At 66.3% G+C, this 56,262-nt stretch carries 54 protein-coding genes (2 of these 54 cut by a window edge); 20 read left to right on the top strand and 34 right to left on the bottom strand.

Annotation, left to right across the window (positions count from 1 at the left end; translation table 11 throughout):
• Nucleotides 1-534, top strand: partial view of a cytochrome c gene (locus MUB46_RS16010; RefSeq protein WP_261616936.1) — the 3' portion only. It extends 366 nt beyond the left edge of the window; the window shows 534 of its 900 coding nt (coding positions 367-900); the start codon falls outside the window, past its left edge; the stop codon is at nucleotides 532-534.
• Nucleotides 535-600: 66 nt separating this feature from the next.
• On the opposite strand, the gene MUB46_RS16005 is transcribed toward MUB46_RS16010, so the two are convergent.
• The 8 genes from MUB46_RS16005 to MUB46_RS15970 form a co-directional block, all read right to left on the bottom strand.
• Nucleotides 601-1,788: an MFS transporter gene (locus tag MUB46_RS16005; protein WP_261616935.1), complete on the bottom strand. Its 1,188-nt coding sequence runs from the start codon at nucleotides 1,786-1,788 to the stop codon at nucleotides 601-603.
• Nucleotides 1,785-3,449, bottom strand: coding sequence for an acetate--CoA ligase (locus MUB46_RS16000; protein WP_261616934.1), 1,665 nt, complete (start codon nucleotides 3,447-3,449; stop codon nucleotides 1,785-1,787). Before MUB46_RS16000 ends, MUB46_RS16005 begins: the two co-directional genes overlap by 4 nt.
• A gap of 10 nt (nucleotides 3,450-3,459) precedes the next feature.
• Entirely contained in the window at nucleotides 3,460-3,924 is a 465-nt protein-coding gene (locus MUB46_RS15995) for a Zn-ribbon domain-containing OB-fold protein (protein ID WP_261616933.1), read from the bottom strand.
• Nucleotides 3,921-5,108, bottom strand: coding sequence for a thiolase family protein (locus tag MUB46_RS15990; RefSeq protein ID WP_261616932.1), 1,188 nt, complete (start codon nucleotides 5,106-5,108; stop codon nucleotides 3,921-3,923). The genes MUB46_RS15995 and MUB46_RS15990 overlap by 4 nt, the downstream gene beginning before the upstream one ends.
• A 14-nt stretch (nucleotides 5,109-5,122) precedes the next feature.
• Nucleotides 5,123-6,439 (bottom strand): TRAP transporter large permease, encoded by a 1,317-nt coding sequence (locus tag MUB46_RS15985; RefSeq protein ID WP_261616931.1) that lies wholly within the window; start codon nucleotides 6,437-6,439, stop codon nucleotides 5,123-5,125.
• A complete protein-coding gene (locus MUB46_RS15980) occupies nucleotides 6,439-6,972 on the bottom strand; it encodes a TRAP transporter small permease (RefSeq protein WP_261616930.1) in 534 nt (177 codons plus the stop codon). Before MUB46_RS15980 ends, MUB46_RS15985 begins: the two co-directional genes overlap by 1 nt.
• Nucleotides 6,973-7,065: 93 nt before the next feature.
• On the bottom strand, nucleotides 7,066-8,094 hold the full coding sequence (locus tag MUB46_RS15975; RefSeq protein ID WP_261616929.1) for a TRAP transporter substrate-binding protein: 1,029 nt from the start codon (nucleotides 8,092-8,094) through the stop codon (nucleotides 7,066-7,068).
• A 29-nt stretch (nucleotides 8,095-8,123) separates the two neighbouring features.
• Nucleotides 8,124-9,845, bottom strand: a complete 1,722-nt coding sequence (locus MUB46_RS15970; RefSeq protein WP_261616928.1) for an acetate--CoA ligase — start codon at nucleotides 9,843-9,845, stop codon at nucleotides 8,124-8,126.
• 126 nt (nucleotides 9,846-9,971) lie between these two features.
• On the opposite strand from MUB46_RS15970, the gene MUB46_RS15965 reads away from it, so the two are divergent.
• The 4 genes from MUB46_RS15965 (at nucleotide 9,972) to MUB46_RS15950 (ending at nucleotide 17,708) form a co-directional block, all read left to right on the top strand.
• On the top strand, nucleotides 9,972-10,925 hold the full coding sequence (locus MUB46_RS15965; RefSeq protein WP_261616927.1) for a LysR family transcriptional regulator: 954 nt from the start codon (nucleotides 9,972-9,974) through the stop codon (nucleotides 10,923-10,925).
• 294 nt (nucleotides 10,926-11,219) lie between these two features.
• Complete coding sequence (locus MUB46_RS15960) at nucleotides 11,220-14,471, top strand: FecR domain-containing protein (RefSeq protein WP_261616926.1); 3,252 nt, start codon at nucleotides 11,220-11,222, stop codon at nucleotides 14,469-14,471.
• 65 nt (nucleotides 14,472-14,536) lie between these two features.
• Entirely contained in the window at nucleotides 14,537-15,292 is a 756-nt protein-coding gene (locus MUB46_RS15955; protein WP_261616925.1) for a hypothetical protein, read from the top strand.
• A 190-nt stretch (nucleotides 15,293-15,482) separates the two neighbouring features.
• A complete protein-coding gene (locus tag MUB46_RS15950) occupies nucleotides 15,483-17,708 on the top strand; it encodes a CHASE2 domain-containing protein (protein WP_261616924.1) in 2,226 nt (741 codons plus the stop codon).
• A gap of 117 nt (nucleotides 17,709-17,825) precedes the next feature.
• Here the strand turns inward: MUB46_RS15950 and MUB46_RS15945 are convergent, their stop codons facing one another.
• The 13 genes from MUB46_RS15945 to MUB46_RS15885 form a co-directional block, all read right to left on the bottom strand.
• Nucleotides 17,826-18,179, bottom strand: a complete 354-nt coding sequence (locus tag MUB46_RS15945) for an Acb2/Tad1 domain-containing protein (RefSeq protein ID WP_261616923.1) — start codon at nucleotides 18,177-18,179, stop codon at nucleotides 17,826-17,828.
• Between the two features lie 199 nt (nucleotides 18,180-18,378).
• Nucleotides 18,379-18,891, bottom strand: a complete 513-nt coding sequence (locus MUB46_RS15940) for a cytochrome c (protein WP_261617124.1) — start codon at nucleotides 18,889-18,891, stop codon at nucleotides 18,379-18,381.
• A 168-nt stretch (nucleotides 18,892-19,059) separates the two neighbouring features.
• Complete coding sequence (locus MUB46_RS15935; RefSeq protein ID WP_261616922.1) at nucleotides 19,060-20,055, bottom strand: HupE/UreJ family protein; 996 nt, start codon at nucleotides 20,053-20,055, stop codon at nucleotides 19,060-19,062.
• Complete coding sequence (locus MUB46_RS15930; protein ID WP_261616921.1) at nucleotides 20,052-20,939, bottom strand: peptidylprolyl isomerase; 888 nt, start codon at nucleotides 20,937-20,939, stop codon at nucleotides 20,052-20,054. The genes MUB46_RS15935 and MUB46_RS15930 overlap by 4 nt, the downstream gene beginning before the upstream one ends.
• Before the next feature lie 163 nt (nucleotides 20,940-21,102).
• On the bottom strand, nucleotides 21,103-22,380 hold the full coding sequence (locus tag MUB46_RS15925) for an NAD(P)/FAD-dependent oxidoreductase (protein WP_261616920.1): 1,278 nt from the start codon (nucleotides 22,378-22,380) through the stop codon (nucleotides 21,103-21,105).
• A gap of 29 nt (nucleotides 22,381-22,409) precedes the next feature.
• Nucleotides 22,410-23,090, bottom strand: coding sequence for a c-type cytochrome (locus tag MUB46_RS15920; RefSeq protein ID WP_261616919.1), 681 nt, complete (start codon nucleotides 23,088-23,090; stop codon nucleotides 22,410-22,412).
• 189 nt (nucleotides 23,091-23,279) lie between these two features.
• Nucleotides 23,280-24,971 (bottom strand): thiosulfohydrolase SoxB, encoded by a 1,692-nt coding sequence (gene soxB, locus MUB46_RS15915; protein WP_261616918.1) that lies wholly within the window; start codon nucleotides 24,969-24,971, stop codon nucleotides 23,280-23,282.
• 172 nt (nucleotides 24,972-25,143) lie between these two features.
• Nucleotides 25,144-25,995: a sulfur oxidation c-type cytochrome SoxA gene (soxA, locus tag MUB46_RS15910; RefSeq protein WP_261617123.1), complete on the bottom strand. Its 852-nt coding sequence runs from the start codon at nucleotides 25,993-25,995 to the stop codon at nucleotides 25,144-25,146.
• Between the two features lie 68 nt (nucleotides 25,996-26,063).
• On the bottom strand, nucleotides 26,064-26,390 hold the full coding sequence (gene soxZ / locus MUB46_RS15905; protein ID WP_261616917.1) for a thiosulfate oxidation carrier complex protein SoxZ: 327 nt from the start codon (nucleotides 26,388-26,390) through the stop codon (nucleotides 26,064-26,066).
• A 24-nt stretch (nucleotides 26,391-26,414) separates the two neighbouring features.
• Entirely contained in the window at nucleotides 26,415-26,867 is a 453-nt protein-coding gene (soxY, locus tag MUB46_RS15900) for a thiosulfate oxidation carrier protein SoxY (RefSeq protein ID WP_261616916.1), read from the bottom strand.
• 23 nt (nucleotides 26,868-26,890) lie between these two features.
• Nucleotides 26,891-27,352: a sulfur oxidation c-type cytochrome SoxX gene (gene soxX / locus MUB46_RS15895; RefSeq protein WP_261616915.1), complete on the bottom strand. Its 462-nt coding sequence runs from the start codon at nucleotides 27,350-27,352 to the stop codon at nucleotides 26,891-26,893.
• 152 nt (nucleotides 27,353-27,504) lie between these two features.
• The gene (locus MUB46_RS15890; protein WP_261616914.1) at nucleotides 27,505-28,089 is read right to left on the bottom strand and encodes a thioredoxin family protein; all 585 of its coding nucleotides are present in this window, start codon (nucleotides 28,087-28,089) and stop codon (nucleotides 27,505-27,507) included.
• Between the two features lie 26 nt (nucleotides 28,090-28,115).
• Complete coding sequence (locus MUB46_RS15885; protein WP_261616913.1) at nucleotides 28,116-28,850, bottom strand: cytochrome c biogenesis CcdA family protein; 735 nt, start codon at nucleotides 28,848-28,850, stop codon at nucleotides 28,116-28,118.
• Between MUB46_RS15885 and MUB46_RS24290 the strand changes: the two genes are divergently transcribed.
• The 3 genes from MUB46_RS24290 to MUB46_RS15870 all read left to right on the top strand — a co-directional run bounded on the left by MUB46_RS24290 (nucleotide 28,849) and on the right by MUB46_RS15870 (nucleotide 31,044).
• Nucleotides 28,849-29,313, top strand: coding sequence for a thioredoxin domain-containing protein (locus tag MUB46_RS24290; RefSeq protein WP_315902752.1), 465 nt, complete (start codon nucleotides 28,849-28,851; stop codon nucleotides 29,311-29,313). The genes MUB46_RS15885 and MUB46_RS24290 overlap by 2 nt on opposite strands.
• A gap of 89 nt (nucleotides 29,314-29,402) precedes the next feature.
• On the top strand, nucleotides 29,403-29,789 hold the full coding sequence (locus tag MUB46_RS15875) for an ArsR/SmtB family transcription factor (RefSeq protein ID WP_425256276.1): 387 nt from the start codon (nucleotides 29,403-29,405) through the stop codon (nucleotides 29,787-29,789).
• A 157-nt stretch (nucleotides 29,790-29,946) separates the two neighbouring features.
• Entirely contained in the window at nucleotides 29,947-31,044 is a 1,098-nt protein-coding gene (locus MUB46_RS15870; RefSeq protein ID WP_261616912.1) for a YeeE/YedE family protein, read from the top strand.
• 74 nt (nucleotides 31,045-31,118) lie between these two features.
• On the opposite strand, the gene MUB46_RS15865 is transcribed toward MUB46_RS15870, so the two are convergent.
• Entirely contained in the window at nucleotides 31,119-32,036 is a 918-nt protein-coding gene (locus MUB46_RS15865) for an MBL fold metallo-hydrolase (RefSeq protein ID WP_261616911.1), read from the bottom strand.
• A gap of 170 nt (nucleotides 32,037-32,206) precedes the next feature.
• On the opposite strand from MUB46_RS15865, the gene MUB46_RS15860 reads away from it, so the two are divergent.
• Entirely contained in the window at nucleotides 32,207-33,340 is a 1,134-nt protein-coding gene (locus tag MUB46_RS15860) for a YeeE/YedE family protein (protein ID WP_261616910.1), read from the top strand.
• On the opposite strand, the gene MUB46_RS15855 is transcribed toward MUB46_RS15860, so the two are convergent.
• Entirely contained in the window at nucleotides 33,330-33,578 is a 249-nt protein-coding gene (locus tag MUB46_RS15855; RefSeq protein ID WP_261616909.1) for a PilZ domain-containing protein, read from the bottom strand. The two genes, MUB46_RS15860 and MUB46_RS15855, sit on opposite strands and share 11 nt — an antisense overlap.
• A 277-nt stretch (nucleotides 33,579-33,855) precedes the next feature.
• Here MUB46_RS15855 and MUB46_RS15850 point away from each other — a divergent pair, with 277 nt between their 5' ends.
• Together MUB46_RS15850 and MUB46_RS15845 are read left to right on the top strand one after the other, a co-directional pair.
• The gene (locus tag MUB46_RS15850; protein WP_261616908.1) at nucleotides 33,856-34,086 is read left to right on the top strand and encodes a hypothetical protein; all 231 of its coding nucleotides are present in this window, start codon (nucleotides 33,856-33,858) and stop codon (nucleotides 34,084-34,086) included.
• A 164-nt stretch (nucleotides 34,087-34,250) separates the two neighbouring features.
• Entirely contained in the window at nucleotides 34,251-34,694 is a 444-nt protein-coding gene (locus tag MUB46_RS15845; protein ID WP_261616907.1) for a hypothetical protein, read from the top strand.
• Nucleotides 34,695-34,725: 31 nt separating this feature from the next.
• Here the strand turns inward: MUB46_RS15845 and MUB46_RS15840 are convergent, their stop codons facing one another.
• Together MUB46_RS15840 and MUB46_RS15835 are read right to left on the bottom strand one after the other, a co-directional pair.
• Complete coding sequence (locus tag MUB46_RS15840) at nucleotides 34,726-36,678, bottom strand: DUF2207 domain-containing protein (protein ID WP_261616906.1); 1,953 nt, start codon at nucleotides 36,676-36,678, stop codon at nucleotides 34,726-34,728.
• Nucleotides 36,678-37,238, bottom strand: coding sequence for a LemA family protein (locus MUB46_RS15835; protein WP_261617120.1), 561 nt, complete (start codon nucleotides 37,236-37,238; stop codon nucleotides 36,678-36,680). Before MUB46_RS15835 ends, MUB46_RS15840 begins: the two co-directional genes overlap by 1 nt.
• A gap of 451 nt (nucleotides 37,239-37,689) precedes the next feature.
• On the opposite strand from MUB46_RS15835, the gene MUB46_RS15830 reads away from it, so the two are divergent.
• The 4 genes from MUB46_RS15830 to MUB46_RS15815 are packed head-to-tail and all read left to right on the top strand — an operon-like array spanning nucleotide 37,690 to nucleotide 40,216.
• Entirely contained in the window at nucleotides 37,690-38,310 is a 621-nt protein-coding gene (locus MUB46_RS15830; RefSeq protein ID WP_261616905.1) for a sigma-70 family RNA polymerase sigma factor, read from the top strand.
• Nucleotides 38,307-38,966: a ChrR family anti-sigma-E factor gene (locus MUB46_RS15825; RefSeq protein ID WP_261616904.1), complete on the top strand. Its 660-nt coding sequence runs from the start codon at nucleotides 38,307-38,309 to the stop codon at nucleotides 38,964-38,966. The genes MUB46_RS15830 and MUB46_RS15825 overlap by 4 nt, the downstream gene beginning before the upstream one ends.
• Nucleotides 38,967-38,984: 18 nt before the next feature.
• Nucleotides 38,985-39,746: an SDR family NAD(P)-dependent oxidoreductase gene (locus tag MUB46_RS15820; protein WP_261616903.1), complete on the top strand. Its 762-nt coding sequence runs from the start codon at nucleotides 38,985-38,987 to the stop codon at nucleotides 39,744-39,746.
• Nucleotides 39,743-40,216, top strand: coding sequence for a nuclear transport factor 2 family protein (locus tag MUB46_RS15815; protein WP_261616902.1), 474 nt, complete (start codon nucleotides 39,743-39,745; stop codon nucleotides 40,214-40,216). The genes MUB46_RS15820 and MUB46_RS15815 overlap by 4 nt, the downstream gene beginning before the upstream one ends.
• On the opposite strand, the gene MUB46_RS15810 is transcribed toward MUB46_RS15815, so the two are convergent.
• The 6 genes from MUB46_RS15810 to MUB46_RS15785 all read right to left on the bottom strand — a co-directional run bounded on the left by MUB46_RS15810 (nucleotide 40,146) and on the right by MUB46_RS15785 (nucleotide 46,511).
• Nucleotides 40,146-40,643: a DUF3833 domain-containing protein gene (locus tag MUB46_RS15810; RefSeq protein ID WP_261616901.1), complete on the bottom strand. Its 498-nt coding sequence runs from the start codon at nucleotides 40,641-40,643 to the stop codon at nucleotides 40,146-40,148. The two genes, MUB46_RS15815 and MUB46_RS15810, sit on opposite strands and share 71 nt — an antisense overlap.
• An 82-nt stretch (nucleotides 40,644-40,725) precedes the next feature.
• Complete coding sequence (locus tag MUB46_RS15805) at nucleotides 40,726-41,967, bottom strand: SAM-dependent methyltransferase (protein WP_261616900.1); 1,242 nt, start codon at nucleotides 41,965-41,967, stop codon at nucleotides 40,726-40,728.
• Nucleotides 41,964-42,767 (bottom strand): DUF1365 domain-containing protein, encoded by an 804-nt coding sequence (locus MUB46_RS15800; RefSeq protein WP_261616899.1) that lies wholly within the window; start codon nucleotides 42,765-42,767, stop codon nucleotides 41,964-41,966. Before MUB46_RS15800 ends, MUB46_RS15805 begins: the two co-directional genes overlap by 4 nt.
• Complete coding sequence (locus tag MUB46_RS15795) at nucleotides 42,764-44,092, bottom strand: NAD(P)/FAD-dependent oxidoreductase (protein ID WP_261616898.1); 1,329 nt, start codon at nucleotides 44,090-44,092, stop codon at nucleotides 42,764-42,766. Before MUB46_RS15795 ends, MUB46_RS15800 begins: the two co-directional genes overlap by 4 nt.
• An 86-nt stretch (nucleotides 44,093-44,178) precedes the next feature.
• Nucleotides 44,179-45,222 (bottom strand): NAD-dependent epimerase, encoded by a 1,044-nt coding sequence (locus tag MUB46_RS15790; RefSeq protein WP_261616897.1) that lies wholly within the window; start codon nucleotides 45,220-45,222, stop codon nucleotides 44,179-44,181.
• A gap of 8 nt (nucleotides 45,223-45,230) precedes the next feature.
• A complete protein-coding gene (locus MUB46_RS15785) occupies nucleotides 45,231-46,511 on the bottom strand; it encodes a nucleotide sugar dehydrogenase (protein WP_261616896.1) in 1,281 nt (426 codons plus the stop codon).
• Nucleotides 46,512-46,711: 200 nt separating this feature from the next.
• Between MUB46_RS15785 and MUB46_RS15780 the strand changes: the two genes are divergently transcribed.
• The 5 genes from MUB46_RS15780 to MUB46_RS15760 are packed head-to-tail and all read left to right on the top strand — an operon-like array spanning nucleotide 46,712 to nucleotide 53,335.
• Complete coding sequence (locus tag MUB46_RS15780; RefSeq protein WP_261616895.1) at nucleotides 46,712-48,589, top strand: ABC transporter ATP-binding protein; 1,878 nt, start codon at nucleotides 46,712-46,714, stop codon at nucleotides 48,587-48,589.
• Between the two features lie 16 nt (nucleotides 48,590-48,605).
• Nucleotides 48,606-50,516, top strand: coding sequence for an ABC transporter substrate-binding protein (locus MUB46_RS15775; RefSeq protein WP_261616894.1), 1,911 nt, complete (start codon nucleotides 48,606-48,608; stop codon nucleotides 50,514-50,516).
• A 13-nt stretch (nucleotides 50,517-50,529) separates the two neighbouring features.
• Nucleotides 50,530-51,555, top strand: coding sequence for an ABC transporter permease (locus tag MUB46_RS15770; protein WP_261616893.1), 1,026 nt, complete (start codon nucleotides 50,530-50,532; stop codon nucleotides 51,553-51,555).
• A gap of 16 nt (nucleotides 51,556-51,571) precedes the next feature.
• Entirely contained in the window at nucleotides 51,572-52,732 is a 1,161-nt protein-coding gene (locus MUB46_RS15765) for an ABC transporter permease (RefSeq protein WP_261617119.1), read from the top strand.
• A 15-nt stretch (nucleotides 52,733-52,747) separates the two neighbouring features.
• Nucleotides 52,748-53,335 (top strand): class I SAM-dependent methyltransferase, encoded by a 588-nt coding sequence (locus MUB46_RS15760; protein WP_261616892.1) that lies wholly within the window; start codon nucleotides 52,748-52,750, stop codon nucleotides 53,333-53,335.
• On the opposite strand, the gene MUB46_RS15755 is transcribed toward MUB46_RS15760, so the two are convergent.
• The 3 genes in view from MUB46_RS15755 to MUB46_RS24285 are tightly spaced (each overlapping or abutting the next) and all read right to left on the bottom strand, a layout consistent with a single transcriptional unit that may run on beyond the window.
• Nucleotides 53,310-54,086 (bottom strand): polysaccharide deacetylase family protein, encoded by a 777-nt coding sequence (locus MUB46_RS15755; protein WP_261616891.1) that lies wholly within the window; start codon nucleotides 54,084-54,086, stop codon nucleotides 53,310-53,312. The genes MUB46_RS15760 and MUB46_RS15755 overlap by 26 nt on opposite strands.
• Nucleotides 54,083-55,243 carry a glycosyltransferase family protein gene (locus tag MUB46_RS15750; RefSeq protein ID WP_261616890.1) on the bottom strand — a complete coding sequence of 387 codons (1,161 nt, stop codon included), beginning with the start codon at nucleotides 55,241-55,243 and terminating at the stop codon, nucleotides 54,083-54,085. The genes MUB46_RS15755 and MUB46_RS15750 overlap by 4 nt, the downstream gene beginning before the upstream one ends.
• A protein-coding gene (locus tag MUB46_RS24285) for a glycosyltransferase family 4 protein (RefSeq protein ID WP_315902750.1) crosses the window boundary here: on the bottom strand, nucleotides 55,243-56,262 show its 3' portion. Its footprint extends 105 nt past the window's final position; only the last 1,020 of its 1,125 coding nucleotides appear in the window; its start codon lies off the right edge, out of view — the gene reads right to left on this strand; its stop codon occupies nucleotides 55,243-55,245. The genes MUB46_RS15750 and MUB46_RS24285 overlap by 1 nt, the downstream gene beginning before the upstream one ends.

Here is a 56,262-nt window from a genome sequence, read left to right as displayed (position 1 = left end):
GAATTCTACGCAAATCTCTCCGACCAGGACGTGGCCGACCTCTACGCCGCCTTCCAAACCGTCGCGCCGGTCGCACGGCCCGCTCCCCCCCAGGCAATCGCTTTTCCATTCAGCTTCCGGCCGGGCCTGAAACTCTGGCGGGCCTGGCATCTAGAGCCACGCCGCTTTGCGCCCGACCCGTCGCGCAGCGCCGAATGGAACCGCGGGGCTTTCCTGGTTCGCGGGCCCGGACACTGCGCCGCGTGCCACACCCCCCGAAACCTGCTCGGAGGGCTGGTCACGAGCGAGGCCTACGCGGGCAGCCGCGACCTTCCGGGCGGCGACCGCTCCCCTCCGATCACGCCGACGGCCCTTTCCGAAGCGGGCTGGGACGCGGATGCCATCGTCACCGGCCTGAAACTGGGTGTGACACCGGACGGCGACGCGCTGGGCGGAACCATGGGCGAGGTCGTTCGCGACAGCACGTCGTTCCTCACGGATGACGATCTGAACGCGATCGCGACCTACCTGCTGGACCGTGAAACCGGTGAATGAGCGTTCGCGGCGGACATGGTCGCCGCGACCACCCGGATCCCGGCCGGGTCCCGGCGGGTTCTCCGGTTACCGGGGAATCCGTGACGCGGCCAGGGCGGAGAGACACGCAGCGGCCGAAGCGATCACGAGGGCCGGTCGATAATCGTCGTTTCGGTCGAATATCCAACCGGCGAGCCAGGGCGCGGTCAGGCCCGCGAGCCCCCAGGCGGTGAAGACCCGCCCGTACACGACGCCGAAGCGCGCGGCGCCGAAGAACCGCTGCACGGCGACCGGATAGCCGGTCGCCATCATGCCGTAGCTCACCCCGATCACGCCGAGCGAGACCAGAAGCACCGCGACATCGGAGACCGAGGCCATCACGCCGATCGCGGCGGCCGCGCCGAACGCCGCCGCCACCAGGACCGGCCGCGGACCGAAGCGGTCGGCGATCGGGCCGCAGGCGAGACGCCCGGAGGCATTGCCGGTTGCGATGACGGCAGCCGCCAGACCGCCCACGGCGGCGGTTCCGCCGGCCGCCGCGACAATGCCGGCGGCATGGCCGATCGCCATCAGGCCACCGGCGGCGCCACAGCCGAAGGCGAACCAGAGCAGGGCAATCAGGCCGGCGGGCGGTGATGGCAATTCGCGCCCCAGCGCACCCGCTACATCCCGCTCCCGGGAAATTGGGCCCTTTGGCGTCGTCGTGGCTGGCGCCAACGCGCCCAGGGCGGCGGTGCCCCCGGCGATCACGACAAGCATGCAAGCCGGCAGGGCGAGTGCCACGGCCAGGCCGAACGCATCGCCCAGGACGCTCATCGCCGGGCCGAGCGTCACCGCACCCAGGGCGTAACTTGCGACCACCACGCCGGTGGCCAGGCCCGTCCTGGCCAAACCGCTACCGGCGGCGATCTGGAGTCCGGCGGCATATCCGAGCCCGCTCGCCGCGGCGAAGAGTCCGGCATACGCCATCAGGAACAGTGGAAAGGTCGGCGCCAGGGCCGCCGACCCGAGACCGGCCGCACCGGCGACACAGGCGAACGCGCCGACATACGGCGGGCGGCGACCGGCGATGCAACGCGGGCCGAGCAGAACCGCCACGGTAAAGACCGCCATGGCCAGCGCGAACACCAGCCCGGTTTCGGTCCGGCCGACGCCGAAACGCGCCTGGACCGGCCCGATCAGCACGCTCCAGGCATAGAGCGACCCAAGCCCCAGTACCTGCAGGGCTGCCAGTCCGACCGCCCCCCAGGGCCCGCGCCGAACCGCCGGGCTCATGCGTCCTGCGTTGCCAGGCGGCGCAGTTCGTTGCGGCGGATCTTGCCGGAACTGGTCAGAGGAAAGGCGGACACGAAGGCGATCTCGCGCGGGTACTTGTAGGCGGCGAGATTGGTCTTCACGAAGGCCTGAAGCTCCCGCTTGATCTCGTCCGAGCCTTCCGCCCCGTCGGCCAGCTTGACGTAGGCCATGACGATGGCACCGCGATCCGGATCGGGCTTGCCGATCACCGCCGCCTCGACGACCCTGGGATGACGCAGCAGCGTGTCTTCGACTTCGGCCGGGCCGATGCGGTAGCCCGCGCTCTTGATCAGGTCGTCGTTGCGGCCCTGATACCAGAAGTAGCCCTCGCCATCCCGCCGGGCGAGGTCGCCCGTGCGCAGCCAGCGCCCGACCCGCAGCCGCTCCGGAACGCCCAGGTCGCCCCAATAGCCGAGGAACAGCGTTGCATCGTCGTCGCGCGCCGCGATTTCGCCGACCTCGCCGTCCGGCACCGGGTTGCCCTGGTCGTCGATCACCGCGACCACCCGGCCCGGATAGGCCCGCCCCATCGATCCCGGCTTGATCTCGTAGAGCCTGCGGCAGTTGCCGACCAGATGGTTGAACTCGGTCAGGCCATAGAACTCGTTGCAGGTGATGCCGAGCTCGCGTTCCGCCCAGCGCACGATCTCGCCCGGCAGGCTTTCGCCGCCGGTGCAGACGACGCGCAGGGCCAGATCCCAGCGTTCGCGCGGTTTCGCGGTTTCCGCGAGACGCTTCAGCGCCGTCGGGGTCATGAAACTGTGCGTGATGCGATGCCGCGCCATGAAGTCGAAGCTCCATTCGGCATCGAAGCGGTGCTGACTGGCCACCACGGTCTGGCCGGCCAGCCACGCCGGCAGCACGAGGTCCAGAAGCCCGCCCACCCAGGCCCAGTCGGCCGGGCTCCAGAAGCGTGCATCGGGATGATCGAGTTCCAGGTCGTAGAACATCGCCACGGTCGGCAGGTAGGCATGCAGCACCCGGTGGCTATGCAGCAATCCCTTGGGCAGGCCCGTCGATCCGGAGGTGTACATCAGCAATGCCGGATCGTCGGCGGCCGTCTCGACCGGCCGGAAGCCGCCATCGTCTTCCGGCAGGCAATCGGCATAGGCCAGCATTCCCGGTCCGGCCTCGTCGATGGCGATGACATGCTCCAGCTGCCCGGTGGCGAAGGGATCGAGACCGAGGCGCGACCATGACGCCGTCTCGGTGAGGATCACGCGCGCGCCGGAGTGCGTCAGCACGTGTCCGAGGGTATCGGGCCCGTAGAGCTGCGACAGGGTCAGCACCACGGCGCCGAGCTTGTAGATCGCCATGTGCGCGATCGCGGTTTCCGGCCGCTGGCCGGTGTGGACCGCCACAGGGTCGCCCTTGCCGACTCCGAGGCGACGCAGCGCCACCGCCAGGCGGTTCGCGCGCGTATCGAGATCGGCGAAGCTCAGCTCCTCGACGCACCCGTCCTCGTGTTCGTAGATCAGCGCGATCTTGTCGCGTGCCGCCCCCTGGGCGTGCCGACCGATGGTGTCGGCCGCGATGTTCGCCTTTTCCGGAATGGCGATGACGTATCGCCCTTCCGCTTCATCCCAACGGAGATTCGAACACGCCGCAACGTCGGCATAAAAACTACGGATGTCGGTCATGGATTTCCCATCAGATCGGAATGAAGATCAGGGCTTGGATCGGATGCGGCGGCGGTGGCGCCGCGGGCGGCGCGAGGCGCACGCGCACGCCGGGCTGGAGTTGCTCGGCCGCTGCCGCGATCCGGGCGAATACGCGATTGCTCGCGCCATCCATCGCAACCTCGCCGAAGATGTGGTCGCGTTCATCTTGCCCAAGCGGCAAACGGCAACGCCCGATCGTGAATGCCGTCAGGCTGCCCTCGCCAGACAGGGCCTGCCATTGTGTCGCCGTCCCGTCACGGGGGCAGACGAGACGCGGCGGATAGCGGACGTCGCCGCACGCCGGACAACGGCTTGCCAATGCCCGGCCTTCCAGCAGGGCCTTGAAGAACGGCGACAGATCACCGAAGCCGTGCCGGTAGGACAGCGAAAGCCCCAGGTCGACGACGAGGTTGCCGGCGGCCTGAGAAAGCGGGCTGGCCGCGTCGGCGCTCATGGCTCAACCCTTTCGAGGACATGGGTGACGTTGACCGTGGCGACCCCGGCATGACAATCGACAAGGCCGCGCCGGTAGGGCCGGCCGTTCTGCGACTCGGGCCAGTACCGGCCTTCGAGCAGGCGCGCGACGGTGATCGCCTGGGCCAGGCCGACCGCGCCCGGCGCGCCGCCTTGACCGATCAGACCGCCGGAGAGATTGACCGGCAGTCGACCGTCGGCGGAAAACTCCCCCGCCACCAGGCGAGACCCGGCCTCGCCGTCCGGACAGAGACCCAGGGCCTCGATCGCCTGGACTTCGGCGCCGGTGTAGGAATCGTATAGCTCCGCGACCTCGATCTCGCGCGCGGGCTCGCGGATTCCCGCCATTCGGTATGCCTCCGCCGCGGCGTTGGCCTTGCCCCGGAAGAGACCCGGCTCGGGCCGGTCGCCGAGGCGCGCTGCGTCGCAGGCGCAGGCGCTGGCGAGAATGCGGCTTCGCGGACGGTCCGACCGCGCCGGCGCCGCGTCCGGGTGGGCCAGCACGAGCGCCGCGGCCCCGTCGCTGATGAGGCTGCAGTCGAGCCGTCGGTAGGGCGTGTTGACGACCTCGGACTCCAGGACGTCCGCGATCTCCAGCGCCATCGGCTTGTGCGCCCAGGGATTGAAGCGCGCGTTGCCGTGGTTCTTGACGGAGACAGCGGCAAGCTGCTCGGCCGTGGTCCCGAACCGGTTCATATGATCCTGGATCGAGAGGGCATAGAGCATCGTCGCGGTGGCGCCCGCCCAGCCTTCCAGGTCGGCGTCGAACGAAAGGCCGTAGAGCAGGCGGACGTCATCGCCCGCCAGGTGGCTGGCGGCGTGCTCGTAGCCAATCACCAGGACGCGCCGCGCAAGGCCGGACATGACGTGCATCACGGCCGCACGCAGCGCGTTGCCGCCGCTCGCCCCGCCGCTTTCCACGCGCATCACCGGCCGGCCGCCGAGGCCCACCTCGTCGAGCAGCTGCGGCCCGGGAACCAGCTGCAGCGAGAGGAAGTCGGTCTCCGAAGCGGTGATCACCGCATCGATATCCCCTGCCTCGATCGCCGCGTCCGTCAGGGCACCGGCGACCGCGCGGCGCACCCAGTCGCGCAGTCCGGTTCCATCCTTGTAACGGCGGAAGGGAACGATATCGCCGCCGAGAATGAGCGGTCGCGCATCCATGCTGTCCGCCCCCCTTAACCGGCTATCATCTGCTCGGGCAGCCAGGTGGCGATCGCCGGGAACAGGATCAGCAGCGCCAGAACCAGCAGCTCCATCAGCAGGAACGGCGCCACGCCGCGAACCACGTCGCCGAACCGGGCCTGTCCGGAAACCGCGCCGAGCACCGCAAAGAGGTTTATGCCGACGGGTGGCGTGATGACCGATATCTCGATCAGCTTGACCAGCACGATGCCGAACCAGATCGGGTCGATCGCCAATGCATCGACCGCCGGGAAGACGAACGGCAATGTGACGACCAGCATCGAGGTGGTGTCGAGGAAGCAGCCGAGCGCGAGGTACATCAGCGAGACGAAGATCATGAACAGCACCGGCGAGCCGGCGAAGGTGTTCACCAGGTCTACGAAGCCGTCGATGACGCCCGAGACGACGAGCATGCGCGAGAAGATCAGCCCGCCAATCAGGATGATGAAGATGATGCAGCTGATCGACGCCGCATCGCGCAGGGTCTCGCCCAGCCAGCCGATGCCGTCGCGATAACGTCGCATGACCGCGATGGCGAAGGCACCGAACGCCCCGACCGCACCGGCGGCGGACGGCGGGAAGAAGCCGAAGTAGATGCCGCCCAGCACCAGCGCGATCAACGCGATGACCGGCGTCACCCCACGTAACGCGGTGATGCGCTCGCGACGGCTCGGCTGATCGGTGATTTCCGGCGCCAGCGACGGTTTGAGGCGCACCAGCAGGGCGATGCCGGCGAGATAGACGACCGCGGTGAGAATGCCCGGGAAGATACCGGCCATCAGCAGCTTGCCGACCGACTGCTCGGTGATGATCGCGTAGATCACCATCGTGATCGACGGCGGGATCATCGCGGCAAAGCTTCCCGAGGCCGCGATGGAACCGATCGCGAGGCTGCGCGAGTAGCCGTAGCGGACCATCTGCGGAAACGCGAGGCGGGTGAAGACCACCGCGTTGACGATGGTGGAGCCGGAAACCGCGGCGAACATCGCCGAGCCCACGACCACCGCCTGGTAGAGCCCACCCCGGAGGCGGCGCAGCCAGAGGTCGGCGGCATGAAACAGTTGTCCAGTGATGCCGGCCGCTTCCGCCAGCACCCCCATCAGCACGAACAGCGGCAGCACCGCGAAGGCGTAGTTGCCGACGACGGCGAAAGGCAGCGTACGAAGCTGTCCGAAGGCGAAGGCCTCTCCGAAGCCGAAGTACATGCCGGCGATTCCGAGCATGCCCATCGCCACCCCGACCGGCACGCCGAGCGCCAGCAGGATGAAGAGCGCGCCGACGCAGAGGTAGCCGAGTGTGAGCGTGTCCATCAGTCGGCCTCCACGGCGCCAAGGCCGTCGATATCGGCGGGACCGCGCACGACGGCGACCCCCATGTCCCAGAGGCATTGCGCCGCCATCAGGCTGGCGCCCAGGGCAAGCGCCCCCTTCGCGGGCCAGATCGGAAAATTGACGATCCCCGAGGAGAATTCTCCGACGGCGTAGCTCCTGGCCGCCGCCTCCCAGCCGAACCACGCGATCAGGGCGAAGAACAGCAGGCTAAGCCCGGCGGCGAGGAGGCCGGACAGCCGCTGCATCCAGACCGGCATGCATTTCACGACGACCTCCACGCTGATGTGGGTGCGGCGCTGCTGCGACAGGCCCAGGGCCAGGAAGATCGTGACCACCATCAGCGTCTCGGTTGCCTCGAAGGTCCCCGGCAGTGGCTGGTTGAACAGGCTGGTACCGGCGACGTCGATCGCGCCGACCAGCATCATGGCAAGCAGTGCGATGCCGGAGGAAACAGCGAAGAGCCGATTGCAGCGGCGCAGGATGCGCTCGAGCGCGGAGAGCGAACGTGTCATCGCCTCACCTGAGATTCCAAAAAAGGGGCAAGCGGGGCTCACCGCCCCGGACAGCAGCGCTGACCGGGGGGTGAGGTCTATGCGGCTGGCGGCTCAGTCGGCCACCACTTCCTTCCAGATCGCGACCGCCTGACGGGCCGCGTCGCCCTTGCCCTGCTCGTCCATCTGCTGGATCCAGCCTTCGAAGAAGTCGGGCAGCGCGGCGCGCCATTTCGCCTTCTCCTCGGCCGGGAACGTGTGGAAGGTAACGCCCTTCTCGGCCAGGGTCTGCCTGGCTTCCTCACCAGCGGCGATCACCGCGGCGCGGTCACGGTCCATCGCCTCGATCGAGACTTCCTCGACGATCTTCTGCTGTTCGGGCGTCAGCTTCGCCCACGCGGATTCCGAGATCCAGACACCCCAGCTCGGTCCTTCCCAGAGGGTGATCTCGCTGACGTTCTTGGCAACTTCGAAGATCTTGTAATTGACCACGAGGTCGACCGCGAAGGGTGCCGCATCGACCACGCCGCGGCTCAGGCCCTCATAGATCTCGGGCAACATCATGGTAACGGGGGTGCCGCCAACGGCTTCGACCATTCGGGGCATGTCGGTGCCCCAGGTGCGCATTTTCTTGCCCTGCATCTGCTCGACCGTCACGATCGGCTCGCGCGAGACCAGCAGGTAGGGATTGAGGTGGTGGAAGAACAGCGCCTTGATGCCGTTCGCGCTGGCTTCGTCCGCGTAGGCCGGGACCTCGCTCATCAGGCGCTTCATCAATTCGCTCGCCTGATCGACCGATTCCATCGCCATCGGGATGGAATTGGGCGCCACGTGCAGGGGCAGCTGGGCGGGGAAATAGCCCGGCGACATCGCCGCCATGTCGAGGGCGCCGTCCTGCAGCAGCGTCAACGCCTCCTGGGCCTTGGCGATGCCCTCGGACCAGAAGATCTTGATCTTCACTTCACCGTCGGTGCGGCGCTCGACCTCGTCGGCGAACCACTGATCGACCTTGGACCCGGCCGTGCTGGCCGGCCACTGATGGTTCATCTGCAAGGTCACCTTCGCGGCGGCCGTGCCAACCGCACCGCTCGCAACGACGATGCCGAAGGCGACGGCCGCTACGGAAGTCAGGAATTTCTGCATTAGGGCTTCCTCCATTATGGGGTTCAGTCTTATCGGCTTTCCGCCGTTTTGCGCGCGACCTCGCGCTGACGCAGCACCTTGCGATCGATCTTTCCGGTGGTGGTCAACGCGAATTCGTCAACGAACTCAATCTCTCGGGGGTATTTGTAGACGGCGAGCGACCGCTTGACGTGCGCCTGCAAGTCGCCGATCAGCGCGTCGTCGGCGCTCCAGCCGGACGCCAGGCGGACGAACGCCTTGACGATCTGTCCGCGATCGGGATCGGGACTGCCGACCACCGCGGCTTCGGCGACCGCGTCGTGACGCACCAGGGCGTCCTCGACTTCCGCCGGACCGATGCGATAGCCCGCGCTCTTGATCAGGTCGTCGTTGCGCCCGCGATACCAGAAATAGCCGTCGGCATCGCGCGACCCGAAGTCCCCGGTACGGACCCAGCGGCCGCTCTTCATCGCCGCCGTCCGCTCCGGCTGCTTCCAGTAGCCGAGGAAAAGCGTCGGGTCGTCGTCGCGCGCGGCGATCTCCCCGACCTCGCCGTCGGGGACCGGATCGCCCTGCTCGTCGATGACCGCGATCTCATGGCCCGGATACGCGCGCCCCATCGAGCCCGGGCGGATCGGATAGAGCCGACGACAATTGCCGATCAGATGATTTACTTCCGTCAGGCCGTAGAACTCGTTGATCGGCACGCCCAGGGCCGCATCGCCCCATTCGAGAACGGCGCTGGGCAGCGGTTCGCCGCCGGTGCCGATCGCGCGCAGCGCCAGGTCCTGCCAGCGTGCCTTGGGATCCGGAATCGCAGCCATGCGCTTCAAGGCCGTCGGCGTCAGGAAGCAGTGGGTGACGCCATGGCGCTGCATCAACGCGAAGGCGCCTTCAGGATCGAAACGCATGCGGCTGGCGACGACGGTATGGCCAAAGTACCAGCCCGTGAGCATGACGTTGAATATGCCGGCAACCCACGACCAGTCCGACGGCGTCCAGAGGACCCTGTCGGGATCGCCCATCTGCAGTTCGTAGAACAGCGATACGGAGGCGAGGTAGCCGGGCAGGATCCGGTGTGCGTGAAGAATGCCCTTCGGCAACCCCGTCGAACCCGAGGTGTAGAGCAGCAGCGCCGGCTCGTCGGCGCGCGTCCGCACCCAGGGCCATTCCGCCGGCATCGCCCGATAGTCGTCGAACGACACGGTTCCATCGGGGGCGTCGCCGACCAGAAGCACGCTGCGCAAGTCCGGGCATTGCGCCCGCAAGCCGGCGATCCGCGCCCAAAGTGCGGCGTCCGCGACCAGCAGGGATGCACCGCAATCGGTCAGGGCATGGAGGACCGTCTCGGGCCCGTAGAGCTGCGAAAGCGGCGCGACCACCGCCCCCAGCCGGAACGCCGCCAGATAGGTCAGCGCCGCCTCGAGGCCCTGGCCGAGATAGCAGGCGACGATGTCGCCGCGGCCGATGCCGTGGCGGCGCAGGAGCGTGGCAAGACGCGCCGACTCCTCCGCCAGTTCGGCGAAGCTGTGGCGCGTGACGCTGCCGTCTTCCCGCTCGCAGACCAGGGCCACGGCCTGCGCGCGCGGTCCGGCCGCCTGACGCAGAACCGTGTCGGCCGCCATGTTGTAGCTCTCCGGAACCGCCACGCGGAAATGCTCCCGCAGCCCATCGTAACTGGCGGGCGCTCCGAGCCGCTCCTCGATGTCGGCAAGGTTGACGCGATCCCCCGTGATCGTGCGTGACGGCCGCGTATTTTCTTCGTTGTGCATTATTCCTCCCGAGACCCGCGACTGCGGGGCACCAACAGCCCGGTCCGATCGGAATACGCTAAGGAGGATAAATTATCGGATCAAATTATAATTGATTATGGTGTTTGATTGATTTTTCCTATGTGAATGAACATACGGCAGATCGAAGCATTCCTATGGATTGCCCGACTGGGCAATTTCGCGGCGGCGGCGGAGCGCCTCCACATCACACAGCCGACGATCTCGTTGCGCGTAAAGGAACTGGAGGCGCAACTCGGGGTCGCGCTGTTCGACCGGTCCGGGCGCCGGGCACGCCTGACCGACCGCGGACGCGGCCTGATCCCCTACGCCGAGCAGATGATGGCACTGGACCAGACGATCCGCCGGCAGATCGGCGATCCGACGGTTCTCACCGGCACCGTACGCGTCGGCGTGGCCGAACTGGTGGCTCTGACGTGGCTGCCGGCGCTGGTCGCGCAGCTCAACAAGCGTCATCCGGGGATCACGGTCGCACTCGACATCGACCTGACCGCCGCCCTGTGGCGCAAGTTCGAGGAGCGCACGCTCGATGTGGTTCTGCTTCCCGGACCGATCGAACGGCCACGGTCGCGCTCGGTCTATCTAGGGGGCGCGCCCTTCGCCTGGATGGCGAGCCCGGCCCTGCAGGTTCCGGAGCGGCTGCTGGGGCCGGCCGACATTGCCAGCTGGCCGATCATCCTGCTGTCAACGCAGTCGAACCTCTATGCGATCACCGAGCGATGGTTTCACGAGGCCGGCGCCCAACTCAGCCGCGTTGCCCTGTGCAACAACCTGCACACCATCGCGAGCCTGACGTTGCAGGGCCTCGGCATCAGCACCCTGCCGCCCGCCCTCTACGAAGCCGAGATCGCGGCGGGAAAGCTTCGGACGCTGCGCACAGACCCGGGATTGCCGGCGGTCGAGTACTGGGCGGTCTATCCCGCCGACGCCGCCGCGACGCTTGCCGCCGTGGTGGCCGACTTCGCCGGCGAATGTACGACGTTCCAGCCGATCGGCGGGCGATCGCTCGATCGAGGCCTGAAACCACTGACGGGCACCGCCGGCAGTTCGGACGAACGGTAGCGATCTTATGGCCCGTGCCACCGTCAGCATCGCCCCCCTCGGATCCGGCAGCACGAAATCGCATACTCCGTAGGCCTGCTTTCAAAGCGGATCATATCTTCCCTGCGCCCCGTCTCCACCTTGGTACGACGCCGGCAGCCTTCGCGAAACAGCCTGTCGCACAAATAATACTAGCTGGCTAACCAAACGTGTGGTTTACTAACAATTTGTAAATCAACAGGACGTGTCCATTGATGGAGCGTCAGCGTTCGTTGATGGACAGGCCAAGTTTCGGGGGCAGGAAAATTGGCTTGGATGCGGCGTAGTGTACCTATCGCAATTCTGTGTGGCGTAACCTGGCACGCGTGGGCGACGGACGCCTATGCACAAGACTGCGCTCAGGTCGCAGGACAACTCATCTCCATAGATGGCGACGTCGAGGTTCAGCGGGACCGGGTCTCCCGGCTGGCTGTGCTCGATCAGGACCTCTGTCAACGCGACATCGTCAGAACCGGCCCGCGAAGCCGCGCGGCGGTGATGCTCGTCAACGACGCCGTGTTGCGGCTCGATCAGGACACGACCATCTACCTCGCCGACATCGCCGGTGAAGAAGAGGAACGGTCGGTCCTTGACCTCGTCCGCGGGGCGTTCCAGTCCTTCAGCCGCAATCCCAGGGAACTCGAGGTCAACACGCCGTATCTGAATGCCACGATCGAAGGGACGGAGTTCGTCATTCGTACGTCGGCGAACGATGCGACGATGACGGTCTACGAAGGGGTGGTTTCCGCCTCGAACGACAGCGGGGATGTCTCGGTCGCGAGCGGCCAGTCGGTCCGCTCGGCGAAGGGCGCGCCGCCGCAATCCTTCACGCTCGTCCATCCGCGCGACGCGGTGCAGTGGGGCCTTTTCTATCCTCCGATCCTCGCCGCCGGTGGCGCGCGCTCCGGGCCGATCTACGACGCCGCGCAACTTCTTTCGGTCGGGCGCGTCGACGAAGCGAGGGCCTCCATCAACGCGACGCTGGCGCGGGGAGAGAATGTCGGGCTCGCCTATGCGCTGCGCGCCGTCATCGCGGTGGTGCAGAACGACAGGGAGGCCGCTCTCGCGGACGCCACCAGAGCCGTCGCGTTGGCGCCGGATGCAACGGCGCCGAGAATTGCCCTGTCCTTCGCGCAACAGGCCCAGTTCGACCTGCTGGCCGCCCGCGACACGATGCTCGAGGCCACCGCGCAGCAGCCGAATGACGCGATCGGCTGGGCGCGGTTGAGCGAACTCTGGCTGATGCTCGGGTATCGCGACCTGTCGCGCGAAGCGGCGGAGACTGCCGTTTCGCTGGATCCCAGCATCGAACGCACGCAAATCGTGCTGGGCTACGCCGCGCTGACGGAATTCCGTACCAAGCAGGCGCGGGAAGCCTTCGAACGGGCGATCACCCTCGACTCGTCGGATCCGCAGGCGCGTTTCGGGCTTGGCCTGGCGATGATCCGGGACGGCAACCTGGCCGAAGGGCGGCGGCAGATCGAGATGGCGGTCGCCCTCGACTCCTCGCGGTCTCTGCTTCGCTCCTACCTCGGCAAGGCCTATTTCGAGGAGCATCGGGACGACCTGGCCCAGGAGCAGTTCGCATTGGCCAAGGAACTCGATCCGCTGGATCCGACGCCATACCTCTACAACGCGATCATGCTGCAGACGGAAAACAGGCCCGTGGAGGCGCTGCACGAGCTGCAGACATCGATCGATCTCAACGACAATCGCGCCATCTACCGCAGCCGGGAGCTGCTGGATTCAGACCGCGCGGCGCGCGGCGCCAGCCTCGCCCGGGTCTACGACGACCTGGGTTTCCGGTCCCTCGGCCTGAATGAAGGCGCGCAATCGCTGACGATCGCGCCGAACAATGCGTCCGCGCATCGCTTCCTCTCGGACATGTATATCGGCATTCCCCGCCGTGAGAGCGCGCGCGTCAGCGAGATGCTGCAGTCGCAGCTCCTGCAGGACGTGAACATCAATCCGATCCAGCCGAGCCTCGTCGAGACGAACCTCAACATCGTCGCGCGCGGCGGGCCGGCCGATCCGGGCTTCGACGAGTTCACGCCGCTGTTCGAGCGGAACGGGGGCCAGGTCATCGTCTCCGGTGTCGTCGGCAACGACGAGTCGATCGGCGGCGAGGGCGTCGCGTCCCTGATCTACAACCAGCTCTCGTTGGGCGCGGGCGCCTTCACATACGAAAGCGACGGCTGGCGGCCGAACAACGACGTCCAGCACGACATCTTTCAGCTTTACGGCCAGGTCGCACTCACGCCGGACCTGAACATCCAGGCGGAATGGAGCCAGCGCGAAACCGAGTATGGCGACCTCGCCTTCAACTTCGATCCGGATTCCTACGATCCGACCGTTCGCAACAATCTGAACCGCGACATGGCCAGGATCGGCGTGCGCTACTCGCCGACTCCCAACTCGGACATCATCGCATCTGTCATCTATGGCAGCCGCGACCAACGGCGGGCCCGCGAACTTTTCCCGGGCTTCGACTTCAAGGTCGAAGGCAAGGACGAGGGCTATCAGTACGAGGGGCAGTACATCTACAGGGCCGACCTGTTCAATGTCGTCGCGGGCCTCGGATACACCGACGCGGATGCGACGACGACCGCGCAGTTCGGACCGTTTCCGCCGTTCGTCGTCTCGGATTCGCCGATCACCCACTTTCACGGCTACACATACGTCAACATCTCGCTTCCCGAGACGGTGACCTGGACGGTCGGGGCGAGCTACGACGATTACGAGGAAGGCGCGCTCAAGGTCGAGAAGGTCAACCCCAAGTTCGGCGTCCAGTGGAAGATCACCGACGACCTGGTGGTCCGGGGCGCCGCATTCCGCACGGTGAAGCCGGCCCTGGTGGCCAACCGCTCCATCGAACCGACCCAGATCGCGGGGTTCAACCAGCTCTTCGACGACGGCAACGCCGACGAAGCATGGCGATATGGCGGCGCGATCGACTATCAGATCACCGATGACCTGTTCATCGGCGCCGAATTCACGTGGCGCGACCTGACGGTCCCGGTCTTCATCCCGACCGGCGTCACCTTCGAAGACCAGGAAGAGCAGCTCGGCGGCGCGTATCTGTACTGGGCGATCAACGATCGCTGGGCGTTGAGCGGCCGGGTCTCCTACGACCGGTTCCAGACCGGCGTGAACGACTCCTCCGTTTTCGGCGACGTCCCGCTGAAGGTCGAGACCTTCAGCGTTCCGATCATGGTGCGGTATTTCCATCCGAGCGGCTTCTTCGCCGGGCTCGGCGGAACCTACGTCAACCAGGAGGTCACGCGGACGATGGCCGCCAAGACCAACCTCGGGCTCGCGGACGGATCCGACGACTTCTTCGTCGTCGACGCGGCCATCGGCTTCCGGTTCCCCGATCGCAGGGGTATCGCCAGCCTGACGGTCAGCAACCTGCTCGACGAGAAATTCTTCTACCAGGACGACAGTTTCCGGGAGTTCCGCGACGAGCCGTCAATCGGACCTTACCTGCCGGCCATGCAGATCGTGGGCCGGATCACTCTTAACTTCTGAGCAATTATGGTTAAGATGTGATTAGGCGACTAATTTGTCGCCACAGATCGCAAGGGGAGAGGCTAATGAAACCTGTCCGTACTCTGCTCACATGTGCTGTCGTAACAGCCGCCGGCCTATCGACGAGTGTCGGGGCGGCCGAGATGTGCGACGGCGTCTATGACCGCACCCCCGCGGGGATTTGTCCGATCTATGTCCAGGGAGACGCGACCTGCGCGGATGCGGCGGAAATCTGCGGATTTGTTCTGGATCCGAGCCAGACCGTGGAATTCACGCCGACCAGCCTGCCGCAACAAAGCGGGGGCGTGTGGGCAACGATCGTCAACGGCACCGAGGTGCAGATCGAGGACGTACGAAACGATAGCCAGCAGAAGGGGCGCAAAGGTTTCGAAGCGACGATCACTCGGCGGAACGGTTCCCTGATCATGTGCGGCGACAGCGTCGTGCTCGATCAGGTCCAATCGCCGATCAACAACGCAAACAAACTTCCAAGCAACGTGACCGTGTGCTTCGCGAGTGGACCGTGCCCGGTGAGCCAGGGCCAGGTAGCCACGATCTGCGGGGCCTATGACACGATGCCCGGCTTTGTTCAGGCCTTCGAAATCGAACCGCAGGAACAGGACGTGAACCTGTGCGGCTGTGGCACCAACCTCGCGAATTTCTGCAATGGCGACCTGACGCCCACCGCCCCCGGCCAGGTAAACAGCTGCCTTGGCGGAGATCCGTTGACGGCGCTGGATGCCATCTCGATGGGGACCATCGGGAACAACACTTGCGTGTACGAGAAGGTCAATGGCCGGCGCATGAAGATCTGCGACTAGCTCCCTTCACGAAGACAGACGACCTACGCTGTTTGACTGGTTAGGACTATAATGAGCAGGCGAGACACCATGATAGACGAGGTTCGCTAGAGTGGATGTGTCTCGCCTGTAACGCGGCGGGCGGAACCGCATTAACGTGAGCGCCGGCATACGACGACAATTTGGCTCTTCGCGGCTGAGGCGTTTCGCAATGGGCCTCGGTGCCGGCGTGGTTTGCGCCGCGCTCGGCCTTGCAGTGATCCTGTCACCCTTCGGCAACGAGTTCGAGCGGACCCAGGGCCTCGACTGGTTGTTCAAGACACGTGGCAAGGCGACGCCACCGCCCGGCGTGGCGGTGGTCGGCATAAACAACCGAACCGGCCGCATGCTCGATCTGGCGAGACTGCCGCGTGACTGGCCCCGCTCGACACATGGCATGCTCGTGGAGCGTCTGGTCGCGCGGGGCGCCGACATCATCGTTTTCGACATGGACTTCAGCCGCGCCAAGCCCGGCGACGAGGACGCGGACTTCGCCCGGGCGATAACAAGCGCCGATCGCGTCGTCCTGTTCGAATGGCTCTCCGCACACCGCGAACGTCTCGTGAGCGCAAACGGACAGGATGCAGGCTGGACCTGGGTGGAGGAGAAGCGATCACCAACGCCGGTCCTGGCCGAGGCGGCCAGCGCAATCGGCCCATTCCCGCTGCCCAAGATCGACCAGGCCGCCACGGAATTCTGGACGTTCAAGTCGAGCCTCGGCGACAACGCCACCATCCCGGCACTGGCGCTCCAGATGAAGGCTCTGCCCTATTACGAGACATGGATCGCCCTGCTGGGACAGGCGGGCGCGTCCGGTCTCGACGCCCTTCCCGCAACCGCTGAGCAGCTAAGGAGCCCCGACGACATCAAGGCTCTTATGCAGGCCTTCCGCGGGATCTTCGTAAACGATCCCTCGCTCGCCGAACGGGTCGGCTGGAGGATCGACGCACAGCCCGACGACAAACAACGCCAGCTCCTGGCGGCGCTTGCTACCCTGTACGGGGGGCCGGATCACTACTTCCTGAATTTCTACGGACCGCCGGGCTCGATCCCCACGATTCCCTACGAGGATGTCCTTTCCGACGACCGCGCGCCCGCGCCCGGCACCACCGACCTGGCGGGGACCGTCGTGTTCATCGGCTATTCCGATCTGTTCGCCCCGGACCAGCCGGACCGCTTCTTCACGAGCTTCACGGGGGATGACGGCGTCGACCTGAGCGGCGTCGAGATCATGGCGACCGCCTTCTCCAACCTGCTGACACAGGGAAACGTGCGACCTGTCGCTCTTCGCACGGAGATTGCCATCATCGTGGCTTTCGGCCTGGTGGCCGGCCTGTCGGGCTTTCTGTTGCCGGCGACAGCGGGCGTGCCGACCGTCATTGGTCTTGCGGTCCTGTACGGGGTCTTCGCCCAATGGCGCTTCAACGAGACCAGCGTCTGGCTGCCGCTTGCCACGCCCGCCCTGGTGCAGATGCCGTGCGCGCTCCTGATCGGGCTGATCGGGCAGTACCGGCTGAAGCGCCATGCGGAGCAACAGGTCACGCGTGCCATCAGCATGTACCTGCCGGAGAACATCGTCCAGGATCTGACGCAACGGGAGTTCGATCCGTCGGAAGTCAATAAGGTGGTCTACGGGACCTGCCTCGCCACCGACATGTCCGGATTCACGACGCTGTCGGAGACCAAGAAGCCGGAAGAACTGGCCGAGTTCATGAACAGCTACTTCGATGAGCTCGCCACCGCGCTCAAACGGCACGACGTCGACATAACGGAGTTTCACGCCGACACGATCATGTGCGCGTGGACGTCCGCCGAACCGTCCCCCGAGGTTTGCGCCAAGGCCGTCGGCGCCGCGCTGGATGTCTGCGATGCCATCGAGCGGTTCGCCGCGCAGAGGGGCCGGCTGCGCCTCAATCCGCGCATCGGCCTTCAGGACGGCTATTTCTACGTCGGTCACACCGGTGGCGGCGGCCGAATGGCCTACAGTATCCTCGGAGACACCGCGAACACGGCCGCGCGACTGGAGAGCCTGAACAAGTACCTGGGCACCCACGTCCTGGCGGCCGAGACCGTCCTGAAGACGCCTGACGGACTGCTGGTGCGGCCCTTGGGGGACATTCTTCTCAGCGGCAAGGCCGACGCCACGCCGGTTGTCGAGATCATCGCGAAATCCGCAACCGCGACCGACCGGCAAATGGCACTATGCTCGAAGTTCTCGACCGCCCTGACTTATTTCCGCGAGAAGGACTGGGTGACGGCGGAGCAGCTATTCGAGACGATCAGGGCCGAGTTCGGCGATGATGGCCCAAGTCAGTTTTATCTGTCGTATATCCGAGGCCACAAATCGAGCGCTCCGACCTTCGATGGCCCGGCGTTCGTGAAGATGACGGAAAAATAGGAAACCGAGCCGCGAACGCCGTATGCGGGGGCCGCCCCCAGAGCGTTCAACGATTCCAAAATCGTCCCATTGACTGAACAGGATACCCCGCGTTGCCAGGTCGAGGGGGCATGCAATTCACGCCCGGCCGGTCCCCTTGACGCCGCGCGCCAGCCGGTCGCGGGTGCGATGATGCAGCCAGTGCAGGGCTTCCTCGATCTTGGTCAGGGCGATCTCGTTTTCGCGGCAGGAGAGCGGACCGGCCTGAAATGACCGGAGCCTGTCGACGATGACGGCAAGCAGCGCTTCGTCGGTGACGCCGTTGTGACCGGACTCCAGAGTATGGCCGAACTGGAATTTTATCGGGAGCTCGCCCTTGCCCCAGGCAATGACGTAGGCGTGATGCGCGCCACCGGGACCGGGATCGTCCTTGGACACGATCTTCAGGGCACCGTCGACGGTGTAGCTGGTTATCTTGCGCGGATCAGTCATGGTCTGGCCCTTTCCTCATCGTGGTCGAAGCGGCTCGCGAGAGACGGCTTGGCGCGCGCCTCTGCTGACGGACTCGTGCGCGGTCCGGGACCGGCGTCCAGGATCGGCGCCGCGCGAGGCTCGCGGCACCCGGCCCGGCATGCCAGTCGCCTCAGGGCACCAGCCCCGACGTCCGGCACGCAGATCCGGGTGCGCTCCGCTACGGCGCGTCGGCCGCCGTTTCGCCGGGCGGCAGGATCCGGAACGTGAACGTCGATACGGTCTCGCCCGGACCGAACGGCCCCGGTACCGCGTGCTCGACCGGCGGCAGGCTGCGCAGGAACGCCACGACGGCGTTCACGTCGTCCGCCGTCAGGCTCGCGAACGCATGCCACGGCATGATCGGCGCCAACATGCGCCCGTCCGGCCGGACGCCTGTCTGAAGCGCGGCGACGATCTGATCATCGCTCCAGTCGCCGAGGCCGGTTTCCTTGTCGGGCGTAAGGTTGCGGCCGACAAAGACGCCGAGGCCCGGGATCTCGAAGCCGACATCGGAGCCGCCCAGATACCGCGCCATATCCGGCTTGCCAAAGAAGTAGCCGGGTGTGTGGCAGTCATTGCATCCCGCAATCCCGACGAGATAGCCGCCGCGCGCGATCTGCGCGTCATCGGCGTTCGCGCCGAACGAAGCCAGAGAAACAAGAGCCAATGCCAGAAGCCATTCGCGAAGCATGAGTATTGACATAGTCGTCGCCCTCCCGCGTGCGTTTCGTTTATTGACTTCTTACGGCGCAACCCTGCGCCCACTGCGTCTTCACCATACGTAAACCGTCGCGATATCTCCCTGTTGCGCCACTTCCGGCACGAGTTTCATCGGCGCCCGATCGCGGCGGCCGATCGGCTACGCCACGAAACTGACCACCCGCTCGACGAACCAGAAGCCGGCGACACAGCCGGTCGCGTAGCCGACCGGACCGCGGATCAGCGCACCGCGCACGGCGACCAGCCTGCGCGCAGCCAACGCGACGACGAGGACCGCGGCGACGAAGAGAAGCTGCCCGACCTCGACGCCGAGATTGAAGGTGAGCAGCGCCAGCGGCGCGTCCGTCTGCGGCAGGCCGATATCGCGCAGCGCCCCGCCGAAGCCGAAGCCGTGCAGGAGCCCGAACAGAAACGCGATTAGCCAGGGATAGCGTATCGACAGGTCTGTCTCGCCTCGCTCGGCGCGGATGATCTCGGCGGCGACGACGGCGATGGACAACGCGATCGCCGCCTCGACCGGCGGCTGGGGCACCTGGGTCCAGCCGAGGGCCGCGGCGGCAAGCGTGATCGAGTGGGCCACCGTGAAGGCGGTGATCGTCTCGATCAGCGTCCGCAGATCGCGGATCAGAAGCAGCAGCGCCAGCACGAAGAGCAGATGATCGATGCCGAGCAGGATGTGTTCGACGCCCAGGACAAAATAGGCCCTCGCCGTCGCCAGCGCGCCCGGCGCGGTCTCGAGGACGATGTCCGGGAAATCCGGCGTCAGCCGGGCGGTCTGGACCGACCCGTCGGACCAGGCGATCCGCGCGATCACATCGGTATAGGTGCCGACGAGACCGTCGATCGCCACTGTCTCGCCGCCGAGACCGCCGGCGCAGCGGATGCTCCACCGGCTGGTCATGGCCGCGCCCGCATCGGCGGCGACGATCGGAGAGGTTTCCGCGCAGGCGGACGGCAACGACACGTCGAGCGCCAGACGGGCCTCCCCGCGTGTCGGCACCTTCCACAGGACATCGAAGTCTTCCGGTCCCTTCTGGTCGATCTCCAGGTAGGCCGGGCGCACCTCGTGGGTCTGCGCCATCGTCGCGACGAGGCCGGCGAGTGCAAAAACCAGGGCGGCGGCGAGACGCTTCATTGGTTCACCGCCTGCGCCTCGACCTGCCCGGCGCTCTCCTCGGGCCAGATCACGGTCACGTCGTAGTTGTCGCGCATGGCGCGGTAGCGCGCCTCCGCGATCTCCCGCCGCTTCTCCCCTTCCCAGTCGCGCCGGACGGCATCGCGCACTTCGGCGAGGTTCGGATCGCGCGACGGGCTCTTGTCGTCGATCAGGACCAGATGCAGGCCGAAGGTCGACGCGACCGGGCCATGCCATTGACCGGGCGCGATCGCCTTCAGGGCATCAGCGAACTGCTGTCCGAAACTGATGGCGATCCGGTCGGTCGGGGTGAGTGGCATGGAGAAGGGCAGCATCGTCCGGTCGCCCAGGCTCCGCGCCTCGATCCTGGCACCGTCGCCGCGCAGCGCGTCCAGCGCAACGTCGATCTCCGCATCGATCTGGTCTCCATGCGTATCCCGATTGAAGAAGATCTGACGGAATGCGGTGTGCTCCGGCACCCGATACATCTCGGCATTGGCGGCGCGGTAGGCCTCGAGCTCGACGTCTGACGCCGCGAGGTCCGCCGGATCAGGCTCCATCATGAATTCCAGCTTCTGCTGCAGCCGCCGCCGGAAGACGGTGTCGTCGGCATCGAGGCCGAGGCTGCGCCCCTCGCGGTAGAAGACCTCCTCCTTGACGAAGGCGTCGATCAGCCCGTCCAGCTCGTCCTGCGTCGGCGGCCGCTGCCAGGTGCGCGAAAACGTCTCGGACAGCTGCGCGATCCGGCCCGGTGTGACAACGATCGTCTCCGGCGCGGCGACATCGGTGCGCGTCCCGACGGCCGCGTAAGCGGCGAAAACGACCGCGCCGATGACGAGGAACTGAAACAGCGGTTCTCGGGCCAGTCGCGAAATCACCGTCATCAATCGCGCCCCAGACTTTGGTGCCGACTAAATAATCGCACAACGCTGAAATCAAACAACAGCGAAAAAAGAAACGGCGGGCGCGGAAAGCCCCGCACCCGCCGCAATGAAAGCCACGATCGCACGCGGTACCCGGCGCGCGGGCCAGGTCAGCCCGCGTTACTCAGTCTCCGAAGATGTCGTTGGTGATGCCGGCGTACCAGCCAATCGATTCCTCGTAGGTCGCCTTGCGCAGCGCGCCATCCTCGCCGGTCTGACTGATGAAACTCGTGGTCGAGGCGATCTTCTCGTCGGTCGGGGCGTACTGCGCACCGACCTTCACGCCGTCGTCGGTCTCGATCAGGCTCCAGCAGGTATTGGCGTACTTGGCCGGGAACACCTTGGAATCGGTCAGCTCGCCGCGGATGGTCATGGCCGCGACCTTGGCCTGGCTGTTGGCCGAGAAGGCGGATTTCGGCATGTCGCCGGCGATGGTGGCATCACCGACGACGAAGATGTTCTCGTCCGCCTTCGAACGCATCGAATAGGGATCGATCGGGACGAAGCCGCTGTCGTCGGTAAGACCGGCCTTCGCCACGATCGCGCCGGCCCTCTGCGCCGGGATCACGTTGACAAGAGCACCCTTGAAGGTGTCGAGATCCGTCGTCACCGTTCCCGCCGCCGGGTCGACACCCGTGATGCCGCCATGCACGTCCGGTCCGTACCATTCGACCATGCCCGGATAGTGCTTCTCCCAGCCTTCCTGGAACAGGCCCTGCTTGGAGAACTTGGGCTTGGGATCGATGATGATGATCTTGGAATCGGTGAGGCCCTTCGACTTCAGCACATGGGCGAACATCGAGGCGCGCTCGTAGGGGCCGGGCGGGCAGCGATAGGGATTGGGCGGCGCCACCATGATGATCTGCTGGCCGTTCTCGATCGCGTCGAGCTTGGACTTCAGGAGCTGCGTCTGCGGACCGGCCTTCCAGGAATGCGGCATGATCTCGGCGGCTTCCTCCGAATAGCCGGGCACCGAATCCCAGATCAGGTCGATGCCGGGCGCGATCACCAGCCGGTCGTAGGGAACGCGGCTGCCGTCGGCCATGACCACTTCCTTTGCCTCCCGGTCGACCGTGTCGGCCATGCCGTTGACCACAGAGATCCCGTAGTTCGAGGCGAGCTTGTCGTAGGTGTGGGTGATCGAGTCGAAATCCCGGAAGCCGCCGAGATAGAGGTTCGAGAAGAAGCAGGTGGTGTACTGCGGATTGGCTTCGATCAGGGTGACGTCGACGGCCCCTTCCGAATCCTTGGCGATGTAGCGTGCCGTCGTCGCGCCGCCGGCGCCGCCGCCGATGACGACGACCTTCGGTCGATCCTGAGCGCGCAGATAGGTCGGCAGGGCCAGCGTCACGCCCAATGCGCCGGTGAAGATCCCAAAGCTACGGCGAGTAAGTTTCGTCATGTTATCCTCCCCAGGATTCGCCCGTAGCCCTATTGCGGCTCGAGCTGCTCGAAATACGCGGCGAGTGCCGCAACTTCCTCGTTGCCAAGATTCGTGGTGACCATCCGCATGACCTGATGGCTGCGGACGTTGGTCTTGTATTCGAACAGGGCGCGAATGAAGGCGTCCTTCGGCCAGCCGACGATCGAGGGGATGCCCTCCGCGCGGCCGGACGGTTGGTGGCAGGTGACGCATTCGGAGGCGAGATACTCGCCGTAGTCAGGATCGCCCTCGATCTCCAGCACCGCGGCGGCCATTTCCGGGCGCGGCGCTTCCGCCGTCGTCGGATCGGCGGCCGGCTCGGCGGCGGAGGCCTGCTTCAGATACGCGATCAGGCGGGTCCGTGCCTCCGGGTCCGGCATGCCGCGGAACGACATGCGCGTGCCGGGTATCATCGTCTGCGGTTTCTCCAGGTAGGCATCGAGCGTGCGCTCGTCCCAGACGAGGCCGTCAGCGCCCATCTCCCGCATGGCGGACGAATAGCGAAAGCCGTCGAGGCTGCCGGCAGTGCGACCGAACAGCGCGTCGAGATGCGGTCCGACGCCGTTCAGCGCACCGGCGCCGATCTGATGGCACGCCTTGCAGGATCGGTAGAGTGCTTCCCCCTTGCCGGGGTCGCCGTCGGCAAAAGAAGACCCGGCGGCCAGTGCGACGGTGGCCGTCACAAACATCGGAGCAACACTGCGCCCCAAACCTCCCAGCATGGTCCCCATTTTTTAAACGCACGGAGCGAAAATTATCGCGTTTTCTTCAGCGTACATCACGACCGGAGGATCGCATAGTCCGTATTATTCCGCTACGTCAGAACGGCGTCGCGCGCCGGGTCCGCGGTGGCCGTTATCCGCGCCTCGGATCCACCGTCAGCCAGCGATGCGCACGGACCCGTTCTCCTTTAGGGTCACCACCGGGTTGTCCTTCAGCCAGGCCTCGACGACGTCCCAGATCGCCGGCCCTTCGGTGTTCTCGTTGACCGATGCCCAGCCCGAGACGACATAGTCCCTTCCCGGATCGATCGGCTCGCCGGTCTTCAGCACCGTCATATCGGAGATCCGCGAGCCCATGTCCGCCGTCGGGGCGATCGTGTAACTCATGCCGCCGACGCGGACCATGTCGCCGCCCTGCTGATAGTAGGGATCGGGATTGAACAGGTTGTCGGCGACATCCTCGAGAATGTCCCTGATCACCTGCCCGGACATGGTCGAGCGGTAGACGGCCGGATAGGTCATGGCGCAGGCGGTGTGCAGATCCTCGACCGTGATCGCGTCGCCCGGCAGCACAGACGTGCCCCATCTGAACCCCGGGGACAGCGCGATATCGGCCTCGCGCTCCTCGAGCAGGGCCTGGCAGATCAGATCGTCCATGGTGCCGTTGAAGTTGCCGCGCCGGTAGAGCAGCGTATCGGTCCGGGCAAGCTCGCGGGCAAGCTCGGCTTCGTAGGGCGCGCGAACCTTGTCGATCAGCGCGGCCATCTCGGCGTCCGGCGCGATGACGTCGGCGAAGACCGGAATGAGCCGATAGGAAAAGCCCTTCATCGCGCCGTCGCGGACGTCCAGATCGAGACGGGAGACGAACTTGCCGTTCGAGCCGGAGGCAATCAGCAGCGTGTCGTTGACGATCACCGGTTCGGGCAGCGCGTCGTGGGTGTGGCCAGTGAGGATCACATCGATGCCGTCGACGCGGGAGGCAAGCTTGCGGTCGACGTCGAAGCCGTTGTGCGAGAGCAGCACGACGAGATCGGCCCCGTCGGCGCGCGCTTCCTGGACATGGGCCGCGATATCCTCCTCGCGGATGCCGAAGGACCAGCCGGGGATCATCCAGCGCGGGTTGGCGATCGGCGTATAGGGAAAGGCCTGGCCGATCACGGCGATGTTCACGCCGCCGCGCTCGAACATCGTCATCGGCTCGAAAGCGGGCTCGTTCCATTCGGCATCGTAGATGTTGGAGCCCAGGAAGGGGAACGGCAGGCCGTCGACCAGTTCGGTGACACGGTCGGCGCCATAGGTGAACTCCCAGTGGCCGGTCATCGCGTCCGGCCCAAGCGCGTTCATCACTTCGACCATATCGGCGCCAAGCGTCTTGTTGGCCGTGTAACTGCCCTGCCAGGTGTCGCCGCCATCCAGCAGCAGCATGTTGTCGCCGCGCTCGGCGCGGATGCGCTTCACGACGGTTGCGACGCGGTCCATGCCGCCCATGCGGCCATAGGTCCGGGCCAGCGCGGTGAAATCCTCGTAGGTGAGCGCGTAGGCTTCCGGCGATCCCGGCTCGATGTTGTATAGCTCCAGGAAATCGGCGCCGGTCACATGCGGCGGCAGGCCGGCGACCTCGCCGACACCGAGGTTGACCGACGGCTCGCGGAAATAGACCGGCTTGAGCTGCGCGTGGATGTCGGTGACGTGGACGAGGGTGACGTTACCGAACGGCTCCATCGACAGGAGTGCGTCCTCGCTCAGTTGCTGCTGGGCGAGGGCGCGGGTCCAGCGTCCACCCAATCCGGGACCGACGATGGCTCCGGTCGCAACCGCCGCCATCAGGAATTCGCGCCGTGACACCATCGCCGTCTCGATGCTCCATTGCTAAATCAGGGCAAGGCTCCCCGTCGGAGCGGGCGACACGCCACCGCTCCGGTTCACCCCTTCGATCGGTTGAGCCGGCGCTCCTCCGCCGGTAGAGCGGGCGCGGCGGAGCCGGACGCTCCGCCGATGCGACCCTGTTACTGCGACCCTCCTACTGGCGAACCGCCGGCGTCTCCACGGAGAGGCCCGTGCCGCGCCAGGTCACATAGACCTCGAGCGCCATCAGCTCGTCCGAGAAGGCGTCGGGATAGCTCGCCCGCGTGTCGCGGATACAGCCGCGGAAGCGATTGTGCAGCGACACCATGCTGGCCTGCTTCAGCCGGTAGGTCGGGAAGCCGTTGACGTTGCCCTGGCTGAGATGGTCGGCACGGATGTAGTTGCCGTTGTTCTCCTCGTGGCAGCTTGCACACGAGAGGTTCAACTGGCCGAAGCGCGTATAGTAGTAGTCCTTGCCCTTGTCCCACCATGCTTTCATGTCGCCCTCGCCGAGGTCCACCTTGACGGGCGCCCCCAGCGACTGATGCTTGATGTAGGTGACGAGCGCCTTCTGTTCTCCGGCGTCGAACTTGTAGGGCTCAGCCTGCATGTTGTTGACGCGGCAATCGTTGATCTGGAGCTCGAGGTTGTAGGGCTTGCCGGCCGCCGCGTTCCACTTGGGATATCCGGCGCCGACGTCCTTCATCGACTCGGCTGCGTCGTTGTGGCACGAGGCGCAGGACTTGCCCGCTGCACCATCGACCTGGTTCCAGATCTGTTCACCCTGCTCGACATAGAGCATGCCGGGATTGGCGAAGGTATCCGTCTCCAGCGCGCGCGTCTCGGGCGTGCGGAACAGCCAGCCGGACAGCACCTCATCGAACGGATGTCCGTCCGGCGGATCGACACGCGTGATCATTTCCTTGCCATCGATGACGAGCGTGTCGTCGACGGGATCGGCCTGCGCCGGAGCGAAAGCCAGACCGACCACCCCCCCCAGCGCGATTGCCAGGCCCAGTTTGCTGATATCCACGGGCTTCTCCTCCTCCACTATGCCGGCGGGTTCTTTGCCCGTCCGATCATCATTTGATCTCGTCAGTTCACCTCGATCGCGGCTTCCGTCGTGTAGACGCTGCCATCATCGTCGACCCAGGTGAAAACGAACGTACCGCTTTCGTCGACCTTCGCGTTGAACTCGAAATACGGGTTCGCCGCGATCGCCGGATCGAGATCACCGGAAAACACCTCCTTGCCGTTGAAGGTGCAGGTGAACTTGTTGATGATCTTGCGCGGGATCGGGTTGCCTTCCTTGTCTTTCCGCTGCCCGGATTCCATCGGGTGGCTGATCAGCGTCTTGATCGTCACGACGTCACCCTTCGAGGCGGACTTCGGGACTTTCACGCGCGGTTTGGATTCTGCCATCAGTATCTGTCCTCGTTGCTCCGATCAGCCGCCGCAGCCGCCGATCGTGACCTTGACTTCCTTCTTGTCCATGAAGACCGAGCCGTCGTTCATCTTGGCGAGCGCGATCACGTTCTGGGTCTTGGCCAGCCGCATGCGGGTGGTCACGTCCGCGGACCCGCTCATCGGCGTGAAATGAAGGGTGGCGACGTTCGGATTCGGATTTCCCTCGGCAAGGATCATCACCGCGGCGACGTAATCGTCGTCGGTCATCGGGCTGTCCACCGCGACCGATACCGGAACCGTGTTGCCGTTCTCCGCGATCTCCGGGGCGTTCAGCGTGATACGGCCGCTCTGGGGAGCCGCGCCGCCAGTGAACGCGTCGATCGCCTTCTGGGTATCCTCGGTGCTGGCCCATGCGGTGCCACGCCCGCCGGCGACGGCGAATACGGCGGCACCGGCGCTCAGCGCGAGCGCTTCACGTCGTGTCAGTTTCATGCCTATCTCCATCAGTGTTCGCGCTATTCCTGGAGCGTTCCCAGGAACGCCACCACGTCTTCAACGTCCTGCGCGGACAGGATCGTCTTGCCCTGGAACGCTTCGGCGACATCGATGCCCACATCGAGCGAGTAGAAGCCCGGCATGACCGTCTGTTCGCCGAAGACCTCCTTCGAGTTGGTGACGATCGCGCGCAACGTCTCAGGCGAGTACCGCGCGGCGACACCGTCCAGAGCCGGGCCCACATTGCCATGGAAAAGCTGGTCCGACATCTGCGAGACCGCGTGACAGGCAAGGCAGTTGCCAAGCTTGCGATCGGCAAACGCCTTGGCCCCGGCTTCCGGATCGCCGGGCTGGCCCGTCAGGGACGATTCAACGGCCCCGTCCTTGAAGGTCACATCGCCGGGCGCCAAGGTTTCCGCGCTGGCGGCCCCCGCCGCGAGCACGATCGCCGTGAGGCCGGCGATACCCATACGTATCGTCATTCTGGCGTTTCTCCTCCTACGCTCGAACCGGTTGATCCGGTTTCTCTCATGCGTTTGCCGCATGTTCTCATCATTGTTTATGGATGCATTAATATGCTTTTTTGAATGTATTGCAATCACCAAATTCGCCGGGACGCGGGCCCGAAGCCCGATCAGTCGGTGGCATTTTCTCCCGCGGCGCGGCCTTCCTCGAGCTTCCTGGCATGGTATTTCTGGAAGTGCTCGCCGGTCTCGTAGCCCTTCTCGCGCACCCATTGGAACATGTGCAGGAAGGTCGACTTGCCGAAGGCGCCCGGCATGGTGACGACCGCGGCCTGCGCGACGCTGCCACCTTCCGGCGCCTGCTCCGGCAGGAAGACGATCGTCGGCGTGAAAACGTAGCCCCACTTGCGCGCGGCCGTCTTTTCGGTCAGCGCCTCGCCGTCGAGGTCGGTGACCTCCTCGTCGCCGAACATGTTGTACTGGACGACCTTGAAGTTGGCCTTGATGTAGTCGCGCACTTCCGGGTCGGTCAGGAGTTCCTCGTGCATCTTCCTGCAGTAGATGCAGCCGCGCTGCTCGAAGACGAGGACCAGGCGCTTGTCTTCCTCGTTGGCGGCCTCGATGTCCTCGGCGATGTCGCGGAACGTTATCGAGAACCAGTCCTGCTTGTGCAGACCGTCGTCGCCGATGGTGACCGCGCCGGCCGGAGCGGCGAATGCCAGCATGGACAGTACGAGCAACAGACGTTTCAGCATCATTGTCCTCCCTAAGGCACCCGGCATCAGCCGACCTGGCTGAATACCGGGAACGTATCGAGCAGCCACAGCGCGATCGCCGACATCTGACCGGTAATGAACAGGATACCAGTCAGAACCAGAAGCGCACCCATCACTTTTTCGACGGTCCCCATGTGGCGACGGAAGCGTGCCGCCCAGCCGAGAAAGCGGGTGGCAAAGGCGGCGGCGAGAATGAACGGCAGGCCGATGCCGAGCGCGTAGACGGCCAGCAGCATGGCGCCGCGCCAGGCGGTGTCGGTGGAGCCGGCGACGAACAGGATAGCGGCGAGCACCGGGCCGACACAGGGCGTCCAGCCGAAGGCGAAGGCGAGCCCCATCAGATAGGCGCCGCCGAGACCGGCCGGCTTGCCCTGCACCTCGACGCGCGCCTGCTTGTAGAGCAGGCCGATGCGGAACACGCCCAGGAAATGCAGGCCCATCACCATGATGATGATGCCGGCGATGATCGAGAGCATGTCGAAGTAGCGGGCGATCGCCTGCCCGACGACGCTGGCCGTGGCGCCCAGGCCGACGAAGACCGTGGTGAAGCCGAGCACGAAGGCGATGGAAGACAGGATGATCCGGCGCGAGGTGCCGGCTTCCACCGTGTCGCCCTTCAGCTGATCGAAGCTGACGCCGGCGAGGTAGCAAAGATAAGGGGGAACGATCGGCAGCACGCAAGGCGAGACAAAGGAAAGCACTCCCGCGAGGAATGCAGCGCCGACGGAGACTTCCAGCATGCCGTTTCACCGCTTCTCGCCGCATCCCCTACCTGTGCGGCAACTAGCGAACATATTTACTATTTGCTATGTATTGCAATCGCTGAATCGATTGGAGAGGGCCGTGAAGAGCCTTTTTGCTTTCGCTGTGCTGGCTTTTCTTGTCGCGGGACAGGCGCGCGCGGCCGAGCTCATCATGCTGCAACAGGCCGGTTGTGAATGGTGCGTGCGCTGGCATGAGGAAATCGGCGTCGCCTATCCCAAGACCGAGGAAGGCCGGCGCGCGCCGATCCGGTTCGTCGACATCGCCGAACCGTGGCCCGACGATCTCGGCGACATCGCGCGGGAGCGGCTGACGCCAACGTTCATTCTGGTCGAGGACGGCGTGGAGATCGCGCGGCTGCGCGGCTATCCCGGCGCGGATTTCTTCTGGCCGCTTCTCGGCGAGATGCTGGAAAAGCTGCCGACCTCGCCGAGGATGTGATGCCTTAGCGGTTGGCGCGCGCACCCGAGCGGACTATTTTGCGGCGCAATAATCGCATAAAATACACATACGCTTTCGAGACCAAGACAATGACTCAACAGATGCCGGCACCCAGGACACTCGACACGGCACTGCCCGACCTGACAGGTCCGGCGAGCGAAGCGGACTTCGAGGCGCTCGTCGAACAGGCGCGCAAGGCCAGCGACCTGCTCAAGGCGCTGTCGCACGAAACGCGACTGCTGATGCTGTGCCTGCTGTCGAACGGCGAAAAGTCGGTCTCGGAACTGGAGGAGATGCTGACCCTGCCGCAGGCTTCGGTTTCACAGCAGCTCGCCCGGCTCAGGTTCGACCGGCTGGTGACCACCCGGCGCGACGGCCGCATGGTCTACTACCGCATCGCCGACGACGAGGTCTCCTCGATCATCGGCGCGCTCTACAATCTGTTCTGCAAGCCGGTGCTCGAGAAAGACGCCTGATCATCGGCACCTGATCCCGACCCTGATTTCCGGCGCCCGGCCGCCCCCAATCCGCGTTCTCTATCCGCTTTACCCGTAATTGCCTTGCCGCGCGTCCACGCGTAGCATTGCGAAAAAACAATAACCGCCGCGGCAAAGCGACGGAGGGGAGAAGCGCATGGAAGGCTTCGACGCACGGTTCGTGCTGCCGATTCTCGGCGTGGTCGCCGGGATCGTGCTTGGCTATGTCGCGCGGGTAAACCGGTTCTGCACGCTGTCCGCCCTCGAGCGCTACTGGTACGCGGGGGATGGAACCGGCGTGCGGACGTGGGCGCTTGCCGGAGCGTCTGCCCTCGTCGCCACCCAGGCGATGATCCACGCCGGTGTCATCGACCTTTCGCCGAGTTTCTATCTGGCCGCGGAATTCGGGCTGACCGGCGCCATCATCGGCGGCGTGATGTTCGGCTTCGGCATGGCCCTCGTGGGGACCTGCGGCTTCGGCGCGGTGATCCGCCTCGGCGGCGGCAGCCTGCGGTCGCTGGTCGTGCTCATCGTGCTCGGCCTCGCCGCACTGGCCACCCAGCGCGGGCTCGTCGGCCTGGCGCGGATCCAGGTCGTCGACAACCTGGCGCTCGACCTATCGTTCGCGGGCGACCAGTCGCTCGGCAGCATCGCCTCCGCGCTGGTCGGCGCGGACGTGCGGGCCGTCGTCGCGGTCCTCATGGCCGCGGGCCTCCTGTACTGGATCTTTCGTGACCGCGCCTATCGACGCAAATACCGGCAGATCGCGACCGGCGTCACGATCGGCCTCGTCATCGCCTTCGGCTGGCTCTCCACGGTGCTGATCGCCGAGCGCGCCTTCGTGCCGGTGCAGATCGAAGCCGGCTCGTTCGTCGTGCCCGTCGGCGACCTGCTTCTGCAGATCATCACCTTCACCGGCAGCCTGCCGGATTACGGCGTCGGCCTGATCGTCGGCACGCTGATCGGCGCGACGCTCGGCGCCTGGCACAAGAAGGACACCCGCTGGGAGGCCTGCGACGACGCCCGCGAACTCGGCCGCCATCTGGCCGGCGGCGTGATGATGGGCATCGGCGGCGTCTTTGCGATGGGCTGCACGGTCGGGCAGGGCATCACCGCGGTATCGACGCTGGCGATTTCGGCCCCAGTCGTCATCGTCTCGATCGCGCTCGGGGCGCGGATGGGGCTTGCCTGGCTCCTGGAAGGATCGGCGCTGGCACCGTTCCGCGGGGCGCATGGCGGCGCCCCGGCCGAGTAGCCGCCCGCCCCCGAAGTCTCCCGCCCCGACGTCGCCCGACCAGAAGCCGCCCCCAGTCGCCGCGCGACCGGCGCTCAGCCTGCAACGAACCGGTAGGCGCTTCCCGCCCGCTCCGCCGTTCCGATACCCGGATGCGGCAGGTGGAACCCGACGATCCGCAACTTGTCGGCCGTGATCCTGTCGAGCAGCGCCGTCCGCGTCTTCGCGCCCTGGTCCTGGTCCTGGTCCGGACCCACGCGCCAGTCGGGGCGTTCGAACGAGATCACCGCGTTCAGGATCGCATCGCCGGTGACGAGGACGCTGTCGCCGCCGCCATGCAGCACGTAGGACATGTGCCCCGGCGTGTGGCCGGCGGTATCCACCGCCTCCACGCCCGGCAGCACTTCCTCGCCCGGCCTGATCAGTGTCACCTGCTCCTCGAGCGCGTCGAAGCGGTTGCGCGCGCCGACAATGAAACTCGCGCGCTCCTCCGGCAGGTCCGCAAAGGCATCGTCCGAGCGCCAGAAATCCCATTCGGCCTGGGGCAGGAAGTAGCGCGCCTTCGAGAAGACCAGCTCGTCGAAATCATCAAGCACGCCCCAGATGTGATCGGGGTGCGCGTGGGTGAAGACGACGTCGGTCACGTCGCCCGGATCGATACCGGCGGCCGCGAGGTTGTCGGCAAGCGCGCCGACGGTGTCCTGAAACAGTGGCCCGGAACCGGCGTCGAACATCACGAGGCGGTCGGGTGTGCGCAGGAGCGTGACGTTGCAGTCGGGATGCAGCGTGTCCGCGGGCAGGCCCAATGCGGCGATTTCCTCCGGGCTCCGGTCCGGCAGGACGAAGCTCATCGGCTGCGTCAGGCTGCCGTCGGAAACGACCAGAACCTCGGCGTCGCCGAGCGACACGCTGCTGGCCGTCGCAGCCCGTGCGGGACCGATCGGCAATCCCATCATCGTCGCGGCCGCCGCGGTTCCGGCCAGAAAGTCGCGGCGCGTCAGTACCCTGTTCATCGGTTGAGACCTCCCGCTATTCGATATATGCATTTTTTTGAATTTATGCGCCTGCCGTTGCGCCACGTCAATGTAGGTCGCCCTGTGACAAGGTCCATTGTCCGGCGAAGTCGACGGGCATCCGCGGATGCGGGATGACGCAACAGGGTCGCTGGAGGCCCGTTCTGGTCATGACTCTCGAATTTCTGCTCGACCGTTTCTCCGAACCATGGGTTCTCGCCGGCGGCGGCCTGACGGTCGGGCTCGTGTTCGGGGCTTTCGCCCAGCAGAGCCGGTTCTGCCTCCGGGCGGCGGTGATCGAGTTCGCGCATGGCACCATCGGCCACAAGCTCGCCGTCTGGCTGCTCACGTTCTCGGCTGCGGTGCTCGGCACCCAGCTGCTGATCGCCTCCGATCTGGCCAACCTCACCGAAGCCCGCCAGCTCGCCTCGCCGCAGAGCCTGTCCGGCGCCGCGCTCGGCGGACTGATGTTCGGCACCGGCATGGTGCTGTCGCGCGGCTGCGCCAGCCGGCTGCTGGTGCTCTCGGCGACCGGCAACCTGCGGGCGCTTCTCTCCGGGCTGGTCTTCGCCGTCGTCGCCCAGGCGAGCCTGCGCGGCTTCCTGAGGCCGCTGCGCGAGACGCTCGCCGGCCTGTTCACGACCGCCGATATCGGCGGCAACGACCTGCTCGCCTTCGTCGGCGCCTCGACGCCGCTGGCCATCGCCTTCACCGGCCTCTGGCTCGCGGCCGGCCTCTTCGTCGCCATCCGGTCGCGCACGCATGTATGGCGCGCCGTCGCGGCGGTCGGCACCGGGCTGGCGATCCCGCTCGCCTGGTGGTTCACCTACGCGATGTCGCAGCGGGCCTTTGATCCGGTCCAGGTGGAAGGCGTGACGTTCACGGGACCGTCCGCCGATACGCTGATGCTGTTCCTGTCACCGCCCGGCAGCATTCTGGATTTCGACGTCGGGCTCGTCCCCGGCGTGTTTCTCGGCTCGTTCCTCGCCGCCCTGCTGACGCGGGAACTCGCCGTACAGGGCTTCCACGATGCCGCATCGATGCGCCGCTACCTGTTCGGGGCGGCGCTGATGGGCTTCGGCGGCATGCTGGCCGGCGGATGCGCGGTCGGCGCCGGCGTCACCGGAGCATCCATATTCGCCCTCACCGCCTGGGTGACGCTCAGCGCCATATGGCTATCGGCGGCGATCACCGACCGGGTGTTGATGGAACGCGAGAAGGTGGTGCTGGAAACCGAGCTGGGCGCCGCCGGCGCACCGGCCGATGCGCGGGCCGAGGCGGCAGCGACTTCCGTCAGTCGGTGAACGCCACGCCAAGCGAATCGGCCTTGCGCCATTTCACCTCGCATTGCCGCGTGAACGTTCCGTCGTTGGACACGAGCGTGAAGGCGTTCGGTACCTCCGCCGTGTGCGGCATCTCGAGCTTCGCCCCCTCCCCTGTCATGTTGCGGGCAATACACTCGATCGTCGATTGCTTGTTGTTGAAAATGATCTTGGCGCCCTTCAACGTGCGACGCCGAACCGTTTCGTTCCGTCTTTCCATTCGTGTTCCGTTCGCTGCAGGTCAGTAAGGTGTGCCCACGCGGTCCCGCTCCGACAATGATGCAACCGGCCCGTGTGCAGGTGCGGGCGATTCGCCTCGGAATTATAGTCCAAGACGGGCGCGACCGGCGCGCGGATTCAATCGAATCCGCTCCTCATGCCGCGAGCGCGCGGGGCCGCAACCGCAATCCCTCTACTTCGCCGGTTGCGCTGGCGACAATTTGGTGGGAAACCGCTAGCCCGCAACGGCCAATCGAGCTCCAGGAAAGGCGCGTCACATGTCGAAGGAAGAGGCTCCCAAGCCACGCAAGGGCTACGTCCGTTCGGAGGTGCTGCTGCCCGCCCTGCGCTATAATCTGCAGCCGCATCCGGACGAGCCCTCGGTGTGCGTCGTCGCGCTGATGACGCCGGACGGTCCGGTCACGCTGACGCTGCACAAGGACGCGCTCGCCCAGCTCGGCACGGCGATGATGGTCGAGGCGAACAGGATGCCCGATACCAACCGCTAGCGACCCGGCACCATCCGACCGCGCCCGCGCGGGCCGTAACCATATCCGCGTGCCAGGCCTTGTTGCGGCCCTCGTGGATTGGTTAGGCTAAGGCCTCCGCGGGCAACTGATCCGGCGGTCGAAGCCGATACTCCGAGACATTTGCCAGAGGGAAGGTGGCGCGCGTGGGCGCGGTATTGTGGCTGTTCATCCTGCTGGTCGTCGTGCCGACGGTGCTCTACAGCTTCGGCGCCGCGGGCTATGTGCTGGCCTACCTCTTCGTGCTCAACCTTCTGGCCGGCTACAGGTTCTGGACCCGCAGGCGGATCGGCGAACTCGGCGAGAAGTCGATGGCGCTGATCTACCTGGCGTCCGGCATCTTCTTCTTCGCGTTCCTGATCGATCCGGTGCAGATCGACACCGCGCCGGTCGCTCGCCTGGACAGCCTGACCGGTTGGCGGGAGGTGCTCGCGGCGAAGCCTGACGCGCAGCCGGCACTGATCGGCACGCCGGTCGAGCAGATGTCCATCGGCCGGCGCAGCGGCACCACCGAGCGTCCGTGGCTCGATGGTCTCGTCGAGGATGTCATGCGCCGCCCCGAGGAGCCGCGCACCACGACCGGGCACTGAGCCGCGGATCGGCGAGATCGGGCGTCGGGCGCTACCAGCCGCCACCGCCGCCGCCGCCACCGCCGCCGCCGGAGGAGCCGCCTCCCGACGAACCGGAGCCGCCGCTCGAGCGCGTGACGGTTGCCGCCGAATAGGCCGCGCCGAGGCTGGACCCGACGGCGCGCAGTTGGCGGGTATCGCTGAAACCGCCGCCGCGGCTGGAACCCGAGTACCAGGACGGCTTCAGATACGGATTGCCGTCGTCCTTGGTGCGGGCGGCTTCAATCTCGGCCTTGAACTGCTCGGTCCAGGCGGTCTCCACGTCGAGCGCGATGGCGTAGGGCAGCAGCTCGTGGAAATGCTCCGGCGTCTTGTCGGGCGGATTGGCGAACTTGAGCCGATCCTCCTCGGCAACGGTCAGATAGAGGCGCGTGCCCTCGATCTCGTCGAGCGCTGCCCGGCCGATCGCCGTCGGCGCCTTGAGCAGATGGAAGAACACGACGTTCAGAAGGCCGACACCGATCAGCGTCAGGAACGGAATCACACCGATCTCCGTGCCGATTCCCAGGAAGACGCCGCTAATGCCGATGGCCATGACGGTGACGATGAAGGCCTGCAAGACCGCCGACACGATCTGCCCCGGTTCGCCCGATTGACGGAACTGGCGCATGGACTTCCAGGCGCGGAACCCCGCCGAACCGATGACCACCGTGAATATGGCGGGGAAGATCGCCAGGAACAGCGCCTCGACATGCCGCGCCGAGAAGATCGCCGATGCCGCCCACCCCAGGATCGTGATCACGACGCCAAGCGCGAACCAGCCGCGATTGCGACGGAAATAGGTGCGGTTGAAGATCTTGTCGAAATGCCCCTTCAACGCGCTTGCCGCGGCGTTAAGCAGGCTCCGGCTGCTGCGCTGGATGGTGACCTGGTCGTCAAACGCGAACAGACCGTCGTACAAGACGGTTTCGCCAGGGGACATCGGCTTCCCGTCGGCCCGGTCCAGCGCTTTCAGCGTCTGCTTCTTTTTGTCCTTCGCGATCGCCAGATGGCCCTTGACCGCCAGGTTGATGACGGCGGCGGCGAAGCACGTATCGTCGAAGCCCATGCGCTCGATATACCGCATCGCGGCTGGCGGGATCTCGGGGTGGTAGACCGGGATGACCGTGCCCCCGCGCGGATCGCGGCCGACCTTCACCCAGACGATCAGGTAGTAGAGCAGCACCAGGCCGAGCGAGACGGCGGCGGCGATATAGGCGCCCCAGCGCTCCAGCCACTGGGTGAGCCGCTGCGAGCCGGTGATCGGGTCGAGATAGCCCGGCGGCCAGCCGACGGCGACGGTCATGCCCTCGCCGGGCGCGAGCGAGCGCGTCGTGCGGAACCTCGGCTCGCCGCCGGCGGTCTCGCCGACCACCGCATCGTTGCCCGATTGGCCGTAAAAGCCGGTGTAGACTGCGGTCTGGGTCACCGGCGCGCCCGGCGGAGGGATCACCACGGCGCTGGCGTTCTCGATGGGGAACGACCATTCGTTGCCGGTGACGTTCCAGTAGATCTCGTCGAAGTCGTCGAAGCGGCGCACCTGATCGCTCATCCGGTAGACGAGACGATAGCGATAGACGCCCTGGTCAAGGAACACGTCCGGCGAGCCGAAATAGATACGGAGATTGGCGCCGTCGTTCTCGATGCGATGGGGCTCGGGCTGACCGTTCTTCAGCGCCTGAACCAGATCGAAACGCGCCCGGCCGAGCAGGCCGAGAGCGGTCCCGCCGAGCGGAATGTCGCGATAGATGCCGCGGCGGATGTCGTAGCCGAGCGCGACGACCTCGATGTCCTCGGTCACCAGGATGCTGCCGTCCGGCTCCACGACGATGCGCACCGCGAAATCGCGGATCGCCTCGCGGCTGTAGCCGTCGACCTGGGCGAGCGCGGAGCCGGTCAGGCCCGCAACGGTGAACGCGACCAGCCCGACGGCGACCGCAAGACGACGCAGGTATGTGGCAAGCATCAGTGGAAGGAGACCTCGACGGGCTTGGCGGCGGCGCTTGCTTCCGCCTCGTCGAGCTCGAAGAACTCCCCCTTCCCGAAATTGAACTGCTGGGCGACCAGGTTGGAGGGGAACTGGTCGATCTTGACGTTCAGGTCGCGGACCGAGCCGTTGTAGAAGCGGCGGGACATGTTGATCCGGTTCTCGGTGTCGGTGATGTCGGCCTGCAGCTGCAGGAAGTTCTGGTTCGCCTTCAGGTCGGGATAGTTTTCCGCCAGCGCGAACAGGTTCTTCAGCGCCTTCTGCAGCATGCCCTCGGTCTCGGCCTGATGCATCGGGCCGCCGGTATCGGCCATCGCCCGGCTGCGCGCCTCGACGACGGCTTCCAGGGTGCCGGCCTCATGCTTCATGTAGCCCTTCACCGTCTCGACCAGATTGGGGATCAGGTCGTAGCGGCGTTTCATCTGGACCTGGATGTCGCTCCAGGCCTCTTCGGCCCGCGTCCTCAGGGAGACCAGCGCGTTGTAGGTGACGATGACGTACAGGACCGCCAGCACGATGATCCCGAGGAGAATATAGATAACGGTCATGGCCGCCCCCTGTTTCGATTCGCGCAAACATTACCGCGCGACCCAACGGAATGCGACCGACCCGTTGGCTAAAAATAGGCGGCGTACGAACGATCTGTCGGGGTGACGAGGTGCATCGACAAGTAACCGCCCCGCGGCTGCCGCCGCGGGGCGGTTGGCCGGTGTCCGGTTGGGGGCACGAACACCGGCTGTCCGGATCGTATTCGCGCGGGGCGGATCTAAGAATTCGCTGGGTGTGACTTGCGGGTCTTCGTTTTTCGCCCCGCGCGCTGCCATCCGCACCCCGCATTCATATTCCCGAATCCGTATGTATCACAACCCGCCGTTTCGGCCATCACTACGATCAATCCGTGAAAACGGATCAGTCGTTTTTCATTCATTCCCGATGATCCGCCGCTGTTTTCTCGCCGTATCCTTCGCGGTATCAAAGGGAAACCACGGTGTGTATGCGACCTTCGAGATGAGCGAGCCCACGAGCGAACACGGTCCGGCGACGCACGGCGACGCCATGACCCTGTTGCTCGTCCGCATCGGCGAAGCGCGCGACCGGGAAGCCTTCAAGGCACTGTTCGTGCATTTCGCGCCACGCGTGAAGCACCTCCTGATGCGCAAGGGCGCCGACCCTGCGCTCGCCGAGGAGCTGATGCAGGACACGATGCTCTCGGTCTGGACCAAGGCATCGCTGTACCACCCGGGCCGCGGGTCGGCCGCCACCTGGATCTTCACCATCGCGCGCAACCTGCGCATCGACCGGCTGCGGCGCGAATCCGTACGGCATTTCGACGACGTGAACGATCTGGAGATCGCCGAGGACCACGCCGGCAGCGACCGTACGGTCGTTGCGCAAGACGACGCGGTCTCGGCGCGGCAGGAACAGACGCTGGTTATCCGGGCGCTTTCCGCGCTGCCGCCGGAACAGGCCGAGGTCATCCGGCTGTCCTTCATCGACGACCTGTCGCAGCGCGACATCGCGGGACGGCTCGGCGTTCCGCTAGGCACGGTGAAATCGCGCATGCGGCTGGCCTACGACAAGCTGCGGCACGTACTCGAGGGCGAGATTTGAGCATTCATCATCATCTCGACGATGCAACGATCATGGCTTACGCGGCCGGCACGCTGCGCGAGGCCCTGTGCGTGGCCGTCGCCGCCCATGTCGCCATCTGCCCGCGGTGCCGCGCGGCGGTTCGCGCCGCGGAGGCCGCAGGCGGCGCGCTGCTCGAGGAAATCGATGCGGTCAGCCTCGATGCCGACGCGCTCGACCGGGCCATGGCCCGCATCGAAACCCCGGCCGCCGCCCGCCCCGCGATGCCGGAACCGGCACCGCGCCCCCGCGACCCGCGCGTGCCGGCACCGCTGGCGCGGCTGATCGGCGGCGGTCTCGACGAGGTCCGCTGGCGCTGGCTCGCGCCCGGCGTGCGCAGCTACGAGATCCCCGTCACGCCCGGTGCCGGCAGCCTGCGGCTGTTGCGGATCGCGCCCGGCAAGGCCGTTCCCGAGCACGGACACGGCGGCACGGAGCTGACCCTCATCCTCTCTGGCTCCTACAGCGACGTGACCGGTCACTACGGGCCCGGCGACGTCGCCGATCTGGACGAGGACGTCGAACACGCGCCCGTCGTGGATTCGCCGGAGGACTGCATCTGTCTGGTGGCGACCGAATCGCCGACCCGCTTCAAGGGGCTCATCGGCCGGCTGCTGCAGCCCTATTTCCGCATCTGAGGACCGGGATCGGTCCGCATGCCCCCGCCCCCCTGGAAGACCGCGTGGATCGTCGGCGCCAGTTCGGGAATCGGCCGGGCCGTCGCCTTGCGTCTTGCCCGCGACGGCGTGCGCGTCGCCGCCTCGGCGCGAGACGCCGCAGCACTCGAAGACCTGGCGGCCGAAGGCGGGGGGCTGATCACAGTCCATCCCTTCGACGTCACCGAGGATGGCGCCGCCACACGGGTCCTGGGCGAGATCGAGGCGACGCTCGGCCCCGTCGACCTGGCGATCCTGTCGGCGGGCATCTGGGAACCGTTCCGGCCCGATGACATCCGCGTCGACGCCTTTGCCGACAGCATAGCCGTGAACTATCTCGGCGCCGTTTCCTGCATCGCTGCGCTGCTTCCCGGCATGCGCGGCCGCAATGCCGGGCAGATCGCTATCGTCGCCTCGGTCGCCGGCTATTTCGGCCTGCCGAAATCGGCGACATACGGACCGACCAAGGCGGCGCTGATCAACCTCGCGGAATCGCTGCGCACCGAGATGGACGGTTCGGGCGTCGCCGTGTCGCTGGTCAATCCCGGCTTCGTCGCGACGCGCCTGACAGAGAAGAACAGCTTCCCAATGCCGTTTCTGATGCAGCCGGATGCCGCCGCCGAACGGATCGTGAAGGGGCTCCGGAGCCGGCGTTTCGAAGTCGCCTTCCCGCGCCGCTTCACCTGGGGCATGAAGTTTCTCGGGACGTTTCCCTATCCCGTATTCTTCTGGATCGTCCGCAAATTCGTGTCGCGCCGATGAAGACTGCCGAAACCGCCATCGCCGACTACGTGGCCGCGCTCGAGGCGATGCGGCCCGATACGATCGACACGGTGCTCGACCTCTGCGCCGAGACCGTCCGGTTCACCGACCCCTTCAACGACGTGACCGGCAGGGCCGCGTTGCGCCACGTCTTCGAGGACATGTTCGATAAGGTCTCCGAGCTGACCTTTACCGTCGACGACTGCCAAGGCAGCGACCGGACCTGGCTGCTGCGCTGGACCTATGCGGGCCGCATGGGGGCGCTCGGGCATACGAGGATCGAGGGCATGAGCCATGTCGTCCTCGATGAGGACAACCGCGTGTGCCGTCACGCCGACTACTGGGACGCCGGCATCCTCTACGAAAAGATCCCGCTGATCGGCCGGGTCATCCGCGGGATCAGGCGGCGCATCTCGGCAAGCCGCCACCCGCGTCACGGCGGAACAGGATCGTCACCTCGCCAAGCGTGATGCCGAACTTCGATACGCGCCCCCGGTTGGCCACGGTATCCTCGTCGATCAGCACCATGCGATCGTCAAACCGGGCGACGAGGCCGCGTCCGCCGACGGTCAGCCTGATCCGATAGGACAACGACACTTCCGGACCATGCGCCCGTCCCTCCGCCCGGCCGATCACGTCGTCGGCCGTCGCCGAGAACCGTCCGTGGTGCGACGGGTCGATCCGCCAGACGCGGCGTTCGCCGCTGCCGTCGTCGTTGCGGAAGGCTTCGGTCATCACGAAGGTGCCGCCTTGCCAGGTGCCATCTATGACGACCGAGAAGCGGCGGCGCACCGTGCCGAAACGGTCCTGGAACACTCCCCAGGCGAACGTGCGACCGAGGAAATACCGGGTCAGATCGAGCGTGTCGGGCGTGATGTATCGGGCGGCATCGAGCATGGTCTTCCTACTCCCCCTATTCCTACGAAAACGGAGGGGGTACGGATTGCCCGGATTCCGTTGCTTCGGACATTCCGGCGGCTCACGCCGGCTTGACGAGCCGATAGATGCCGACATCGATGCGCCGCTCGAGGAAGCCCGCCTCGCAATAGGCCAGGTAGTAGTCCCATTTGCGGCGGAAGTGCTCGTCGAAGCCAAGCGCGGCGATCTGCGGCCAGGCGGCGAGGAAGCGGGCCCGCCACTCGCGCAGCGTCCGCGCATAGCTGTCGGCGAAGGTCTCGACGCCATCGAGCGCCAGTCCGGCGTCGCGGGCCTGCCGCTCGATGATCTGAGGGGTCGGCAGCATGCCACCGGGGAAGATGTAGCGCTGGATGAAATCCACGCCGCGGCGATAGCGCTCGAAAAACGGCTCGGCGATGGTGATCGCCTGAACGGCGGCGACGCCGGAGGCCTTGAGGCGGCTGGCCAGTGTCGAGAAATAGGCCGGCCAGTGCGCCTCGCCGACCGCCTCGATCATCTCGATGGAGGCGATGCGGTCGTAGGTTCCCCTGCAATCGCGGTAGTCCTCGTAGCGAAGGTCGCAACGATCGGCGAGACCGGCCTTGTCGATGCGCTCGCGCGCGTAGGCGAGCTGGGCGCGCGACAGGCTGATGGCGGTAACGCGGGCGTCGTGGGCGCCTGCGGCGACCTCGGCGAAGCCGCCCCAGCCGCAACCGATCTCGAGAACGTCGTGGCCGGGCTCGAGGTCGAGCGCGTCGACGATCTTGCGGTACTTGGCCTGCTGTGCCGAGGCGAGATCGTTGGCGCCGTCCTCGTAATAGGCGCTCGAGTAGGTCATGCCGTCGTCGAGCCACAGCCGGTAGAACGCGTTCGACAGATCGTAGTGGTCGGCGATGTTGCGCCGCGCGCCCGAACGCGTGTTGTCGCGCAGCAGGTGATAGAAGCGGTCGGGCAGGCGGACGCGGAACAGCCCCGATCCCGCCTCGCTGAACCCCTGCTGGTTGTCGAGGAAGAAACGCAGGAAGGCGACCAGATCCGGCGTGGTCAGGTCGCCGTCCATGTAGGCCTGGGCAAAGCCGATCGGGCCGCGCCGGATGCCCTTCGGAATGATCTTGAGATTGGCGAAATCGATCGCCGCGTCGAAGCCCGGCCGGTCGCCGTCGAGCTTGAAACGCCGCCCGTCCGGCGCCGTCACCGCGAGCGTCCCGCGCAGATCGACCCCTGACACCAGGCGCCGGGTCGCCGAGATGGCAAGGCTGTCGAGCGTGCGCGCGACCATGCCGCGCGGGCGGGTCTTTTCGTCGGAGAGAATCGTCAAGCTCATCGCGCCGGGCGCTCCATCTCGAAGGCCGTCGGCAGATAGGTCACCGGCACGTCGGGGGCCGGCGGACGCGGCACCGTGCGGAGGCCCTTCAGATAAAGCTTCAGGGCCTCCCAATGGATGCCGGCGGTGACCTTCCAGGTCAGGGCCGGATGGCGCCAAAGCGTGCGGGCGAGCTCATGGTCGTCGAGCGGGCGGCGGGCGCCGACCAGGTGGGCATCGAGAACGGCGCCGGTCTCGTTCGACAGGGACACGCCGACACGCACCCGCTCGCCCGGCGGGAGGATGCGGAAATCGTAGCGTCCGCCGGCATCGTTGAACGGCGACACATAGAACCGCTTGGCGCAGTTCTGGCGCACCGGCCTGGCGTCCCGGGCGGCGACCGGCAGCACATAGGTCTTGCGCTCGCCGAAGGTATTGGAGACCTCGTAAACGACGAGGCGCAGGGCGCCGTCGCGATCCAGTCCGTAGTAGATGCTGAGCGGATTGAAGACGTATCCCGCCAGTCGCGGCAGGCAGAGCAGCCGGACGCTGGCGATATCCTCGCTCAGACCCGCCCGGGCGATGACCCGGTCGACGTAGCGGCGCAGCGGCGTGCCGTCGCCGGCGCCGTGATCGCGATCGTGCAGCGAGAACAGGTTGAAGCGGTTGTAGGAGAACAGCCTCAGCCGCGCGTCGAGATCGCCGATCTCGTCGATGTCGATCAGCGCGTAGGTCAGCTTGTAGCGCAGCTCGTGGCCGACCGGCCGGACGCGGCGATGGACGACGACCGCATCATAGAGGGACGAGCGGAACCCCGTCATTCGGCGGCCTCCGGCAGCGGAACGCCGGCGCCCGTGGGCGATAGCCGGATGCGTCCGGACTCCTCGGCGACCGACCACGGCCGCCGCACGCCGCCGAGCTGCTCGGCCACGGCGAGGCCGGACTGGAGGCCGTCCTCATGGAAGCCGTCGCCGAAATAGCTGCCGCAGAACCAGGTGCGCCGGCGACCCTGCAGGTGCCAGAGGCGCTCGCGGGCGGCCGCGGCGGCGGCGTCGAACACCGGGTGGTCGTAGACGAAGCTGCCTTGGGTCAGCGCCGGATCGGGCATGCGCGGCGGGTTCAGCGTCACGAAGATATCCGTCGACGTGGCGAGTTTCTGCAGGCTGTTCATCCAATAACTGACGCACAGGCCGGTTTCGGTGCCGCCGGTCATCTTCAGATAATCCCAGCTCGCCCACAACCGCCGCCGGCGCGGCATGAGGGTCTTGTCGGTGTGCAGGACGGCAAGATTCTTCTGATATCCGAAGGCGCCGAGCAGGTCGCGCTCGAAGCCGTCGGCGTCGCCGAGCAGCGCCAGCGCCTGGTCGGCATGGGTGGCGACGACGACGTGGTCGAAGCGCCGGACGACGCCGTCCTCGCCCTCGACGAGGACCTCGGCGCCGCGCCGGGTCACCGTCTTCACGCCGCACCCGAGGCGCAGGTCGGCGCGGGAATCGGCCAGCAGGCGCCGCACGTATTCGCGCCCGCCGCCGTCGACGGTGCGCCAGCGCGGCCGGCCGACGAGCTGCAGCAGTCCGTGGTTCCTGTAGAAACGCAGGAAGGAGGCGGCGGGATACTGCAGCATCCGGTCCATCGGCGTCGACCAGATCGCCGCGCCCATCGGCAGCAGGTGGTCGTCGATGAAACGGCGGGAATAGCCGGCCTTCGCCAGGGCCTCGCCGAGCGTCAGCGGCCCCTCGTCGCGCTCGAGCGCCGCCGGCGCCTCGCGGAAAAACTGCAGGATCTCCAGAAACAGGCGCCAATGCCCCCGATCCACCAAATTTTTGGCCTGTCCGAAGAACCCGGCCAGCGAGCCGGAATATTCGTAGGCGCCGTCACCGAGCGACAGGGCAAAACTCATCCTAGTCGAGTTTGTTTCGACACCGAGATGACGGAACAGCGCCGTCAGGTTCGGATAGTTCTTCTCGTTGTAAACGATGAAACCGGTATCGACCGGGATGCGGCCTTCGGCCGTGTCGACGTCGACCGTGTTGGTGTGGCCGCCGACATGGGCGCCGCTTTCGAACACGGTTACGGCGTGGGCGCGCGACAGCAGCCAAGCCGCTGAAAGTCCCGAGATCCCTGAGCCGATAACGGCGATTTGCATGTCAGACTGTCCGCTGGATTGCCGCGTATGGCAACCACTACGCGAGGGCAGCGGGCTCGGATCACCGCCTTCGAGACGGAAGGCGGTCAGCCGCCGTAATAGGCGCGGTACCACGCGACGAAACGGGCGATGCCCTCGTCGAGCGGGGTCGCCGGACGATAGCCGACGGCGGCGGAGAGATCGGTGACGTCGGCGGCGGTGGCGCGCACGTCGCCGGGCTGCATCGGCTGGTAGTCGCGGACCGCCTTCCTGCCCAGGGCGCCCTCCAGCGTGTCGATCATCTCCTCCAGGCCGACCGACCGGTCGTTGCCGATGTTATAAAGCCGCCACGGCGCCGGCGCGGTGGCGGGATCGGGCGTGTGACCGTTCCAGGCCGGATCGGCGACGGGGGGATGGTCGGCGATGCGCACCACGCCTTCGACGATGTCGTCGATATAGGTGAAGCTGCGCCGCATCCTACCTTCGCCGAACACGGCGATCGGCTCGCCGGCGAGGATCGCCCTGGCGAACAGGAACAGCGCCATGTCGGGACGGCCCCACGGGCCGTAGACGGTGAAGAAGCGCAGGCCCGTCGCGGGAAGGTCGAACAGGTGACTGTAGGAATGGGCCATCAGCTCGTTGGCCCGCTTGGTCGCGCCGTAGAGACTGACGGGATGGTCGGCCGGCATATGCTCGCCGAACGGCTCCGCCGTCACGGCGCCGTACACCGAGCTCGACGAGGCGTAGACCAGATGGCGCACGCCATGGTGGCGGCAGCCCTCCAGAACGTTGACGAAGCCGGCGACGTTGGCGCTGACATAGTCCTGGGGGGCATGCAGCGAATGGCGCACGCCGGCCTGGGCGGCGAGATGGATGACGAGGTTCGGCTCGTGCGCCTCGAAGATGACCGCCATCTCCTTGCGGTCGGCGATGTCGGCCCTGCGGAAAACGAACCCGTCGAATTTCGCCAGCTCGGCGAGACGGGCGCGTTTCAGCTCCGGATCGTAGTAGGCGTTGAGATTGTCGATGCCGACCACGCGCCGTCCGGCTTCCAGATAGCGCCGCGCCACGTGGTAGCCGATGAACCCGGCCGCCCCCGTGACGAGGATGGGACGGTCGGCAAAGGCCGCTGCGGGCAGGGTCGCTTGCATGACGACGTTTACAGACTCCAGTAGGTGACGCCGGGCGGCATGTCCGCCGGCTCCACGGCCGATGTGATGTCGACGAACAGACCACCGTCGCGCAGCGCACCGAGCAGACGGCCGCGCCCCGCGTCCAGGTAGGACCGGTGCGGCGCGGCCAGGATCAGCGCATCGAGATCGCGTAGCGCCTCGTCCGGCGACAGTTCGAGCCCGGTCTCCTCGGCGAAGGCGCCCGCGTCGGCGAGCGGATCGTTGAGAAGCACCCGGGCACCGAAGGCGGCAAGCTCGCGGGCGATGGCCGGAACCCGGCTGTTGCGGGTGTCGGACACGTCCGGCTTGAAGGTGACGCCGCAAATGGCGATCCGCGCCTCGGACAGAGCCATGCCGGCACGCGACAGCCGCCGCGCCACCTCGCCGGCGATATAGGCGCTCATGCCGTCGTTGATGCGCCGACCGGCGAGGATCATCTGCGGATGGTGGCCGGCGGTCTCGGCGCGCGCGGCGAGCCAGTAGGGGTCGACGCCGACGCAATGGCCGCCGACCAGCCCAGGCCTGAAGGGCAGGAAGTTCCACTTGGTCTCGGCGGCACGCAGCACCTCGGCGGTGCGGATGCCGAGCCGGTTGCAGATCATGGCGAGCTCGTTCATCAGCGCGATGTTGATGTCGCGCTGCGTGTTCTCCAGCACCTTCGCCGCCTCGGCCACCGGAATTGATCCGGCGCGGTGGACCCCGGCGGGCACCACCGACGCGTAGGCGCGCGCGACACGCTCCAGCGTGTCGGCGTCCTCGCCGGCCACCACCTTGACGATCGACTCGAAATCGTGGGCGGTGTCGCCGGGATTGATGCGTTCGGGCGAATAGCCGAGGAAGAAGTCGACGCCGCGCCTGAGCCCGGAGACGGATTCGAGCAACGGTCCGCAGACCTCCTCGGTGGCGCCGGGATAGACCGTCGACTCGAAGACGACCACCGCGCCCTTCGACAGATGCCGGCCGACCGTCTCGCAGGCGGCCCGAAGCGGGCCGAAGTCCGGACGGCGATGGTCGTCGATGGGGGTCGGCACCGCGACGACGACGAAGCTCGCCCCGCGCAGGTGCGTCGCATCCGTGGTGAAGGTCGCGCGGGTAGACTGAAGATCGGCGGGATCGACGTCGCCGTTGGCGTCGTTCCCCGAAACCAGGTCGTCGATACGGCGCGCCTCGCGATCGAAGCCGATCGTCCCCTCGTAGCGACGGGCGAAAGCCAGAAGCACGGGTAGGCCGACATAGCCCAATCCGACAACCGCTATGCGTTCTTCCATCTGTTCCCGTCTGCCGAAATTCACGCGAAATCGGGCCGAGGGATCGCTCCTGGCAAGGAGCGGCGGCACCGCGCCGCATCACTAGAGCATGTAGCGGCGGACGAACAAGTGTGCAGCCAGCATCTGCGACCTTTTCATTCCGTGGCAAACCACCGTAACATCCGTCGGCTACAAAGGCATTGTCGCGGGGGACTCAAGGCGTGAGCATTCTGTCGGTCGAGGATCTGACGATCGACTTCAAGTCGATGGAAGGCGGCTTGCGGGCCGTCGACCATGCAAGTTTTTCCATCGCGCCGGGCCGCACGACGGCACTCGTGGGCGAGTCGGGCTCCGGGAAAACGGTCATTTCGCAGGCGATAATGGGAATCTTGCCCGCGTCGGCAAATATCACCGACGGTCGCATCCTGTTCAACGATCCCTCGGACGCGGACATCACGGATATCGCCAAGCTCGATCCGGGCGGGCGCAAGATGCGCGATCTCAGAGGCAACCGAATCGCCATCGTCTTCCAGGAGCCGATGACATCGCTGTCGCCGCTGCATACCGTCGGCGACCAGATCGGCGAGGCGGCCCGTCTCCATCTGGGTCTGACCGGCGCGCAAGCACGCGCAGCCACGCGCGACATGCTGCGGCTCGTTCAGTTTCCCGATCCGGAACGAGCGCTGGACACCTTTCCCTTCGAGCTGTCGGGCGGCCTGCGCCAGCGCGCGGTGATCGCCATGGCCCTCATTTGCCGTCCCGCGCTTCTGATAGCCGACGAACCGACGACCGCCCTGGACGTCACGATCCAGGCCGAGATCCTGCGGCTGATGAACCAGTTGCAGTCCGAGCTCGGGATGTCGATCCTCCTGATCACCCACGATTTCGGCGTCGTCGCCAACATGGCCGAAGACGTGGTGGTGATCTATCGCGGCCGAATCATGGAGTCGGGGCCGGTCGACGAGATCTTCCACAATCCGCAGCACCCTTATCTCAAGGCGCTGCTGCACGCGGTTCCGCGTTTCGACATGAAGCCCGGCGAGCGGCTGGTGCCGCTGCGCGAGATCAAACCGGAGACGACCGGGCACCTGATGAAGCCCCGCGAGAGCTCCGGCAAGCTCGGCGAGCCGATCATGGTCGTCGACCGGATCTCGAAGAGCTTCACGCTGCGTAGCGGCGGCCCGTTCCGCCCGCCGCGAACGGTGAAGGCGCTCGACGCGGTGAGTTTCACCGTGAAACGCGGCGAATGCCTCGGCCTCGTGGGCGAATCGGGCTCCGGCAAGACCACCACCGCCATGGCCATGCTCAAGGCGCTCAAGATCGACCAGGGCCAGATCCTCTACGACATGAACGGAGACGCCGCGGGCGGCATGCGCGACATCGCGACCCTGCAGGGCGAAGAGCTGATGCAGTTTCGGCGCGCGATCCAGGTCGTGTTCCAGGATCCGTTCTCCTCGCTCAACCCGCGCATGACGATCTACGACATCCTGTCGGAGCCCTACATCATCCACCAGACGTGCGGGGTTCAGGAACGCAACGAACGGATCGCCGAACTGATGCGGCTCGTCGGCCTCGACGAGAAGCATCTCGGCCGCTATCCGCATTCGTTTTCCGGTGGACAAAGGCAACGCATCGGCATCGCCAGGGCGCTGGCGCTCGGACCGGAGGTCATCCTTTGCGACGAGCCGGTGTCGGCCCTCGACGTTTCGGTGCAGGCCCAGATTCTCAACCTGCTCAAGGACTTGCAGGAAAAGCTCGGGCTCACATACGTGTTCGTCAGCCACAACCTGGCCGTCGTCGACTACATTTCCGACCGCATCGCGGTGATGTGCCGGGGCATGGTCGTCGAACTGGCGGACAAATCCTCGTTGATCAGCGATCCGCGGCACCCCTATACCCAAGCCCTGCTGGCGGCCGTGCCCGAACCGAGCCTCGACAACCTGCTCGATTTCGAGGCGTTGTCGGCCGGACGCGCATCGGACCCGCGGGCATGGCCGGAGCCGTTCAGTCCGCGCCCGGGGCCGGCGCCGGAACTCACGGAGGTCGCCCCTGGTCATTTCGTTCTCGCCCCCGGACTTACGCAAGTCGCGGCGGCCTAAAAGGGAGACACGTCGGATGTGGAGTCGCGTCGGATCGCTCGCTGCGATATTGGCCTGCTCTTTCGCTCTTTCGGCCGGAGGGGCGCATGGCCTCGAGCTCAAGGAAACGGAGACCCTTGGTCGTACCCATGATGTATCGACCCTCCCGCCTGTCGCCGAACGGCTGCCGAAACAGCCGCTGGTCGTCGACCTGAAGGCCAAGGGTCGTGAGCCGGGCACGCCTGGCGGCGATCTGGAGACGTTGATCGGCCGGGCCAAGGATGCCCGCCTGATCAATGTGTGGGGGTATGCCCGGCTCGTCGGCTACGACGACAAGCTCAACATCGTTCCCGACATCCTGGAGAGCGTCGAGGTCGAGGACGACAGGGTCTTCACCCTGCGGCTGCGCGAGGGCCACAAGTGGTCGGACGGCGCGCCGTTCACCTCGGAGGACATCCGCTACTGGTGGGAGGACATCGTCGGCGAACCCTCGCTCACGCCGGCTGGCCCCGCGCCCTTCATGATGGTCAACGGCAAAGCGCCGGAATTCGAGGTGGTCGACGAAACGACGGTCCGCTTCACCTGGGATGGCCCCAACCCGCTGTTCCTGCCGACGCTGGCCTCGGCCAGCCCGCCGTTCATCTATCGTCCGGCGCACTATCTGAAGCAGTTCCACATCAAGTACGGCGACAAGGACGAGATTCAGAAACTCGTCGAGAAGTACCGCGCCTCGAGCTGGGCGGCGGTGCATAACGGCCTCGACGAGATGTACAACGCCAAGAACACGGACCTTCCGACGCTGCAGCCCTGGAAGTTCCAGAGCGACGGCGACGGGCAGCGCTACGTCATGGTGCGCAATCCCTACTATCACCGTGTCGACACCGACGGGCGCCAGCTTCCCTATATCGACCAGGTGATCATGTCGGTGACCGACGGGCGGCTGGTCGCCACCAAGACGCAGGCCGGCGAAAGCGATCTGCAGGCGCGCGGCTTGTCGCTGTCGGATGCCACCGTCCTGAAGCGCGGCGAGGCGGACCAAGACTACAAGACGCTGCTGTGGCCGCTCTCCTATGCCTCGCAGGTGGCGCTCTATCCCAACCTCACCGTCAAGGACCCGATGTGGCGGACGCTCCTGCGGGACACGCGGTTCCGCCAGGCGCTGTCGCGCGCCATCGACCGCGACCACATCAACCGGGCGATCTATCTGGGTCTCGGCACCCCCGGCAACAACACGGTGCTGCCGGAGAGCCCGCTGTTCGAGGAGCGGTTCCGCGACGAACAGGCCGCGCTCGATATCGAGGGCGCCAACGCGCTACTCGACGAAATCGGCCTGACCGAGCGCAACCAAGACGGCATCCGGCTGCTGCCGAACGGCAAGCCGCTGGAGATCATCGTCGAGACGGCCGGCGAAAGCCAGGAACAGCTCGACGTGCTGGAGCTGATCGGCGGCGACTGGAAGAAGATCGGCGTCGCCCTGTTCCCGAAGCCATCGCAGCGCGACGTGATCTTCAACCGCGCACTGTCCGGCGACCTGGTGATGGGCGTCTGGTCCGGTTGGGACAACGGTATCGCCACCGAAGCGATGCCCCCGGACGAGCTTGCGCCGGTACGCGGCGATTCCTCGCTGGTGTGGCCTGCCTGGGGTGACTACTGGGAAAGCCATGAAGCCTCCGGCGAACCCGTCGACTATGCGCCGGCCGAGGAGCTTCTGGAGCTCTACAAGCGCTGGCTGCAATCGGCAACCGCCGCCGAGCGGACAGAGATCTGGAAGAAGATGCTGGAGATCCACGCCCGCGAGACCCTCATCATCGGCACGGTCAGTGGCGTCCGCCAACCGGTCGCCGTGAAGAACAACGTCAAGAACGTTCCGATGAACGCGTTCTACGGCTGGAACCCGGGCGCTCAGTTCGGCATCTGGCGGATGGACGAGTTCTGGATCGACAACTAATCGGACTTACGTGATGCTCGTCTACACCCTCCGACGTATCGCCGGAATGGTGCCGACGCTCCTGGCGATCAGCTTCCTCGTGTTTTTCGTGATCGAGCTGCCGCCGGGGGACTACCTGTCGAACCAGATCGCCCAGCTCAAGGCGCAGGGCGAGGCCTCGAGCGTGGCCCGCCTCGAGTTCCTGCGCCAGGAGTTCGCCCTCGATGAACCGTTCTGGAAGCGCTATCTGATCTGGATCGGCGCCTGGTCCGGCCCGCACGGCTTCTCGGGACTCCTGCAGGGCGACTGGGGGTGGTCGTTCGAATTCGCCCGCCCGGTCGAGGAGGTGGTCGGGCCGACCCTGCTCCTGACCGTCATCCTGAACTTCACCACGGTGCTGTTCGTCTACATCGTGTCGTTCCCGATCGGCATCTATTCGGCGACCCGGCAGTACAGCTGGGGCGATTACGGCTTCACCCTGCTGGGCTATATCGGCCTCGCCACCCCCAACTTCCTGCTCGGGCTTATCATGCTCTATCTGTCGAACCAGTGGTTCGGCCTGTCGGTCGGCGGCCTGATGGCACCGGAGTTCGTCGGCCAGCCGTGGAGCACCGACAAGGTCCTGTCGGTCCTCGCCCACCTGATCATTCCGACCATCGTCATCGGCACGTCGGGCACGGCAGGCATGATCCGCAGGTTGCGGGCCAACCTGCTGGACGAGCTGCACAAGCAATACGTCACGACCGCCCGTTCCAAGGGTCTGGCGGAAACCAGGCTGCTGGTCAAATACCCGATGCGCATGGCACTCAATCCGTTCATCGCCGATATCGGCAACATCATTCCTTCGCTCGTGTCGGGCTCGGTGATCGTCTCGGTCGTGCTCAATCTGCCCACCGTCGGGCCGATCCTGCTCACCGCGCTGCAAAGCCAGGACCAGTTCCTGGCCGGCTTCATCATCCTGTTCGTGTCGGTCCTGACGCTGGTCGGCATGCTCATTTCCGACCTGTTGCTGGCCGTGGTCGACCCGAGGATCCGGCTCGGCGCCGAAGCCGGGCGGTGAGAGGTCGACGATGAGCATGACAGAGGAAAAGCAGCCGCATTTCGTCGACAGCGCGCCGTTCGACCCCAATCGCGTCGAGCCGCCGGATCCCGACCGCGAGCGCTACTATCAGGCCTCGCAGTGGCGGATCGTCTGGTGGAAGTTCAAGCGCCACAAGCTCGCCGTCGTCGCTGGCGTCGTGCTCCTGATCTTCTATCTCACGGTGCCTTTCGCCGAGATCATCGCGCCCTACGGCGCCAACACGCGCCACAACGACTATCTCTATGCGCCGCCGCAGGCCGTGCATTTCTTCGACCAGGGCCGCTTCGTCGGCCCCTTCGTGCGCGGCTACGTCGCCGAGCTCGACATGGAGACGCTGTCCTGGAAGTACAGCCCGGATCCGGCGTCCGTTCTGCCGATCCGCTTCTTCTGCCTCAGCGAGCCCTACAAGTTCTGGGGGCTATTCCCGGGCCGGTTCCATCTGTTCTGCCCGACACCCGGCGAGCCACTGTTCCTGCTCGGCACGGACCGGCTCGGGCGTGACCTGTTCTCCGGCCTCGTCTACGGGGCGCGCCTGTCGCTGACGATCGGCATCATCGGCGTCGCCATCTCCATCGTGCTGGGCATGTTCTTTGGCGGCATCGCCGGCTATTTCGGCGGCTTCATCGATTCCTCGGTGAACCGGATGATCGAGATCCTGCGCTGCATTCCCGAGCTGCCGCTGTGGATGGCGCTGTCGGCGGCCCTGCCGGTGACGTGGAGCCCGATCTGGATCTATTTCGGCATCACCATCATCCTGGGGATGCTGGACTGGCCGGGGCTGGCGCGCGCCGTGCGTTCCAAGCTCCTGTCGCTGCGCGAGGAGGACTACGCCCGCGCCGCCGTGATGATGGGCGCGAAACCGCGGCGGATCATCTCCAAGCACCTGCTGCCCGGCTTCACCAGCCATCTGGTGGCGAGCGCGACGCTGGCGATCCCCAACATGATCCTCGGCGAGACGGCGCTGTCGTTCCTCAATCTCGGCCTGCGGCGCCCGGCGGTCAGCTGGGGCGTGCTTCTCAACGAGGCGCAGAACATTACCATCGTCACGGTCTATCCCTGGCTGATGGCACCGGTTATTCCTGTGATCATCGTCGTGCTCGCCTTCAACTTCCTCGGTGACGGGCTGCGCGACGCCGCCGATCCCTACAAGACCTGACCAGAAGGAAAACCGATGCCGAATGCCGCCACGGGCGACGAGTGGGACGCCGAATATCGCGATGGCCGCTGGGGCTTCCTGCTCGACATCAAGGAGGTCGGACGCACCGGCATCATCACGGCCTGGCTGAAGACCACCGGCACGGGCGCGAGCGTGCTCGATATCGGCTGCGGCGAGGGCATCCTCTATCGCCACCTCGATCCCGCCGTGCTGACCCGCTATGTCGGCGTCGACCTGTCCGAGGAAGCGCTGGCGCGGGCCGGCATCGACGATGAGCGCGCCAGCCTCGTCGCCGCGGATCTGGAATCCTATTCGCCGGCGCCGGGCGAAAAGTTCTCGGCAATCGTGTTCAACGAGGTCCTGCATTTCGCCGAAGACCCCGGCGCGCAGATCGCCCGCTACGTCGAGTGGCTCGCGCCAGGCGGCATCATCGCGGTGTCGATGTACGCGCCCTGGAAGGAGACCGGTGGCGGCTATGCCAAGGTGCGGGCGATGGAACAGGGCACCGACACGGCCGACTGGGATCTGCTCGACGCGCTGGAGCTGAGCAGCCAGGCCAAGAACGTGCGCTGGCGGCTCAGGCTGCTCCGGCCGAAGGCCTGACGCCGAACAGCGCGTCCAGCGCCGGCCAACGCACGGCCGGGTGATCCGTCGCCACCGACAGGAAAAGCTCGATGAACGCGCGGCAGCCGGCGTCGTGGTCGAGATGGTGGGTAAGCAGGCCGAGCGGTTCCGGGGCCGGCCCGCCGCGACGGCCGATTTCCTCTTCGATCACCTTCAGCATCTTCGCATAGCCGGCGAAGACCCGGCCGCCTTTCCAATCGATGATGTCGATATGGGTGTTGATGCAGGCCGGGTCGTCGGCGTGCATCCGCGCGAAGGTGGTCAATCCCTTGAGCCCCGCTTCGCCGCGCCGGGCGGCAACCTCGTCGCCGATCCGGTTCCACGGCGGGGTCAGGACCGGCAGGAAACGGGGCCCGAAGAGATCGTCCAGCTTCCGCCGGCCGCCCGACAGTTCGGCCAGGACACTATCGGCCGGGCGATGGGCGCCGAGTTCGGCGGCCTTCTCGCCCTTGGGGGCATGGTTGCGATGGGCGTAGCCGTGCTGGAAGACGACGGTTGCGTCGGGCTCACTTGCCAGTCTCCCGGCGAGCGCCGGCACGGCCGGCTCCGGGATCACCGCCAGCGCCAGCGGGACGCCATGCCGCCGGGCGGCGTCCAGCAGATCATCGAGTGCCGGCGACGGCATGGTCGCATCGTCATCGCGCCACCAGATATCGATCGTCCGTCCCGCTTCGGCGACGGAATTAAGCAATCCCCGAAGTGCGTCAGCGAAATCCGCGGCCTCGCTCATGCCGTCCGGTTCCTCAAGGTGTCGACCGCATCGATCAGCAGATCCGCAGAGGTTCGCGCACCATCGCGGTCGAGCGTCAGCGCGGCCTTCGGCAGGTCGAGCGCGGCGTCGATGCCCGCCGCGAGCCGATCCGGCGTCATGTCGGCTTCGGGCACCACGGTTGCCAGTCCACGCGCGGCCAGCGCCTCGGCACGTTGCGTCTGCTCGGTCTCGGCGCCGCGCGCGAAGGGCACGAACACCGCCGCGCAGCCGGCGGCCAGAACGTCGACGGCGGTATTGTAGCCGCACTGGGACACCGACAGCCGCGCGCGCTTGAGAAGACCGGGAAAGTCGCGCCGCGCGCGCTCGACGACGATCCCGTCTCCGGCACTCGTCTTCAGGCCGGCAAGCACCAGATCGTCGAGATCCGTCCCGACGAGCACGCGCCAGCGCAGCCGGCCCGCGCGTGCCGACAACGCGCGTGCGGCAAGCGCCGTCTCGAGCAGTGCAGCGCCAACAGCACCGCCGCCGCAGGAGACGACGACTTCGCCGGTCCCGTTACTGTCCGGCGGCTCGGGCGTGTCGGCACCGGTATCGATGTAGCCGGTGTAGCGGATCAGGTCGGCGATCTCGGCGGCGAAGGGGAAACTGTCCTCGAAACGCACGAAGGCCGGATCGCCATGCACCAGCACCAGGTCGCAGGTCGCGTGCGCCCGCTCGGCCATGCGGTGCTCCTTCTTCGCATCGTTCTTGCGCACCAGGATATCGCGGACGGACGCGGCGACGATCGGGCGCGGTACCACGCCCTTCGCCGCCTCCATCAGCGGTTCGAGTTCGAAGGCGAATGCGTTGCGGCCGAAGGGCCAGGTCTCGGTCAGCAGGATATCGGGTCCGGTGTCGTCGAACACGGACAGGAGCCGGTTGCGACGACGCGCCTTCCAGCGATCGTCGACAGGCCGGCCGGCCTCGTCGACCACGGCGGAGAAACGATCATCGGACGAGCGCGCCGCCGGCAATTCGATCACCGAGAAGCCGTTGACGGCGACCGTCGGCGGCACACGATTGCCGGAGACGAGAACGGTCTCGACATCGCGGGCCGCCAGCGCGCGCGCCAGCGCGGCGGCGCGCACGACATGGCCGGTGCCGAGCAGATGCTGAACATAGATCAGCGCCTTCATCAGGCAGCCCCTGCGGCGACCGACCGCCGCGACGCATTGGTGCGGACGGCGGCCTCCAGGATCTGCCCGATGGCGCGCCGCGCGGGCGCGATGTCGTGGTCCGCGCGCACATGCGCCGCGGCCTCCTTGCCGTAGGCGCGCCGCGTGTCGGCATCATCGAGGAGCCGGGCGACGGCGGCGGCGAAGGCGGCTTCATCGCCTTCGGCAACGAGCAGGCCTGTCTCGCCGTCGCGCACGATATCGGGGACGCCGCCGGATGCACCGGCGATGACCGGCAGGCCCGCGGCCTGCGCCTCCAAGAGCGCGATTCCGAAGGCCTCGTTGATCGCCGGCCAGACGAACAGGTCTCCTTCGGCATAGACGCCGGCGATGTCCTCCGGCGCGATGGCCCCGCGCCAGTCGATCCGATCAGGGGGAAACAGCGCCAGGATCTCGTCGCGCCTGGCGCCGTCGCCGGCGATCAGCAGGCGCCAGTCCCGTCTCTCCAGGCGTTCGAGCGCCGCTGCCAGCAGGCGGTAGGAGGCTTCCTTGTCGCCGGCCCGCATCATCGCCACGGCGACCAGCACCGGCGGTTCGCCCGCCCTGGCGCGTCCCGCCGCCGCCTCGAAGCGCGCGGCGTCGATGAACGGCTTGAGGCGGAACAGCCGGCCGGGCTCGAGCAGCGGCATCAGCCCCTCGGCGTCCTCGGCATGCATGGCCGCCACCGCATCGGCGGCCGTCAAGGCCCGGTCGGCCTGGGCGAAGCCGGTCGCCCACGGGCCGGCCGCGTGTTTGGCCGCGCGGCAGCCCTCGATGACGACATAGGGAATGGCAAGCGCCGCGCTCACCGCCGGGCCGATCCAGTCCGGCGCCTTGTGATAGAGGTGGTAGGTGATCCAAAGGTCAGGGGCCTCGTGCCCGGCCCAGGCGGCGAGCAGACTCCGGACCTCGACGTCGGCTTCCGTTTTCAGTTCGACAAACCGGGCTTCGTCCGGCGTGCGCTGCCAGGTCCGCAGCCGGGATGCGATCTCGACCCGGTG

It is taken from the genome of Microbaculum marinisediminis (genome assembly GCF_025397915.1).
GTDB lineage: Bacteria > Pseudomonadota > Alphaproteobacteria > Rhizobiales > Tepidamorphaceae > Microbaculum > Microbaculum marinisediminis.
This window is presented reverse-complemented; position numbering and strand designations above follow the sequence as displayed.

Coding starts and splice junctions, on each gene's coding strand:
- MUB46_RS16005 (WP_261616935.1), bottom strand. CDS start 1,788: ATGAGCCCGGCGGTTCGGCGCGGGCCCTGGGGGGCGGTCGGACTGGCA.
- MUB46_RS16000 (WP_261616934.1), bottom strand. CDS start 3,449: ATGACCGACATCCGTAGTTTTTATGCCGACGTTGCGGCGTGTTCGAAT.
- MUB46_RS15995 (WP_261616933.1), bottom strand. CDS start 3,924: ATGAGCGCCGACGCGGCCAGCCCGCTTTCTCAGGCCGCCGGCAACCTC.
- MUB46_RS15990 (WP_261616932.1), bottom strand. CDS start 5,108: ATGGATGCGCGACCGCTCATTCTCGGCGGCGATATCGTTCCCTTCCGC.
- MUB46_RS15985 (WP_261616931.1), bottom strand. CDS start 6,439: ATGGACACGCTCACACTCGGCTACCTCTGCGTCGGCGCGCTCTTCATC.
- MUB46_RS15980 (WP_261616930.1), bottom strand. CDS start 6,972: ATGACACGTTCGCTCTCCGCGCTCGAGCGCATCCTGCGCCGCTGCAAT.
- MUB46_RS15975 (WP_261616929.1), bottom strand. CDS start 8,094: ATGCAGAAATTCCTGACTTCCGTAGCGGCCGTCGCCTTCGGCATCGTC.
- MUB46_RS15970 (WP_261616928.1), bottom strand. CDS start 9,845: ATGCACAACGAAGAAAATACGCGGCCGTCACGCACGATCACGGGGGAT.
- MUB46_RS15965 (WP_261616927.1), top strand. CDS start 9,972: ATGAACATACGGCAGATCGAAGCATTCCTATGGATTGCCCGACTGGGC.
- MUB46_RS15960 (WP_261616926.1), top strand. CDS start 11,220: ATGCGGCGTAGTGTACCTATCGCAATTCTGTGTGGCGTAACCTGGCAC.
- MUB46_RS15955 (WP_261616925.1), top strand. CDS start 14,537: ATGAAACCTGTCCGTACTCTGCTCACATGTGCTGTCGTAACAGCCGCC.
- MUB46_RS15950 (WP_261616924.1), top strand. CDS start 15,483: ATGGGCCTCGGTGCCGGCGTGGTTTGCGCCGCGCTCGGCCTTGCAGTG.
- MUB46_RS15945 (WP_261616923.1), bottom strand. CDS start 18,179: ATGACTGATCCGCGCAAGATAACCAGCTACACCGTCGACGGTGCCCTG.
- MUB46_RS15940 (WP_261617124.1), bottom strand. CDS start 18,891: ATGCTTCGCGAATGGCTTCTGGCATTGGCTCTTGTTTCTCTGGCTTCG.
- MUB46_RS15935 (WP_261616922.1), bottom strand. CDS start 20,055: ATGAAGCGTCTCGCCGCCGCCCTGGTTTTTGCACTCGCCGGCCTCGTC.
- MUB46_RS15930 (WP_261616921.1), bottom strand. CDS start 20,939: ATGACGGTGATTTCGCGACTGGCCCGAGAACCGCTGTTTCAGTTCCTC.
- MUB46_RS15925 (WP_261616920.1), bottom strand. CDS start 22,380: ATGACGAAACTTACTCGCCGTAGCTTTGGGATCTTCACCGGCGCATTG.
- MUB46_RS15920 (WP_261616919.1), bottom strand. CDS start 23,090: ATGTTTGTGACGGCCACCGTCGCACTGGCCGCCGGGTCTTCTTTTGCC.
- soxB (WP_261616918.1), bottom strand. CDS start 24,971: ATGGTGTCACGGCGCGAATTCCTGATGGCGGCGGTTGCGACCGGAGCC.
- soxZ (WP_261616917.1), bottom strand. CDS start 26,390: ATGGCAGAATCCAAACCGCGCGTGAAAGTCCCGAAGTCCGCCTCGAAG.
- soxY (WP_261616916.1), bottom strand. CDS start 26,867: ATGAAACTGACACGACGTGAAGCGCTCGCGCTGAGCGCCGGTGCCGCC.
- soxX (WP_261616915.1), bottom strand. CDS start 27,352: ATGACGATACGTATGGGTATCGCCGGCCTCACGGCGATCGTGCTCGCG.
- MUB46_RS15890 (WP_261616914.1), bottom strand. CDS start 28,089: ATGCTGAAACGTCTGTTGCTCGTACTGTCCATGCTGGCATTCGCCGCT.
- MUB46_RS24290 (WP_315902752.1), top strand. CDS start 28,849: ATGCCGTTTCACCGCTTCTCGCCGCATCCCCTACCTGTGCGGCAACTA.
- MUB46_RS15885 (WP_261616913.1), bottom strand. CDS start 28,850: ATGCTGGAAGTCTCCGTCGGCGCTGCATTCCTCGCGGGAGTGCTTTCC.
- MUB46_RS15875 (WP_425256276.1), top strand. CDS start 29,403: ATGACTCAACAGATGCCGGCACCCAGGACACTCGACACGGCACTGCCC.
- MUB46_RS15870 (WP_261616912.1), top strand. CDS start 29,947: ATGGAAGGCTTCGACGCACGGTTCGTGCTGCCGATTCTCGGCGTGGTC.
- MUB46_RS15865 (WP_261616911.1), bottom strand. CDS start 32,036: ATGAACAGGGTACTGACGCGCCGCGACTTTCTGGCCGGAACCGCGGCG.
- MUB46_RS15860 (WP_261616910.1), top strand. CDS start 32,207: ATGACTCTCGAATTTCTGCTCGACCGTTTCTCCGAACCATGGGTTCTC.
- MUB46_RS15855 (WP_261616909.1), bottom strand. CDS start 33,578: ATGGAAAGACGGAACGAAACGGTTCGGCGTCGCACGTTGAAGGGCGCC.
- MUB46_RS15850 (WP_261616908.1), top strand. CDS start 33,856: ATGTCGAAGGAAGAGGCTCCCAAGCCACGCAAGGGCTACGTCCGTTCG.
- MUB46_RS15840 (WP_261616906.1), bottom strand. CDS start 36,678: ATGCTTGCCACATACCTGCGTCGTCTTGCGGTCGCCGTCGGGCTGGTC.
- MUB46_RS15820 (WP_261616903.1), top strand. CDS start 38,985: ATGCCCCCGCCCCCCTGGAAGACCGCGTGGATCGTCGGCGCCAGTTCG.
- MUB46_RS15815 (WP_261616902.1), top strand. CDS start 39,743: ATGAAGACTGCCGAAACCGCCATCGCCGACTACGTGGCCGCGCTCGAG.
- MUB46_RS15810 (WP_261616901.1), bottom strand. CDS start 40,643: ATGCTCGATGCCGCCCGATACATCACGCCCGACACGCTCGATCTGACC.
- MUB46_RS15805 (WP_261616900.1), bottom strand. CDS start 41,967: ATGAGCTTGACGATTCTCTCCGACGAAAAGACCCGCCCGCGCGGCATG.
- MUB46_RS15800 (WP_261616899.1), bottom strand. CDS start 42,767: ATGACGGGGTTCCGCTCGTCCCTCTATGATGCGGTCGTCGTCCATCGC.
- MUB46_RS15795 (WP_261616898.1), bottom strand. CDS start 44,092: ATGCAAATCGCCGTTATCGGCTCAGGGATCTCGGGACTTTCAGCGGCT.
- MUB46_RS15790 (WP_261616897.1), bottom strand. CDS start 45,222: ATGCAAGCGACCCTGCCCGCAGCGGCCTTTGCCGACCGTCCCATCCTC.
- MUB46_RS15785 (WP_261616896.1), bottom strand. CDS start 46,511: ATGGAAGAACGCATAGCGGTTGTCGGATTGGGCTATGTCGGCCTACCC.
- MUB46_RS15775 (WP_261616894.1), top strand. CDS start 48,606: ATGTGGAGTCGCGTCGGATCGCTCGCTGCGATATTGGCCTGCTCTTTC.
- MUB46_RS15770 (WP_261616893.1), top strand. CDS start 50,530: ATGCTCGTCTACACCCTCCGACGTATCGCCGGAATGGTGCCGACGCTC.
- MUB46_RS15765 (WP_261617119.1), top strand. CDS start 51,572: ATGACAGAGGAAAAGCAGCCGCATTTCGTCGACAGCGCGCCGTTCGAC.
- MUB46_RS15760 (WP_261616892.1), top strand. CDS start 52,748: ATGCCGAATGCCGCCACGGGCGACGAGTGGGACGCCGAATATCGCGAT.
- MUB46_RS15755 (WP_261616891.1), bottom strand. CDS start 54,086: ATGAGCGAGGCCGCGGATTTCGCTGACGCACTTCGGGGATTGCTTAAT.
- MUB46_RS15750 (WP_261616890.1), bottom strand. CDS start 55,243: ATGAAGGCGCTGATCTATGTTCAGCATCTGCTCGGCACCGGCCATGTC.